Annotated in this window: 52 protein-coding genes, 1 pseudogene and 2 riboswitches (3 of these 55 running past the window's edge); of the genes and pseudogenes, 36 read left to right on the top strand and 17 right to left on the bottom strand. The window is 44.6% G+C overall.

Translation table 11 applies throughout. The features are described 5' to 3' along the window. Together ppx and ppk1 are read right to left on the bottom strand one after the other, a co-directional pair. A protein-coding gene (gene ppx / locus HOP38_RS13390; protein WP_198558226.1) for an exopolyphosphatase crosses the window boundary here: on the bottom strand, window positions 1–1186 show its 5' portion. 320 nt of this gene lie to the left of the window's left edge; only the first 1186 of its 1506 coding nucleotides appear in the window; the start codon lies at window positions 1184–1186; the stop codon falls past the left edge of the window. Then, window positions 1164–3272 (bottom strand): polyphosphate kinase 1, encoded by a 2109-nt coding sequence (gene ppk1 / locus HOP38_RS13385; RefSeq protein WP_198558225.1) that lies wholly within the window; start codon window positions 3270–3272, stop codon window positions 1164–1166. The genes ppx and ppk1 overlap by 23 nt, the downstream gene beginning before the upstream one ends. A gap of 283 nt (window positions 3273–3555) precedes the next feature. Between ppk1 and HOP38_RS13380 the strand changes: the two genes are divergently transcribed. Genes HOP38_RS13380 through phoU form a run of 4 tightly spaced genes read left to right on the top strand, consistent with a single transcriptional unit; the run spans window position 3556 to window position 8953 of the window. Then, window positions 3556–5751 (top strand): ABC transporter permease subunit, encoded by a 2196-nt coding sequence (locus HOP38_RS13380; protein WP_198558224.1) that lies wholly within the window; start codon window positions 3556–3558, stop codon window positions 5749–5751. 20 nt (window positions 5752–5771) lie between these two features. Then, window positions 5772–7418, top strand: a complete 1647-nt coding sequence (gene pstA, locus HOP38_RS13375) for a phosphate ABC transporter permease PstA (RefSeq protein WP_198558223.1) — start codon at window positions 5772–5774, stop codon at window positions 7416–7418. A gap of 2 nt (window positions 7419–7420) precedes the next feature. Then, on the top strand, window positions 7421–8239 hold the full coding sequence (gene pstB / locus HOP38_RS13370) for a phosphate ABC transporter ATP-binding protein PstB (protein WP_006074789.1): 819 nt from the start codon (window positions 7421–7423) through the stop codon (window positions 8237–8239). Between the two features lie 18 nt (window positions 8240–8257). Further along, entirely contained in the window at window positions 8258–8953 is a 696-nt protein-coding gene (gene phoU / locus HOP38_RS13365) for a phosphate signaling complex protein PhoU (RefSeq protein WP_006074790.1), read from the top strand. Window positions 8954–8962: 9 nt separating this feature from the next. Here phoU and HOP38_RS13360 read toward each other — a convergent pair whose 3' ends face one another. From HOP38_RS13360 to HOP38_RS13345, 4 genes are all read right to left on the bottom strand, one after another. Beyond that, complete coding sequence (locus tag HOP38_RS13360; RefSeq protein WP_124940209.1) at window positions 8963–9451, bottom strand: hypothetical protein; 489 nt, start codon at window positions 9449–9451, stop codon at window positions 8963–8965. Between the two features lie 85 nt (window positions 9452–9536). Then, a complete protein-coding gene (locus HOP38_RS13355) occupies window positions 9537–10478 on the bottom strand; it encodes a LysR family transcriptional regulator (protein WP_198558222.1) in 942 nt (313 codons plus the stop codon). 87 nt (window positions 10479–10565) lie between these two features. Then, window positions 10566–11315, bottom strand: coding sequence for a copper homeostasis protein CutC (locus tag HOP38_RS13350; protein ID WP_198558221.1), 750 nt, complete (start codon window positions 11313–11315; stop codon window positions 10566–10568). A 192-nt stretch (window positions 11316–11507) separates the two neighbouring features. Next, window positions 11508–12116 (bottom strand): peroxiredoxin, encoded by a 609-nt coding sequence (locus tag HOP38_RS13345; RefSeq protein WP_006074794.1) that lies wholly within the window; start codon window positions 12114–12116, stop codon window positions 11508–11510. Window positions 12117–12303: 187 nt separating this feature from the next. Between HOP38_RS13345 and HOP38_RS13340 the strand changes: the two genes are divergently transcribed. Beyond that, window positions 12304–13209 (top strand): hydrogen peroxide-inducible genes activator, encoded by a 906-nt coding sequence (locus HOP38_RS13340; RefSeq protein ID WP_006074795.1) that lies wholly within the window; start codon window positions 12304–12306, stop codon window positions 13207–13209. 763 nt (window positions 13210–13972) lie between these two features. On the opposite strand, the gene HOP38_RS13335 is transcribed toward HOP38_RS13340, so the two are convergent. Next, window positions 13973–14443: a CBS domain-containing protein gene (locus HOP38_RS13335; RefSeq protein ID WP_198558220.1), complete on the bottom strand. Its 471-nt coding sequence runs from the start codon at window positions 14441–14443 to the stop codon at window positions 13973–13975. Between the two features lie 255 nt (window positions 14444–14698). Here HOP38_RS13335 and queA point away from each other — a divergent pair, with 255 nt between their 5' ends. From queA to secF, 5 genes are all read left to right on the top strand, one after another. Further along, window positions 14699–15751, top strand: a complete 1053-nt coding sequence (gene queA, locus HOP38_RS13330) for a tRNA preQ1(34) S-adenosylmethionine ribosyltransferase-isomerase QueA (RefSeq protein WP_198558219.1) — start codon at window positions 14699–14701, stop codon at window positions 15749–15751. A 151-nt stretch (window positions 15752–15902) separates the two neighbouring features. Beyond that, complete coding sequence (tgt, locus tag HOP38_RS13325) at window positions 15903–17036, top strand: tRNA guanosine(34) transglycosylase Tgt (protein WP_006074798.1); 1134 nt, start codon at window positions 15903–15905, stop codon at window positions 17034–17036. A gap of 169 nt (window positions 17037–17205) precedes the next feature. Then, the gene (gene yajC, locus HOP38_RS13320; RefSeq protein ID WP_006074799.1) at window positions 17206–17535 is read left to right on the top strand and encodes a preprotein translocase subunit YajC; all 330 of its coding nucleotides are present in this window, start codon (window positions 17206–17208) and stop codon (window positions 17533–17535) included. 22 nt (window positions 17536–17557) lie between these two features. Next, on the top strand, window positions 17558–19414 hold the full coding sequence (gene secD, locus HOP38_RS13315; protein WP_006074800.1) for a protein translocase subunit SecD: 1857 nt from the start codon (window positions 17558–17560) through the stop codon (window positions 19412–19414). Window positions 19415–19423: 9 nt separating this feature from the next. Further along, the gene (secF, locus tag HOP38_RS13310) at window positions 19424–20371 is read left to right on the top strand and encodes a protein translocase subunit SecF (RefSeq protein WP_038227970.1); all 948 of its coding nucleotides are present in this window, start codon (window positions 19424–19426) and stop codon (window positions 20369–20371) included. Between the two features lie 225 nt (window positions 20372–20596). On the opposite strand, the gene suhB is transcribed toward secF, so the two are convergent. Beyond that, window positions 20597–21400 carry an inositol-1-monophosphatase gene (gene suhB / locus HOP38_RS13305; RefSeq protein WP_031493748.1) on the bottom strand — a complete coding sequence of 268 codons (804 nt, stop codon included), beginning with the start codon at window positions 21398–21400 and terminating at the stop codon, window positions 20597–20599. Window positions 21401–21577: 177 nt separating this feature from the next. Here suhB and trmJ point away from each other — a divergent pair, with 177 nt between their 5' ends. The 21 genes from trmJ (at window position 21578) to HOP38_RS13200 (ending at window position 41248) form a co-directional block, all read left to right on the top strand. Next, window positions 21578–22309, top strand: a complete 732-nt coding sequence (gene trmJ / locus HOP38_RS13300) for a tRNA (cytosine(32)/uridine(32)-2'-O)-methyltransferase TrmJ (protein ID WP_038227966.1) — start codon at window positions 21578–21580, stop codon at window positions 22307–22309. 112 nt (window positions 22310–22421) lie between these two features. Next, window positions 22422–22928, top strand: a complete 507-nt coding sequence (gene iscR / locus HOP38_RS13295; RefSeq protein ID WP_006072585.1) for a Fe-S cluster assembly transcriptional regulator IscR — start codon at window positions 22422–22424, stop codon at window positions 22926–22928. 29 nt (window positions 22929–22957) lie between these two features. Further along, window positions 22958–24172, top strand: a complete 1215-nt coding sequence (locus HOP38_RS13290; protein ID WP_006072583.1) for an IscS subfamily cysteine desulfurase — start codon at window positions 22958–22960, stop codon at window positions 24170–24172. A 33-nt stretch (window positions 24173–24205) separates the two neighbouring features. After that, window positions 24206–24586 (top strand): Fe-S cluster assembly scaffold IscU, encoded by a 381-nt coding sequence (gene iscU / locus HOP38_RS13285; RefSeq protein ID WP_006072582.1) that lies wholly within the window; start codon window positions 24206–24208, stop codon window positions 24584–24586. Window positions 24587–24644: 58 nt separating this feature from the next. After that, window positions 24645–24968: an iron-sulfur cluster assembly protein IscA gene (iscA, locus tag HOP38_RS13280; protein ID WP_006072581.1), complete on the top strand. Its 324-nt coding sequence runs from the start codon at window positions 24645–24647 to the stop codon at window positions 24966–24968. 67 nt (window positions 24969–25035) lie between these two features. Beyond that, window positions 25036–25551 (top strand): co-chaperone HscB, encoded by a 516-nt coding sequence (gene hscB / locus HOP38_RS13275; RefSeq protein ID WP_006072580.1) that lies wholly within the window; start codon window positions 25036–25038, stop codon window positions 25549–25551. 23 nt (window positions 25552–25574) lie between these two features. Then, window positions 25575–27425: a Fe-S protein assembly chaperone HscA gene (gene hscA / locus HOP38_RS13270; protein WP_006072578.1), complete on the top strand. Its 1851-nt coding sequence runs from the start codon at window positions 25575–25577 to the stop codon at window positions 27423–27425. Between the two features lie 19 nt (window positions 27426–27444). After that, window positions 27445–27783: an ISC system 2Fe-2S type ferredoxin gene (fdx, locus tag HOP38_RS13265; RefSeq protein WP_198558218.1), complete on the top strand. Its 339-nt coding sequence runs from the start codon at window positions 27445–27447 to the stop codon at window positions 27781–27783. Window positions 27784–27797: 14 nt separating this feature from the next. After that, the gene (gene iscX / locus HOP38_RS13260) at window positions 27798–27998 is read left to right on the top strand and encodes a Fe-S cluster assembly protein IscX (protein ID WP_198558217.1); all 201 of its coding nucleotides are present in this window, start codon (window positions 27798–27800) and stop codon (window positions 27996–27998) included. Window positions 27999–28174: 176 nt separating this feature from the next. Beyond that, window positions 28175–29473, top strand: coding sequence for an aminopeptidase PepB (gene pepB, locus HOP38_RS13255; protein ID WP_088876171.1), 1299 nt, complete (start codon window positions 28175–28177; stop codon window positions 29471–29473). Between the two features lie 32 nt (window positions 29474–29505). Continuing rightward, on the top strand, window positions 29506–29931 hold the full coding sequence (gene ndk / locus HOP38_RS13250) for a nucleoside-diphosphate kinase (protein WP_006072571.1): 426 nt from the start codon (window positions 29506–29508) through the stop codon (window positions 29929–29931). Between the two features lie 189 nt (window positions 29932–30120). Further along, entirely contained in the window at window positions 30121–31245 is a 1125-nt protein-coding gene (gene rlmN / locus HOP38_RS13245; RefSeq protein ID WP_006072569.1) for a dual-specificity RNA methyltransferase RlmN, read from the top strand. A 488-nt stretch (window positions 31246–31733) separates the two neighbouring features. Then, complete coding sequence (rodZ, locus tag HOP38_RS13240; RefSeq protein ID WP_198558216.1) at window positions 31734–32687, top strand: cytoskeleton protein RodZ; 954 nt, start codon at window positions 31734–31736, stop codon at window positions 32685–32687. A 9-nt stretch (window positions 32688–32696) separates the two neighbouring features. Then, window positions 32697–33821 carry a flavodoxin-dependent (E)-4-hydroxy-3-methylbut-2-enyl-diphosphate synthase gene (gene ispG / locus HOP38_RS13235; protein WP_124940205.1) on the top strand — a complete coding sequence of 375 codons (1125 nt, stop codon included), beginning with the start codon at window positions 32697–32699 and terminating at the stop codon, window positions 33819–33821. 26 nt (window positions 33822–33847) lie between these two features. Next, complete coding sequence (gene hisS / locus HOP38_RS13230) at window positions 33848–35116, top strand: histidine--tRNA ligase (RefSeq protein WP_006072564.1); 1269 nt, start codon at window positions 33848–33850, stop codon at window positions 35114–35116. An 81-nt stretch (window positions 35117–35197) separates the two neighbouring features. Next, complete coding sequence (locus HOP38_RS13225) at window positions 35198–35812, top strand: YfgM family protein (protein WP_006072562.1); 615 nt, start codon at window positions 35198–35200, stop codon at window positions 35810–35812. 12 nt (window positions 35813–35824) lie between these two features. Beyond that, complete coding sequence (bamB, locus tag HOP38_RS13220) at window positions 35825–36982, top strand: outer membrane protein assembly factor BamB (RefSeq protein WP_006072561.1); 1158 nt, start codon at window positions 35825–35827, stop codon at window positions 36980–36982. A 173-nt stretch (window positions 36983–37155) separates the two neighbouring features. Next, the gene (gene der, locus HOP38_RS13215) at window positions 37156–38637 is read left to right on the top strand and encodes a ribosome biogenesis GTPase Der (RefSeq protein WP_198558215.1); all 1482 of its coding nucleotides are present in this window, start codon (window positions 37156–37158) and stop codon (window positions 38635–38637) included. 64 nt (window positions 38638–38701) lie between these two features. Next, complete coding sequence (locus HOP38_RS13210; protein WP_006072558.1) at window positions 38702–39565, top strand: hypothetical protein; 864 nt, start codon at window positions 38702–38704, stop codon at window positions 39563–39565. A 325-nt stretch (window positions 39566–39890) separates the two neighbouring features. Next, the gene (locus tag HOP38_RS13205; RefSeq protein ID WP_198558214.1) at window positions 39891–40910 is read left to right on the top strand and encodes a sensor domain-containing diguanylate cyclase; all 1020 of its coding nucleotides are present in this window, start codon (window positions 39891–39893) and stop codon (window positions 40908–40910) included. Between the two features lie 104 nt (window positions 40911–41014). Then, on the top strand, window positions 41015–41248 hold the full coding sequence (locus tag HOP38_RS13200) for a zinc ribbon domain-containing protein (protein ID WP_006072556.1): 234 nt from the start codon (window positions 41015–41017) through the stop codon (window positions 41246–41248). Window positions 41249–41257: 9 nt separating this feature from the next. Here the strand turns inward: HOP38_RS13200 and xseA are convergent, their stop codons facing one another. After that, window positions 41258–42631, bottom strand: a complete 1374-nt coding sequence (gene xseA, locus HOP38_RS13195; RefSeq protein WP_198558213.1) for an exodeoxyribonuclease VII large subunit — start codon at window positions 42629–42631, stop codon at window positions 41258–41260. 207 nt (window positions 42632–42838) lie between these two features. Here xseA and guaB point away from each other — a divergent pair, with 207 nt between their 5' ends. The 3 genes from guaB to HOP38_RS13180 all read left to right on the top strand — a co-directional run bounded on the left by guaB (window position 42839) and on the right by HOP38_RS13180 (window position 46784). Next, on the top strand, window positions 42839–44302 hold the full coding sequence (gene guaB / locus HOP38_RS13190) for an IMP dehydrogenase (protein WP_006072553.1): 1464 nt from the start codon (window positions 42839–42841) through the stop codon (window positions 44300–44302). A gap of 153 nt (window positions 44303–44455) precedes the next feature. Beyond that, window positions 44456–46009 carry a glutamine-hydrolyzing GMP synthase gene (gene guaA / locus HOP38_RS13185; RefSeq protein WP_062460684.1) on the top strand — a complete coding sequence of 518 codons (1554 nt, stop codon included), beginning with the start codon at window positions 44456–44458 and terminating at the stop codon, window positions 46007–46009. A 181-nt stretch (window positions 46010–46190) separates the two neighbouring features. Next, window positions 46191–46784 carry an acetate uptake transporter gene (locus tag HOP38_RS13180; RefSeq protein WP_006072549.1) on the top strand — a complete coding sequence of 198 codons (594 nt, stop codon included), beginning with the start codon at window positions 46191–46193 and terminating at the stop codon, window positions 46782–46784. A 134-nt stretch (window positions 46785–46918) separates the two neighbouring features. On the opposite strand, the gene HOP38_RS13175 is transcribed toward HOP38_RS13180, so the two are convergent. From HOP38_RS13175 to thiD, 6 genes and pseudogenes are all read right to left on the bottom strand, one after another. Beyond that, on the bottom strand, window positions 46919–48466 hold the full coding sequence (locus HOP38_RS13175; protein WP_198558212.1) for an alanine/glycine:cation symporter family protein: 1548 nt from the start codon (window positions 48464–48466) through the stop codon (window positions 46919–46921). Between the two features lie 328 nt (window positions 48467–48794). After that, window positions 48795–49457 carry a thiaminase II gene (gene tenA / locus HOP38_RS13170; RefSeq protein ID WP_124940200.1) on the bottom strand — a complete coding sequence of 221 codons (663 nt, stop codon included), beginning with the start codon at window positions 49455–49457 and terminating at the stop codon, window positions 48795–48797. Window positions 49458–49465: 8 nt separating this feature from the next. After that, entirely contained in the window at window positions 49466–50413 is a 948-nt protein-coding gene (locus HOP38_RS13165; protein WP_198558211.1) for an ABC transporter substrate-binding protein, read from the bottom strand. A gap of 18 nt (window positions 50414–50431) precedes the next feature. After that, window positions 50432–51160: pseudogene (locus HOP38_RS13160) on the bottom strand (ABC transporter permease); the annotation flags it as partial. A 74-nt stretch (window positions 51161–51234) separates the two neighbouring features. Continuing rightward, window positions 51235–51975: an ABC transporter ATP-binding protein gene (locus HOP38_RS13155; RefSeq protein ID WP_031493799.1), complete on the bottom strand. Its 741-nt coding sequence runs from the start codon at window positions 51973–51975 to the stop codon at window positions 51235–51237. Next, entirely contained in the window at window positions 51972–52793 is an 822-nt protein-coding gene (gene thiD, locus HOP38_RS13150) for a bifunctional hydroxymethylpyrimidine kinase/phosphomethylpyrimidine kinase (protein ID WP_198558209.1), read from the bottom strand. Before thiD ends, HOP38_RS13155 begins: the two co-directional genes overlap by 4 nt. Window positions 52794–52863: 70 nt before the next feature. After that, a riboswitch (TPP riboswitch) is annotated at window positions 52864–52965 on the bottom strand. Between the two features lie 340 nt (window positions 52966–53305). Between thiD and HOP38_RS13145 the strand changes: the two genes are divergently transcribed. Further along, window positions 53306–55831, top strand: a complete 2526-nt coding sequence (locus HOP38_RS13145) for a glycosyl hydrolase family 18 protein (RefSeq protein ID WP_198558208.1) — start codon at window positions 53306–53308, stop codon at window positions 55829–55831. 82 nt (window positions 55832–55913) lie between these two features. Here the strand turns inward: HOP38_RS13145 and ribB are convergent, their stop codons facing one another. After that, window positions 55914–56576 carry a 3,4-dihydroxy-2-butanone-4-phosphate synthase gene (ribB, locus tag HOP38_RS13140; RefSeq protein WP_031495066.1) on the bottom strand — a complete coding sequence of 221 codons (663 nt, stop codon included), beginning with the start codon at window positions 56574–56576 and terminating at the stop codon, window positions 55914–55916. Window positions 56577–56772: 196 nt separating this feature from the next. Then, a riboswitch (FMN riboswitch) is annotated at window positions 56773–56920 on the bottom strand. Window positions 56921–57153: 233 nt separating this feature from the next. On the opposite strand from ribB, the gene HOP38_RS13135 reads away from it, so the two are divergent. After that, a protein-coding gene (locus HOP38_RS13135; RefSeq protein WP_198558207.1) for a GNAT family N-acetyltransferase crosses the window boundary here: on the top strand, window positions 57154–57671 show its 5' portion. Its footprint extends 1 nt past the window's final position; only the first 518 of its 519 coding nucleotides appear in the window; its start codon is at window positions 57154–57156; only part of the stop codon is in view: it crosses the right edge, with 2 bases visible at window positions 57670–57671. Further along, on the bottom strand, window positions 57669–57671 hold the 3' portion of the coding sequence (locus HOP38_RS13130; RefSeq protein ID WP_038167581.1) for a DedA family protein. It continues 573 nt past the right edge of the window; the window shows 3 of its 576 coding nt (coding positions 574–576); the start codon falls outside the window, past its right edge; its stop codon occupies window positions 57669–57671. The genes HOP38_RS13135 and HOP38_RS13130 overlap by 4 nt on opposite strands.

The following is a 57671-nucleotide window of genomic DNA, read 5'->3' as shown; positions in this document are numbered from 1 at the left end:
AACCCGGCATATTGGTGTGCGTGAGTATGTAGCTTGAATGTTTATGGAAGGCCTGATAACTAATACTGAGCCCAACCTCGTGAAGTAGAGCACTCCACTCAAGCAAACTAAACAAATCACTTTTCTTTTTAAGGTTGAGCTGCTCATGAGTTTGATTTAAAAACTCGACTGCCTGGCCGCGAACTTTGGCGGCATGTTCAAGATCGACAAAATGTTTGGCGGCCAAATTTTCAGTAGTTCGCATTCGGATATCAGAGCGTTGGAAACGTTCCTCCATTTCATAGAGCAAACCTTCACGAAGAGCCCCTGCCGAAAAGTGCATTTCACGAATTTTCAAACTTTCAAAGAGCGCAGTTAATATCGCCACGCCTGCGGCAAACACTGGCTTCCTTTCGTCTGTTAGTCCAGCTAAGTTGATGTCATCAAGAGTGTTAAATTCACACAAGGTATCGATAAGTTTATACAAACGTTTATGGGTGACTAAACCATCTTCATGTCCTAAACCGATTAAGACTTCCCTTATTGCCTTAATCGTTCCAGAGGAGCCTAATGCAACTTCCCAACCTTTCTTTTTATATCGAACCGACAATGCTTCAAGTCTTTGCTGAGCAGATAAAATAGCTTTGGAGAAATTTTTAGTGGAGAGTTTTCCGTTGGCAAAAAATTTAGTGGTATAGCTCACGCAGCCCATCTGAGTGCTATTTAGTAGTACAGGTTCGAAAGCCTTACCTATGATGAGCTCGGTACTACCACCACCAATATCAATCACCAGTTTTGAATTTGACTCGGTTTGAGTATGCGCAACGCCGGTATAGATTAGGCGTGCTTCTTCTTCACCAGGGATGACTTCAATAGGAAAGGGAAGAACGTCGCGAGCGCGTTGCAAAAAGATATGGGTATTATTGGCGATACGCAGCGTGTGGGTTGCGGCAATACGAACGTTTTCTGGCTCAAAGCCTTGTAGGCGTTCTGCAAACATGGCAAGGCATTCTAATCCTCGTTCAATCGCAGCGTTGTCGAGATTCTGTTGAGCGTCCAACCCGGAGGCTAATCTCACTCGCTGTTTGTGGCGACTTACTAACTGTAGATCTTGATCCACTACCTTAGCGACAACCATATGAAAGCTGTTCGAACCTAAATCGATAGCGGCGACATTTTTTATACTACTGTCCTTGGTCTGGCTCATTATTGATCAGTTGCTCTTTGGTTTTTCTTGTTTGTTTCTCTACCTTTTTAAGATAGTCGTAAATAGCCATTTGTGAGCGTACTTTCTTACGGTTACCGCGCGGTACGTAGCTGTTGCTCATTTCTTTGTCTATCCAACGTGCCTTCATGGTATCAGTAAAGTGAAGGTTAATAATGTCGATAATTCGCTGTTTTAAACGAGTGTCACGCACTGGAGCGGCGACTTCAATACGATGGTCTATGTTGCGAGTCATCCAGTCGGCAGATGAGATATAGACTTGAGGATCGCCATTGTTATGCGCAATGATGACGCGAGGGTGCTCTAAGAAGCGATCAACAATGCTGATAATTTTTATGTTATCGCTCACTCCTTCAACACCAGGAACTAGAGAGCACATGCCGCGGATAATCATTTGGATTTTAACCCCTGCATTGCTCGCGCCGTAGAGCTTGTTGATCAGCCCCTTATCGACTAAATTGTTAATTTTTAAAGTGAGTTTACCTTTCTTGCCCGCCTTAGCATTGGCGATTTCAGTATCAATGAGTCGGTAGAGTTGTTTACGCGAGTTACGTGGGGAGACGATGAGATAGTTAAACTTCACTGGGCGATAAGGGTTTTCGATATAGCCGAAAACGTTACGAACTTCATTCGCGATCTCTTGATCGGCAGTTAGCAAAGAAAAGTCGGTATAGATACGAGCATTCTTCTCATGAAAGTTCCCAGTGCCAATGTGAGCATAGCGGGTAATCTCGCCCTCTTCTCGGCGACTTATCAGCAGTAATTTAGCGTGTATTTTTAACCCCGGAGCACCAAAGATCACTTGTACCCCGTTTTCGGTGAGCACTCTAGACCATTCAATGTTGGCTTCTTCGTCAAACCGAGCCTGTAGCTCAACCACTACTGTGACATTTTTCCCGTTGTGTACGGCGTCAATCAATGAGTTCATCAAACGGGAGTCTTTCGCCACTCGATATACATTGATTTTGATACCAATGACCTTAGGGTCAAACGAGGCTTGACGCACTAACTCAGTAATATGATCAAAGGTGTGATAGGGGAAATGGAGCAAAATATCTTGAGCGCGTATGGCCTCAAACTGGTTGTCGTAGCCATCGAAATCGGCACAACGCATTGGAGGTAGTGGTTTGTTTTCCAGGTATTCACGTCCAACATTTGGAAAGCCGATAAAGTCTTTAAAGTTATGGTAGCGACCACCGGGAATTAGGCTATCGTAGTTAGAAATGCCTAGTTTGCTGCACAAGGTATTTAGCATTTCTTCGGGCATATCACGCTCGTAAACAAAGCGTACGGGCATGGCGGTCAGACGTTGATTGACACTCTCAGACATTTGTTCGAGCAGGCTGTGTTCCACTTCGAGACTCAAGTCGTACTCCGCATCCCTCGTCATTTTCATCGCATAGCCATTAAGCTCATCGTAATCAAAGAACCCGCGGAATATATCGTCAAGACAATAACGAATGATGTTGTCGAGCAGAATGATGGTTTTACGGCGTTTACCTTTTTGTTCAGGAACCATGACAAAACGGGGTAAGTGATCAGTAGGGATCTCTAAGATCGCATACTGAGAACTCTGCTCTTTTTGCATATCGACAACGATATAGGCGTACTCATCCTTGAGAAACTGCAGTACGTTGATGTCTTCTCCAAGCATAAAAGGTGTTAAGTGAGGCAACACTTCATTTCTAAAGTATTTCTTTACCCACTTTTGTTGCGTGTCACTTAGCTGAGTTTCATTAACTAGGAAGATTCGACGACGAGCCATCTCTAAAATCAGCTCGTTGTAGAGTTCATCAAACCGCAAATTAAGCTTGAGTGCCTTACTTTGCATCTTACCCAGTAGATGTTTGGAGTTGTCGTTAATACCACTTTCTTGGTTAATGAGGATGCGACGTTTTACGTCAGAGAAACGAACTTTGTAAAACTCATCGAGGTTGTTGGAGAAAATCCCTAAAAAGCGGATGCGTTCAATCAGTGGGACGGTCTTGTCTGCGGCTTCTTGCAGCACTCGCTCGTTAAAAGAGAGCCAACTAAGTTCTTTTTCGATATAGAGTTTTTCCGCGCTCATTTACCTAACCACCAACATTCTGGACTCATTGTTGTCAATGAGTGACATATAAGACTAATCTAATCGTGAACCTTATTGATTTTATATGACATTTTTATTTCAAATAGCGTGCGACTTGACACATTTCATTATTTTCAGCACGTTAGATGGCATGTAATATAACTGTCATCTAAACGACATAAAATATTGGGGCACGTCATGCATTCTAGTAACTCGTCCCAGAACCCTTAACGGGTAATATCTCGTAAGATTCTAACCGTCACCAAAGAGACAAATGTAGATTATGGCAACAGCCAATTTTTCGTTACAAACCAAAGATCGTAAAAGACTGGTAAAGGACCGTTTGGTTCGCTGGATCGTGTCTTTTGGCGGTTTGAGTGTATTGGCGAGTTTGATCTTTATCTTTGTCTATTTGGCTTATGTGACGTTCCCACTGTTCTCTGATGCCAAGGTATCATGGTCACAAGGGGTTGAGTTAAGTATAGATAAACCTATCGTCTATAGCGCGATCGACGACCACGGCACTCGAGCTGCTTTTGTGACAACGGATGGCGTGGTGGTTGAGCAATCTTTAGTCTCAGGTCAACAAACAACACGTCAACTTCCTATTAGTACCTCAATGCTTAAGACGGTTAATAATGACCAGTTACTCATTGTTGATTCTGATCAGAGACTCGCCTTAGTTCAGCCTAAATTTAAATGGCAATCAGAAAAAGGACAAAGTGATCTAGAACTTAAGTTGCCAGGTCGTGCTGATTGGATGCCCACTCATGGCAGCGTCATATCATTGGTAACAGCAACCAGCAATGCTCGTGGAATAGCCTTTGCTATGGTAGATAGTCGTGGCTTAGTCCATTTGATTTGGCAGCCAATGAGTTCAGATGCGCAGGATTCTTCCGATTCGAAAACAGTGCAAACTCTCTCTACTCTTGCACCTTTAGACTCTGCCGATGAAATATTGCTAACTCCAGATGCGCAAACGGTTTATGTGCGAAGTGGTAATGAACTTGCTGTGATCAACAGAGGGGCCGAGCATCTCGTGGTTCGTGAGGTGGTGGACTTAACTGCAGTGAATGAGGCCAAAGTCACGGGGCTCAAATTGTTGTCTGGCGCTCACTCCTTACTGGTGGAGTATGATAATCAGCAAGTTTGGCAGTGGTTTGATGTGGTGAAACAAGACGCTAGGCACTTAACTGCTATTCGTTCCTTTAATTTTGACGCACCTTTAACTGCTTTACTTCCAGAAAATTTAACGAAAGGGTTCATAACCGTCCTAGCTGACGGAAGCCTACAAAGTAATTACACCACTAGTGAACGCGTTGTATTCACCAGTAGCCTGCCGAGTAAGAGCCTGGTAAGCCTCTCTGCGCTTTCTTACAACAATCAGTATGCATTGGTATTGTCCGGCGGTACGACCTACTTAGGGCATATTGATAATCCGCATCCAGAAATTTCGTTGTCGGCACTGTTTGGCAAAGTGTGGTATGAGAGTTACCCAGAGCCTGAATTCGTTTGGCAAACTACTGCTGCTTCTGATGAGTTTGAAGGTAAGTACAGTCTTGTGCCTATTGCCTTTGGTACTATTAAAGCTGCGATGTTCGCTATGTTGTTTGCGGTACCGATTGCGGTGCTGGGTGCGATCTATACGGCGTATTTTATGTCATCTAGTATGCGTAAAGTCGTTAAGCCAACCATCGAACTGATGGAGGCGTTGCCTACCGTTATCATTGGTTTTCTCGCCGGTCTTTGGTTTGCGCCGATAGTAGAAACGCATTTACCAGCGGTACTTCTACTTCTACTAACTCTACCAACAATTTGTCTATTGGCTGGTGTTGTTTGGTACATCCTGCCACGTCAATACACCAGTAAACTACCCAGTGGATTACATCCGTTTACGCTAATTCCTGTCATCATTGTTGCGATGTACCTTGCCATGACGTACTCCACTGACATGGAGGTGTTGTTTTTTAATGGTGATGCGCGAGTTTTTCTTGCTCAACATGGCATTGATTTTGACCAAAGAAATGCTCTAGTTGTGGGCTTTGCAATGGGATTTGCTGTGATTCCTACCATCTTTACGATTGCTGAAGACGCGATCTTTTCTGTGCCGAAGCATCTTTCCGATGGTTCATTGGCACTAGGTGCAACTCAGTGGCAAACCTTAGTGTATGTTGTGCTACTCACCGCAAGTCCAGGGATTTTCTCGGCAGTAATGATGGGATTGGGTCGAGCAGTAGGCGAGACAATGATCGTTTTGATGGCGACGGGCAACACACCAATATTGGATTGGAATATTTTTGAGGGCATGAGAACACTTTCTGCCACCATGGCTGTGGAGCTCCCTGAATCTGAGGTTGGAAGCAGCCATTATCGTTTGTTGTTTTTAATCGCGTTGATTTTGTTTAGTTTTACTTTTGTTGTGAATTCACTGGCTGAGTGGGTTAGACAAAGACTGCGGGAGAAATACAGTGCGCTGTAGAATGTGGAAGGAGCCTTACCATGTTTAAGTGGCTCAAATCTGGCGCACCTTGGGTTTGGCTAACAGGTGGTGCCGTTAGCATCAGCTTAATATCCGTCCTCGGTCTTTTGCTATTGATTGGTTGGAAAGGGCTCACTTATTTTTGGCCCGCTCCGCTTTATCAATGGCAAGATGACAACGGCAAAGCTTTAATTGGGCAGATTTACTCAAAGACTTGGGTTCCTACCCATAACATTCCTGATGCCGATAAGTTGTTACCGACTGAGGTGCTGGCTGCGGGGAAAGTAGAGCGTCTGAGTATTAAAGTCGCGAATCGAGACTTATATGGTGTCGATTTTGTTTCTTTGCTCTCACCACAACTTAAGTTGCAAACGACACCTGCCGATCTTGTCGTTTTAGAGAGAACACGTGGTGGTGATTTCTTTGGGAGAATTATCGCTCTAAAGACGCCCGATGGCGCAATTACTACGGATCTTAACACTCTGCTGAAGCTCGAAATTCAGCAGGTGAAACTGACTCGAGAGCAAATAGATGACACGATTCAGCGTAAAATACGTGGCTTGAATCATCAATTGGAAGCATTACGGCTAAAGCAGCGCCGAGACTCACTTAATGGAGAGCTGTCAGAGGAGCTTACTCACCGTTATGAGCAGCAAGTCAGTATTATTCACCAGCAGCTAAACCAAAGTGAAGGGGAGCTGGATGCACTGCGTAACGAGTTGAGCAGTAAAACGCTCATTGTTGAAGATATGCGTGGTGAGAAAGTTGAGATTGGGTTAAATCGGATCCTTGATTTCTGGTATCCGAACAATATGTCTTTTGCCGATAAGTTAGTACATTGGAGTGGACAAGTCTGGAAGTTCCTCTCTGATGATCCACGAGAGTCAAATTCTGAAGGCGGGGTGTTCCCAGCCATTTTCGGCACTGTTCTGTTGGTTATCATTATGTCGATAATGGTGATGCCGTTAGGGGTGCTAGTTGCGGTTTATCTACATGAATATGCTGAAAATAATGCTCTCACGCGAATGATACGGGTAGGGGTGATTAACCTAGCGGGGGTACCTTCCATTGTATACGGTGTGTTTGGTTTAGGTTTTTTCGTTTATACCATTGGTGGCTCAATTGATTCACTGTTCTATGCTGAGCGATTACCGGCACCAACGTTTGGTACTCCGGGGCTATTGTGGTCGGCATTAACTCTTGCGATTCTTACATTGCCAGTAGTGATAGTCGCAACGGAGGAAGGGTTGAATAGAATTCCAGTGTCCGCCAGGCATGGGTCACTAGCTCTAGGAGCAACACAGTCTGAAACGCTTTGGCGTATTGTATTGCCTATGGCGAGCCCTGCAATCATCACTGGGCTGATCCTTGCAGTCGCGAGAGCCGCAGGAGAGGTTGCGCCTCTAATGTTGGTTGGGGTGGTAAAACTAGCATCAAGCTTGCCTATTGATTCGCAGTTTCCCTTTTTGCATCTAGAGCGTAAATTTATGCACCTTGGTTTTCATATCTATGACGTGGGCTTTCAAACCTCGAATATTGAAGCCGCACGACCGTTAGTCTATGCCACCTCTTTCTTGTTGGTAACGGTGGTCGTTGGGCTAAACTTAACAGCAATCGCCATACGAAATAACCTGCGCGAAAAATATCGAACATTAGGACAAGATTAATCATGTTTTCTATCAATCAAACGTTGGGCTATCCCACGCCTTTAGATGTTAACAATCTAAGTGATGAGCAAACCGCCATTGCGATAGAAAACTTGAATCTGTTTTATCGCGATAAACAAGCTCTAGACGACGTATCTATGCGGATTCCAAAAGGGCAAGTGACCGCATTTATCGGACCGTCTGGCTGTGGTAAATCGACTCTGCTTCGCTGTATCAACCGAATGAATGATCTAATTGAAGGTTGTACGGTGACAGGCAAAGTGAAATTACATGGAGGTAATGTTTATCATCCGGATGTTGACGTCGCGACTTTGCGAAGACGAGTTGGGATGGTGTTTCAGCGTCCGAATCCATTTCCAAAGTCTATATATGAGAATGTGGTGTATGGATTGCGGCTTCAAGGAATTAAGAACAGCCGTAATCTCGATGATGCGGTAGAGCGAGCGTTGCGCTCAGCAGCGCTCTGGGATGAAGTGAAAGACAGATTACACGAGAATGCATTTGGGCTTTCAGGTGGACAACAACAGCGATTGGTGATTGCTCGAGCCATTGCTATTGAACCCGAAGTATTGCTGCTGGATGAGCCAACGTCGGCGCTTGATCCTATTTCAACATTGACCATCGAAGAGCTCATTAATGATCTTAAAACCAAGTACACGGTTGTGATCGTAACGCATAACATGCAGCAGGCAGCGCGAGTTAGTGATCACACTGCCTTTATTCACCTCGGAAAATTGGTAGAGTATGCGGATACTGATACTATATTTACCTCACCGATTGAAAAACAAACCGAAGACTATATTACCGGTCGCTACGGTTAATTAAGGAAGTTGTTGGACATGCACTTTGGTCGTCATATCTCTGGTCAATTTAATGCCGAATTAGAATCGATACGCACTCACGTGTTAACAATGGGAGGGCTGGTCGAGCAGCAGCTATCCTTTGCGATGCAGGCGTTGCACAAAGACGACCTTGAGTTGGCCAAAAAAGTGGTCAGGGACGATCACAAAGTGAATGCGATGGAAGTCTCCATTGACGAGGCATGTACGCGAATTATTGCTAAACGCCAGCCAACGGCTAAAGATCTCCGCTTAGTGATGGCAATCATCAAAACGATAACGGATCTTGAACGTATCGGCGATGTAGCGACTCGAATTGCTCGCGTGGCTATAGAGCAACCATCAACGAAACAACAGAAATTTCATGTCTCTTTAGAGCCGCTATGCCGACAAGCCATCACTATGTTGCATCAAGTGCTTGATGCATTTGCTCGTATGGATGTCGATGCTGCTGCCGAAGTCTATAAATTAGATGACAAGCTGGATGCAGAGTATGAAGCAGTGGTTCGTCAGTTGATGACGTATATGATGGAAGACCCGAAGAACATTCCTAACATTCTTCAGGTCATGTGGTCAGCTCGAGCCATTGAGCGGGTAGGTGATCGTTGCCAGAATATTTGCGAATACATCATTTACTTCGTGAAGGGTAAAGATGTTCGTCATCTGGACGAGAAAGCCATTAACGACATTCTTTAGTTGGGCAGTTTAAAAACGCCCAATCACACCGAAGTTTAAGGTCATATTCGAGCCTACAGGGATATAGGTGTCCTGTGAGTTGAATACGTCATAATCGAAACCTGTCTTTAAACCAAAGCTTGAGTTGAGCATATAAACATAACTTGCTCCAATGCTTAAGCCTAAGGAGCTGCGACTGCTCGTATCACTATCACGGCTATCACGACCGTAATAATCGGCTAGACCAAATTCAGCTTGCAAGCCATGGTCCTGTTTATGTCCAAACATGTGTTGCAAACCTAGGCGATAAGAGTCAATGCGCTCGTCGTAACGGTTAGTGTTATAGGTCTTGCGTCCATAGCTAAAAAATACAGCATCCATACCTAGTGTGTCCGCTACACCTAACTGAATACCAGCACCGTTGTATATGCCGATTTTCACATCAGGAGACACATGGAACGTTTGAGCTGATGTTGTGAAAGAAAGAGTAGCGATTAGAGGTAACAATAGCTTTTTCATCAAGCACCTTTATAGAACAGTAAAAGTGCGCTGATGTTAGCTGTCGCTAAGCCGTATGGCTAAGAAGAGTCGCTTATAGTTATCATTAGTCCTGATTATTGATATGTTGCAGTATCTTTTCGCGGAGTATTCCTTCTAGCCATTTGGCTTTTGGTGAATGGCGATTTTTATTATGGACATAGGCATACAGACCTTTGGTATAAGGCTGTTCGTTAAGTTCAACTCTTAATGCCCTTAGTTGCTTGCTGTGTTGACTTGGTAATAGGTTTGAATGTGGTAATAGCATATCTGTTGACGATACCACATCAATGATTGCTAACACGACCTCAGAACGAAAGCCTACTTTTGCTTCATATCCGTGCTGTTCTAGTATTTGAGCGGCAAAGCTAAAATTGTCATTCCACCCAGGAGAGATGAGTGATGCAATCTCATATTTAGCTGCATCATGAGGAGTTATGACAGTACTCTTGAGAGGGTGGTCTTGGCGCACATAAACCCGAGCTTCCATGTCGGCTAACTTCTCTCTAGCAATCTCTTTCGAGATACTATCTAAGTCATAGTGCATACCGAGAAACACATCACCATTACGAAGTTGCTCTGGGGTTTGCTGAGTCCAACTGGTGAGTTCTAAGTTTAGGTTTGGTGCTTGCTTTCTAAGTTCTATAAACAGAGAGCCCGCCAAACAAGATAATACTATCGGCGCCAAAGCGATTTTTATTGTTCCTTCAAGCTCACTTGGCGAAAAGTCGGAAAGCTGTTCTAAAGAGGCTTCGAGTCCATCTAAATAAGGGGCAATTTTTTCCTCTACTTGAAGAGCAAATGGTGTTGGCTCTAGCCCGCCCTGTACTTTGACGAAGAGTTCGTCATTCAAGTGAAATCGCAGCTTTTGCAGAGCTTGACTGATTGCAGGCTGAGTCACAAACAAGCGCTCGGCGGTTTTACGGGCATTGCGCTCTTGCAACAGAACTCGAAACGTTCTGAGTAGGTTCAAATCGAGCTTTTGAAATAAATTCGCTGACGTTTTCATAAATCCCTAGGAGAAAGTAGTGCGAGATTGAAAGAAGCCTGAAAACAGTCTGCTTCTTCTCTGGAACTTTGGTTAAAAGCACAAGCTTTATAATGAGTTTAGCACTTTCGCTACCGCTCGAATTTTATCACTGCTTGTCACAGGAATGGCAAAGTCATCCACATCATCACTGCCCATTTTTGCATCGTCAGCAATGAAATGCATTTTGCTTTTTCTAGTTGATTTGCCTGAAAGGTGGACTTCAGAAACGTGACTGGTGGCGATGATCTTAGCGACATTATCAGCATTGACTCCAGCTCCGGCCATCAATTCTATGCGTCCATTTGCCAAAGCTGACAGCTTGGCGAGCATATCGCTACCGTCTAGTGCATTTGAGGCCAGCCCGGATGTGAGTATTCGCTCACACCCTAATGCGATCACATCCTCCAAAGCCTGTTCGGGATGTTTACATTGGTCGAACGCTCGATGGAAGGTGACGCCCAGCTGTAACTCATGAGCCAGTTTTACTAAGCGGATAGAACGAGGCATATCGATGTTGCCATCTTTATCAAGTAGACCTAAAACGATACCTTGAGCACCATGTTTAGCGGCCGTGCGCACGTCTTCTGCCATGATCTCAACATCGTCACAATCATAGAGGAAATCACCTTGTCTAGGACGAATCATGACGTAGATAGGAATAGAAGAAGATTGGACAGCTTGTTTAATGAGGCCTGCGTTCGGGGTTAGTCCCCCTAACGCCAAAGATGAGCATAGCTCAATCCGCGTAGCACCACCTGCAATAGCCAGTGGCAGGGACTCGATATTGTCGATACAGACTTCAAGTTGGTAGTTCATAAGGTCTCTCAGTAACTATACTGGGTATCAATATATCTCTGCTTTTGAATTCTGAAAATAGAAAAAGCCCGAGTCGTGACTCGGGCTTTAATTTTTTGGCTAACTCGTTTCTTCTTCAATGATTGGCTGCGTTTTTCGCTTTATATTTATCCAACCATCAACCCTGATTGAGCGCAGGGTGAAGGCATCGAATTATTTAGACAGGTCGTCTGCGTGCTCAGATAGGAACGCTGCAACACCTTTTGGAGATGCGTCCATACCAGCTTTACCTTCTTCCCATTGTGCAGGACATACTTCGCCGTGCTTCTGGTGGAAGTTTAGAGCGTCAACCATACGTAGCATTTCGTCGATGTTACGGCCTAGAGGTAGGTCGTTAACTACTTGGTGACGTACAAGACCGTCTTCGTCGATTAGGAAAGAACCACGGAAAGCAACGCCTGCTTCTGGGTGCTCTACATCGTACGCTTGGCAGATTTCGTGTTTAACGTCTGCAACTAGAGGGTACTTAACTTGACCAATACCGCCATCTTCGATAGCAGTGTTACGCCATGCGTTGTGAGAGAACTGAGAATCGATAGAAACACCGATAACTTCACAACCTTTAGCTTGGAAATCAGCAAGACGGTTGTCGAATGCGATCAGTTCAGATGGGCAAACGAAAGTGAAGTCTAGTGGGTAGAAGAATACAACTGCTTTTTTACCTTTAGTGAACTCAGCAAAGTTAAAGTTCTCAACGATATCACCGTTACCTAGAACAGCTGCTGCAGTAAAGTCTGGGGCTTGACGACCAACTAGTACCATTTTTTTGCTCCTAAATAGAGTTTAATTCAAACCATTTTTGGTTTGGTCCGTGTTTGTGCGAGACAAACTATAGTACACATTGTAGTATTGAAAAAAGCGAAATTAATAGATTAATTCCATCGAAAAAAGCGATGAAGCAGTAATGCCGATTCCTTTTTTGATATTGGTCCAAAAACAGGCAGTTACCATGAATAAATGGCCCAGTTTAAAGCAGCTTCATTACTTGGTTACTCTGCATGAGACGCGACACTTTAGTGAAGCCGCAGAGCGCTGTTTCGTCAGTCAGTCTACGTTAAGCAAGGGGATTCAGAACCTAGAAGAACTGATAGGCTGCCCTCTCTATGAAAAGAAAGATAAGAAAAGTCCGTTGGTCTTTACCCAAGCCGGTGAAATGGTGGTTTCACAAGGACGAGAGCTCCTAGCAAAGGGACAAGACCTGATTGAGTTAGGCAACTTGTGTCAAGGTGATGCGATGCAAGGGCAGTTGAAGCTTGGTTGTATCCCTACAATAGCGCCATTTTTACTGTGTGATTTAGTTCAGGAAGTGAACGCGCGTTACCCTCAGCTTAATCTTTTACTCAGAGAAGATACTACCGCGAACTTACTCGCCGCGCTGAGACATGGTGAATTGGACGTTCTCATTTTGGCGCTCCCGATGGACATCGGCAATATGGACAGCTGCATTGTTGGACATGACCCGTTCAAGATGGTCATCAGCCGTAATCAAGCGGACAGAATTCGTGTTCCTATCAAATATGATGATCTACCGGATGAATCGGTTTTCTTGTTAGAAAATGAACACTGTTTAACAGAGCATGCGGTTTCTGCGTGCAAGCTGACTGAGAAAGAGAAAATCAATCCATTTAGCGCAACAAGCTTACATACTTTAGTTCAAATGGTTGCTAATGGATTGGGGACTACATTTATTCCTCAGATGGCGATCGAGCATGGTCTATTGGAGAATCAAAACCTTATTGTCGTTGAGCCTCCGGGGCAGCAAGCTTATCGCGATATTGGTTTAGTTTGGCGACCAAGTTCATCTCGACGTGACTCATTTCTTCAATTGGCGGATGTGGTTTCAGAATTACTTTAGTTTTCAAACTATTCTGCATAAAAGAGAACGGCTAGTGAAAGACACCACTTTTGGTGTCTTTTTTGTTAAATTACTCTAAATGCCTAGGTTAGTGTGTAAAAAAACACAGTTTAATTTTCACAAAATCTTTCAATCAAATCCTGCGCTTCACAGTGTCAATTTCACACTGTCAAATTGAAGAGGTGTGCGGTCTGTTATCTAGACATCTTAATGATAACGAGGTGTACCTAGCAATGTTCCTACTTTCGCTATAACCATGTAAGAAATAATGGTTGCCATTTTATGTAATTAAATTACGTAATAAGCTACATTATTTGCACTTTATCAATGATTGTTATTAAGAGTACAAAGTGTCGAATTTTCGAAAAAGGCACATTTAGAGTTGATACTCTAAGTTGGCTTGGGTATCGTATTTGTATGTTTTCAGTGGAAGGTAAGACTTGGTAATGAATCATTTATTTGACTCATTTTGCCACAATGAACATAAAGTTTGTTGACCGTTTCTGTAACTACTTTCGTTTTAAACTTTCAATTGAGATGAGAGTAAGTGCAGTCAGTGGCTTATCTTAGTGATAAAGAGCCCCAGCTGTGATCGTTTGATTGTCTCTCGTAGTGTTTAAGCGTTCTCATAATGAGTTATCACATCATTGAAAAACAGAAGCTTAACGCTTCGACTGGTTTTGAGCACTGCCTCAGTAGTTCAGTAATGGCTACTGAATGTCGGTAAGTTTGAGCGGCGCAAGCCGCTCCCTTTTTTTGGCTGTTACGCGTCTAGTACTTCCGAATCGCTACTCTCTTCAACTTCGTCCGGCTCGACTTCTTCTTGAAGTTCTAGCAAGTTAATCGCAATCGCGACAAAATCACTGTCAGTAATAATGCCAACTAGTTGTTTATTTTTCACAACAGGTAGGCATCCCACTTTGTGTTTTTGCATGTAGAGTGCACTTTCTTTTAATCCGGCTCTTGGTTCCACCGTCATAATATTACTGTGCATGAGTTCACTCAATGGGGTGGATAATGTGTAAGACTGGTCGCTTGGGATTTTTTGTAGGATGGATTCTTGTGCCGCCAAAACATCACGTTGAGAAACAATGCCGAGCAAATGACGTTCTGCATCAACGATAGGTATATGCCTGATATCGAGTGCTTCCATTGTATGTTTAGCATCGGCTAGGGAGTGAGACCGCAATAGGGTGTGAGGGTTGCGAGTCATCATATCTTCGACCTTAATCATAGGGCCTCCAACTCGTTCTGATTGTGTACTTTAACTATAGAATTTTTCATGGATTAAGTCTGAGACAGGCGTCGTTTTTTGTAGCGCCAGTCACAAAATAAACTTACTGATATTAAGGTTAAATTGTGTACCCTAAAAACACAGAGTTTACGTTGGACAATGACGGTTCAGCTTGCTATTCCAACGGGTCACTTTATACTATGCGGCTGCGAATTTTTTCGCCGTTTTTGTCGCTTAATATAGAAGATTGGTGTTATGCAAGTTTCAGATTTTCATTTTGATTTACCAGATGAGCTTATCGCTCGCTACCCTAAAGCCGAAAGAAGCTCAAGCCGACTGCTTCAGCTAACCGGAAATACTGGTGAAGTCGTAGATGGAAGCTTCACTGATATTGTTGACCAAGTACAGCCGGGCGATTTGCTCGTGTTCAATAATACTCGCGTGATTCCAGCACGAATGTTTGGACGTAAAGCGTCAGGCGGTAAAATTGAAGTACTTGTCGAACGTATGCTTGATGACAAGCGTGTCTTAGCTCATGTTCGATCTTCTAAGGCTCCAAAACCAGGTACAGAACTGTTCCTTGGAGAGAATGATGAATACCAAGCGTTGATGGTCGCTCGTCACGACGCACTTTTTGAGATTGAAATGCAGTCTGAGAAGACGGTTCTTGATATTCTTAATGATATTGGCCACATGCCATTACCTCCTTATATCGATCGTCCAGATGAGGATGCCGATAAAGAACGTTACCAGACCGTTTACAACGAGAAACCCGGTGCGGTTGCCGCTCCTACCGCGGGTTTACACTTTGATGATGCTGTACTTGAGAAAATCAAAGCCAAGGGCGTAAATTTTGCCTATGTGACTCTGCATGTTGGTGCAGGTACTTTCCAACCTGTGCGAGTTGAAAATATCAACGACCATCATATGCATGCGGAATACGTTGAAGTGTCGCAGGAGGTCGTAGATGCGATCAATGAAACCAAAGCAAACGGTGGCCGAATTATTGCGGTCGGTACAACATCCGTTCGTTCTTTAGAAAGCGCTGCGCAAGATGCGCTGAAAAACGGCACCGAGCTAGTGCCATTTTTTGGTGATACAGAAATCTTTATTTTCCCGGGATATGAGTATCAGCTGGTGGATTGCTTAGTCACCAATTTCCACCTTCCTGAGTCCACACTCATCATGCTGGTCAGTGCCTTTGCGGGTTACGATAATGTGATGAGTGCATACCACCACGCTGTAGAACAGAAGTACCGTTTCTTTAGCTATGGTGATGCGATGTTCATTACCAAAAGAACCGCTTAATATTTTTATTTCACTCAAGGAGCCAGTGGAATACGGTAAGGATTACCAACTTCACTAGTCGCTTGGCTAGTGCATTCAAGTGCGACAAGCTACGCTTGTTAGTGCGTTTTAAGATTGAGTCAGACTGTGTCTCTGGCAATGTGGAGGCTTCGTGAAATTACAATACGAACTAAAAAAGAAAAATGGCCACGCTCGTCGTGGTCAATTGACGTTTGAACGCGGGACGGTACAAACGCCAGCGTTTATGCCTGTTGGTACTTACGGTACTGTGAAAGGTATGACACCAGAAGAAGTAAAAGGTACTGGAGCTGAAATTCTTCTAGGTAACACTTTCCACCTTTGGTTGCGCCCAGGTCAAGAAATCATGAAGATGCACGGCGACTTGCATGACTTCATGAACTGGCATGGCCCAATCCTTACCGATTCAGGCGGCTTCCAAGTATTTAGCCTTGGGGATATTCGCAAAATCACTGAAGAAGGTGTGCATTTCCGTAACCCAGTAAACGGTGACAAGATTTTCATGGATGCTGAAAAATCGATGGAAATCCAGAAAGATCTTGGCTCTGATGTGGTGATGATTTTTGACGAATGTACGCCATACCCAGCGACCCATGCTGAAGCGAAAAAATCGATGGAAATGTCATTGCGCTGGGCACAACGTTCTCGCGATCATTTCGACAAGCTTGAGAACCCTAACTCGTTGTTTGGTATTGTCCAAGGTAGTGTGTACGAAGATCTACGTGATGTGTCTGTTGAAGGCTTAACTAATATTGGCTTCGACGGTTATGCGGTTGGTGGTCTTGCTGTTGGTGAGCCAAAAGAAGACATGCACCGTGTATTAGAGCATACAACGCCTAAACTACCTGAAGACAAACCTCGCTATCTAATGGGTGTAGGTAAACCTGAAGATTTAGTTGAAGGTGTTCGCCGTGGTATCGATATGTTCGATTGCGTAATGCCGACTCGAAATGCACGTAATGGACATCTATTTGTAACCGGTGGCATTGTTAAGATCCGTAATGCAACGAACAAGACGGATACAGGTCCATTGGATGAGCATTGTGATTGCTACACCTGTAAAAATTACTCTAAAGCGTATCTGCATCATTTAGATCGCTGTAATGAGATCTTAGGCGCTCGCTTAAACACGATTCACAACCTACGCTACTACCAACGTCTGATGGAAAGCATCCGCACTGCGATTGATGAAGACCGTTTTGATGAGTTTGTAGAAGAGTTTTATGCACGACGCAATCGCGAAGTGCCGCCACTAGATATGAAATAGTTGGCTAAATAAACGGCTATCCCTGCAATTGGTACCAAATCCTAGCTCTCGGTCACATTTTTTATGTGTTTAAGTCGCTATGAAACATTGAGTTACCGTTTGCTTCTTGAAAAGATAGGGGGATAGCCCAATTTTGGATATGTATTTACATTAAAGAGGATGTTTTCCGATGAGTTTGATTTCTGCAGCTCACGCAGCTGAAGCGGCACCACAAGGTGGCGGTTTTGAAATGCTAATTATGCTTGGCATGTTTGCGGTAATTTTCTATTTCATGATTTACCGCCCACAAGCTAAGCGTGCTAAAGAGCATAAAAACCTAATGGCTTCTATGGGTAAGGGTGATGAAGTCCTAACTAATGGCGGTCTAATTGGTAAGATCACTAAAATTGCTGAAGACAACGACTACATTGCTATCGCTCTTAACGACAACAATGAAGTAGTTATCAAGAAAGACTTCGTTACTGCAGTGCTACCAAAAGGTACGCTAAAGTCTCTATAAAAACAGCTAAAGGATCCTCGCTGTGCTAAACCGTTATCCTTTGTGGAAGTACCTGATGGTGGTGTTTGCCATCGCCATCGCAGCTTTGTATGCACTTCCCAATCTATACGGTGAAGATCCGGCTATTCAAATTACAGGGGCGCGTGGCGCCTCTGTTGATATGTCGACGCTGGATACTGTCACCAAAGCTCTTGAAGAAGAGCAACTTTCTCGTAAGTCCATTGCTTTAGAAAATGGCTCCATTCTTGTTCGTTTCAACGATACTGATACTCAAATCAGTGCGCGTGACGTAATCAGCCAAGCTTTAGGTAAAGATTCCATTGTTGCATTGAACCTAGCGCCAGCTACGCCAAACTGGTTAGAGTCGATCGGTGCAAACCCAATGAAATTAGGCTTGGACCTTCGTGGTGGTGTTCACTTCTTGATGGAAGTGGATATGGACGCTGCGATGGAAAAGCTGGTGGGTCAGCAAGAAGAAGCATTTCGTAGTGAGCTTCGTGAAGACCGAATTCGCTACCGCTCCATTCGTCCATCGGGTAAAGATGGTGTTGAAGTACTACTTCGTGACGCTGAACAACTCGCGGAAGCAAAAGCGGTGCTAACCACGAAACACCCAGACATGGACTTCTTTGATTCTGACTCAAATGGTCGTTTCGCACTTGTAGCGCGTTTTAAAGAAACTCGTCTACAAGAGATTCGTAACTATGCTGTCGAGCAGAACATCACCATTTTACGTAACCGTGTAAACGAACTGGGTGTGGCTGAACCTCTGGTTCAACGTCAAGGTGCTAGCCGTATCGTAGTTGAACTTCCAGGTGTACAAGATACTGCTCGAGCTAAAGAGATTCTTGGTGCAACAGCAACGCTAGAATTCCGTGAAGTAGACAGCTCTGCGGATCTTGCAGCAGCTGCTAATGGTCGAGCGCCAGCGGGTAGTGAAATCAAGCAAGACCGTGACGGTCGTCCTGTGGTGTTGAAGAAGCGCGTTATTCTTGGCGGTGCGAGCATTACCGATGCAAGTTCAAGTGCTGATGAATATGGTCGCCCACAAGTTAACATCTCGCTAGATAGCGAAGGTGGTAACAAAATGGCGGCGTTCTCACGTCAGAATATTGGTAAGCTGATGGCAACGGTTTTCGCTGAGTATAAAGACAGCGGCAAGCGCACACCGGAAGGCAAAGTTATTCTTGATAAGCATGAAGAAGTTATTAACCAAGCGACGATTCAATCGGCACTTGGTCGCAACTTCCGCATCACTGGTATCGATTCTGCTGCCGAAGCTCACAACTTAGCTCTGCTATTGCGTGCCGGTGCTCTGATTGCACCTATTTCGATCGTTGAAGAGCGTACCATCGGTCCATCAATGGGTCAGCAAAACATCGATATGGGCATTAAGGCATGTATTACAGGTATGATCGCCGTAATGCTATTCACCTTGGTCTATTACCGTCGATTTGGCCTATTTGCCAATATGGCACTAATGGCTAACATCGTATTGATCGTTGGTGTGATGTCCATGATACCGGGTGCAACGATGACGTTACCAGGTATTGCAGGTATCGTACTTACCGTAGGTATGGCGGTTGATGCAAACGTTCTGATATTTGAGCGGATACGTGAAGAGCTAAAAGAGGGACGTAATCCTCAACAAGCGATTCACCAAGGTTATGCCAATGCATTTAGTACCATCGCTGATGCGAACATTACCACGCTAATTACCGCGATTATTCTATTCGCAGTAGGTACCGGAGCAATCAAAGGCTTCGCGGTAACGCTGTCGATTGGTATTATCACTTCAATGTTTACTGCCATCATTGGTACACGATGCCTCGTGAACCTAGTGTACGGTGGTAAGCGTATCAACAAGTTGTCGATCTAAGGGTTAGTTATGTTTCAGATATTGAAAGCAGACAAAACGATCGACTTTATGCGTTGGTCTAAAGCGGCATTTGCCTTGTCGCTCGTGATGATAGGTGCTGCCATCTTTACTCTGTCAACCAAATGGTTGAACTGGGGTCTAGACTTTACTGGCGGTACGTTGATTGAAGTTGGCTTTGAGCAGCCGGCCAATCTTGAGCAAGTTCGTTCGGCTCTAGATGCGAAAGGCTTTGGTGATGCAACGGTTCAGAACTTTGGTTCATCTCGTGATGTCATGGTTCGTCTTCGTCCGCGTGAAGATGTACAAGCGGAAGCACTAGGTAACCAGATTTTGGACGCGATTAAACAAGGTACGGGCGAAAGCGTTGAAATGCGCCGTATCGAGTTTGTTGGTCCGAACGTGGGTGATGAGCTGACCGAAGCGGGCGGTTTGGCGATCCTAGTATCGTTAATCTGTATCTTGATCTATGTATCTGTACGATTCGAATGGCGCTTAGCGGCAGGTGCGGTACTAGCACTCGCGCACGACGTTATAATTACGTTGGGTATTTTCTCTTTGATGCAAATCGAAGTCGACCTTACCATTGTTGCGGCACTGCTTACCGTAGTCGGTTACTCGCTCAATGATACGATCGTTGTTTTCGACCGTATTCGAGAAAACTTCCGTAAGATGCGTAATGGTGAGCCAGCTGACATTATGAACAGCTCAATCACTCAAACGTTAAGCCGTACTTTGATTACGTCTGGTACTACATTATTCGTAGTTATCGCACTCTTTACTCAAGGTGGTGCGATGATTCACGGGTTCGCAACAGCCTTGTTGTTAGGTATTACCGTTGGTACTTATTCTTCAATCTATGTTGCATCGGCTCTGGCTCTGAAACTGGGTATCCAGAAAGAGCACTTAATGCCACCGCAGATTGAGAAAGAAGGTGCAGAGTTTGATGAAATGCCTTAAGGCATCGAATTAGACTTCAAGTGCGTCGTCATCCCCACACAGGCGTGACTCACGGATGACGAAAGCATCGTCCTAAATTGCAAAAGCCACTCTATCGAGTGGCTTTTTTTGTCTGTCATAAATGGATGACAGTAACTGTCTCACTGCATCGAAAACGCTAAAAAAATCCCGACCAATGGCCGGGATTTCAAATTCAGCTGTGACGGGCTGTGAGTCTTAAGCTAATTACTTAAGGATAGCTTCGTTACCATTCTCGCGAATGATTTTAAGCATGCTCTTAGCACCACGTGCACTTGCAGCAACAACGTTACCAGACTTCATGTACTCAGTACCGCCTGAAAAATCAGTCACGATAGCGCCAGCTTCACGTGCGATAAGTTCACCTGCAGCCATGTCCCATGGTTTTAGGCCTAGTTCGAAGAAGCCGTCTAGACGACCTGCACCTACGTAGCAAAGATCAAGAGCAGCAGAACCTGCGCGGCGGAAGTCTGCACATTCGACAAACATTGCTGACATGATCTTGAAATAGCTTTCAGAGTGCTGTTTCTGCTTCGAAGGAAAACCTGTACCGATAATAGTACCTTTTAGGTCTTTTAGTGTGTTAACACGGATTCGAGCGTTGTTTAATTGAGCGCCAGCACCGCGTTGTGCAGTGAATAGCTCGTTTAGCATTGGATCGTATACGCACGCAACTTCAGTTTTACCCTTAATGCGAACCGCAATAGATACTGAGAAGTGTGGAATACCTTTAACGAAGTTATTAGTGCCATCCAGTGGGTCGATGATCCATTGTACGTCGCTATCTTTACCTTCAATCATGCCACCTTCTTCAGCGATGATGCTGTGGTCAGGGTAAGATGTTTGAATAGTATGGATAATGAGTGCTTCAGCTTCTTTGTCTACGTTAGTAACAAAGTCATTGGTGCCTTTCTGTACCGACTCGATCTTGTCAGTGTTTTCTAGTGATTTAGCAATATGGTTGCCCGCTTTACGCGCAGCGCGTATAGCGATATTTAGCATTGGATGCATACGAATTTTCCCAACGGATGTTAAAGAACAAAAAGCGGCGGCGAGTATACCAAAGTTTTGGCAAAAAGGAAGTGGTTATTTTTTGTTCTGTCATTGGGGTGAATAAAAAGACCCTGACTATTTTAGTCGGGTTTATGTTATTATTCGTCGGTTTTGTAATCTCGGTGCAATTTGACAATGCTAGACAACGTGAAAATCGTCCTCGTCGGAACCTCTCACTCCGGTAATATCGGCTCAGCAGCAAGAGCGATGAAGGTGATGGGGTTAAGCCAGATGGTCTTGGTTGACCCACAATGTGAGGTAGATGCTCAAGCGATTGCGCTTGCAGCGGGTGCTAGTGATATTGCGCTTGGTGCTCAAATTGTTGGTTCATTGCAAGATGCTATTGAAGATTGTGGTTTGGTTGTTGGCTCAAGTGCGCGGTCTCGTACATTGGATTGGCCTATGATTGAACCAAGAGAGTGTGGCGAGAAGTTTGCCATAGAAGGTGAGCAACACCCTGTTGCTTTGGTTTTTGGTCGTGAACGCACTGGCTTGACCAACGAAGAATTGCAGCTTTGCCATTTTCATACTTGTATTCCAGCAAACCCGGAATACAGCTCTCTTAACTTAGCGATGGCGGTTCAGACATTAAGTTATGAAGTACGTGTTGCACATTTGCAGCGTGTGGCCAACCAATTTCCTGAACAAGAGCAAGCTGAGTATCCACGTCACAAAGAGCTAGAATTATTCTACCAACACCTTGAAAAAGTCATCACCGATACCCAGTTTATCTCTAAGGATAAACCAGGGTTAGTAATGAACAAATTACGAAGAATGTTCAGCAGAGCTCGCCCTGAGTCACAGGAAATCAACACGTTGCGTGGTATTTTAACGTCAATAGAAAAAGGGCTAGGGGTTAAAAAATAACCACTTTTTCTGTTGGGTTAAATACCTGACTATTTTAGTCAAATAAATACTTGATTAAAATAGTCAGGTATGGAAAAATCGAAACCACATAATCAATGTGGAAACGTGTGATATGAGACTAACATCAAAAGGAAGATATGCAGTAACGGCGATGCTAGATGTCGCACTGCACTCACAGCAAAGCCCAGTACCTCTGGCAGATATCTCTGAACGTCAAGGGATCTCACTGTCATATTTAGAGCAACTGTTCTCAAAATTGCGCAAAGCTGGACTTGTAGCCAGTGTACGCGGTCCAGGTGGTGGTTACCGACTCGGCGCAGAAGCGTCTGATATTGCAATTGGAACGGTGATAGCTGCTGTTGATGAGTCTGTTGATGCAACCAAATGTGCTGGCAAAGGCGATTGCCAAGGTGGTACACGTTGCCTCACTCATACGCTTTGGAGAGATTTAAGCTCTCGCATTAGTGACTTCTTAAATAACATCACTCTCGGTGAGCTGATGGTAGATAATGAAGTATTAGAAATTTCAGACCGACAAGACGTAGATCTTGCGGTAAATCATGGGTTCTCAAGAAAAAGTACAAGCACCGCACCCATCGGAATTAATGTTCGCTCGTAAGTAGTGTTGCTTTTACATTGGAGTAAAGAATGAAACTGCCTATTTATCTAGACTACTCTGCCACATGTCCTGTTGACCCGAGGGTTGCAGAAAAGATGGTTCAATTTATGACGATGGACGGTACCTTTGGTAACCCAGCGTCACGATCACACCGTTTTGGTTGGCAAGCAGAAGAAGCAGTAGACAACGCGCGTGAGCAAATCGCCGATCTGTTGAACGCGGATCCTCGCGAAATTATTTTCACTTCGGGCGCGACAGAATCAGACAACCTTGCTATCAAGGGTGCTGCTCATTTTTACGCTAAAAAAGGTAAGCATGTTATTACCTGTAAAACAGAGCATAAAGCAGTACTTGACCCATGTCGTCAATTAGAGCGTGAAGGCTTTGAGGTAACGTATCTTGAGCCGGAAGCCAATGGTCTTATCGATTTAGCAAAGTTAGAAGCTGCAATGCGTGACGATACTGTGCTTGTTTCTATTATGCACGTAAACAACGAAATTGGTGTTGTTCAAGATATCGCCGCTATTGGTGAGCTATGCCGCAGCAAGAAAATCGTTTTCCACGTTGATGCTGCGCAATCGGCTGGCAAATTGCCAATTGATGTTCAAGAAATGAAAGTTGACTTAATTTCAATGTCAGCTCACAAGATTTATGGCCCTAAAGGTATCGGTGCACTTTACGTTCGTCGTAAACCACGTATCCGTTTAGAAGCACAAATGCACGGTGGTGGTCATGAGCGTGGTTTCCGTTCTGGTACGTTACCGACTCACCAAATTGTTGGTATGGGCGAGGCATTTGCTATTGCTAAGCAAGATATGCAAAAAGATTATGACCATGCAAAATCTCTGCGTGATCGCCTGTTAAACGGTGTTAAAGATCTTGAAGCCGTTACGATCAATGGTGATCTAGAGCAGCGTGTACCTCACAACCTAAACGTGAGCTTCGCATTTGTTGAAGGTGAATCGCTATTGATGTCATTGAAAGATCTTGCAGTATCATCCGGTTCAGCATGTACTTCAGCGAGCCTAGAACCATCTTATGTACTTCGTGCATTAGGTTTGAACGATGAACTGGCACACAGCTCTGTACGTTTCTCGTTTGGTCGCTTCACGACAGAAGAAGATATCGACTATGCGATTGAGCAAATTACAACAGCAGTGAACAAGTTACGTGACATGTCTCCTCTATGGGATATGTATAAAGAAGGGATTGACCTAGATACGGTCGAGTGGGCACACCACTAATCTCACGATAGTAGAGGATTCGAGGAATTTATTATGGCATATAGTGAAAAGGTTATTGACCACTATGAAAACCCACGTAATGTAGGGTCGTTTGATAAAAATGATCCAGCTGTGGGAAGTGGTATGGTAGGCGCGCCAGCTTGTGGCGACGTAATGAAGCTTCAGATTAAGGTAACACCAGAAGGTATTATCGAAGACGCGAAGTTCAAAACCTACGGTTGCGGTTCAGCTATCGCATCAAGCTCACTGGTTACAGAGTGGGTAAAAGGTAAATCAATTGAAGAAGCTGCGGCTATCAAAAATGCTGAAATTGCTGAAGAACTAGAGTTGCCGCCAGTAAAAGTTCACTGCTCAATTCTTGCGGAAGACGCAATTAAAGCCGCCGTAGCCGATTATAAGAAAAAGCACGACTAAATCGCTTGGATAACCAAGCCTTAATATATCATCAAGAGAAGCAAACAAAGGTTGTAGTATGGCCATCTCAATGACAGAAGCAGCAGCAAGCCGAGTAAGAACGTTTTTAGAAAACCGCGGTAAAGGTATTGGATTACGTTTAGGTGTAAAGACCACTGGGTGTTCTGGTATGGCCTATGTTCTTGAGTTTGTTGATGAACTTGATGATGGTGATGAAGTCTTTGAGCATGAAGGTGTGAAAGTCATCATCGATGCAAAGAGCTTGGTTTATCTCGATGGAACAGAGCTTGATTACGTGAAAGAGGGCTTGAACGAAGGGTTCGAATTCAACAACCCAAACGCAAAAGGCGAGTGCGGTTGTGGTGAGAGCTTTAATGTTTAACCTTTAATAGTCGTGGTGCAGTTGGTTTAGCCAGTTGCTCCACGATTCTTGTTTGCGAGTCTATGTTATGAACCATTTCGAACTATTTGGGCTACCTATTCAGTTTCAGCTGGACGGTAGCCTTCTTTCTTCTCAATTCAGAGAATTACAGCGACGCTTTCATCCCGATAACTTTGCTACCGCTTCCGAGCGTGACCGCATGCTTGCGGTTCAGAAAGCAGCGCAAATCAATGACGCATACGAAGTACTTCGTAAGCCAATTTCTCGAGCAGAGTATCTGCTGGCTGAGAATGGCGTAGATATTCGAGCTGAACAGCAAACCTTGCAAGACCCTATGTTCTTAATGGAACAGATGGAACTGCGTGAGACCCTCGAAGAAATAGAGACCTCAAGTGATGTTGAGTCAGAACTCTTTGACTTTGAGGCGAAGGTCAGCAAAATGTTCAAATCACAACTGCTTGAGTTACAACAGCTGCTCGAACAGAATCAGTGGCCACAAGCTGCAGATAGCGTCAGAAAACTAAAATTTATCGCCAAGTTGCAAAGTGAAATAGAACAGCTCGAAGATAAGCTGCTTGGTTAATGGAAGCTCCCAAGGATATTTGAATGGCATTACTTCAAATCGCAGAACCCGGTCAAAGCTCTGCGCCACACGAACATAAGTTGGCTGCAGGTATTGATCTAGGGACTACAAACTCTCTAGTTGCAACGGTAAGAAGTGGAGAAGCAGCCACGCTACCAGATTCGAATGGCAGAAATATCTTGCCTTCGGCCGTGCATTACACAGAAGAGTCGACCACGGTCGGTGTTGAGGCTCGTGATAACGCAGCTTCTGATCCAGTGAATACTATTATTTCGGTAAAACGCTTATTAGGTCGTTCACTTGCGGATGTTCAAAGCCGTTACCCATCTATGCCTTACTCTTTGACAGAAAGTGATAATGGTCTGCCAGTATTACAAACGCGTGGTGGGGCGAAGAATCCTATTCAAGTGTCCTCTGATATCTTAAAAGCACTTTCTCAACGTGCAGAAGAATCGCTAGGTGGCGAATTAGCAGGAGTGGTTATCACGGTTCCTGCCTACTTTGATGATGCTCAGCGTCAAGGCACAAAGGACGCAGCGAGCTTAGCTGGTTTACATGTCTTACGACTACTCAATGAACCTACTGCGGCCGCGATTGCTTATGGTTTGGATAGTGGTCAAGAAGGTGTGATTGCTGTTTATGATCTTGGTGGCGGTACCTTTGATATATCTATTCTGCGATTATCTCGTGGCGTGTTTGAAGTACTCGCAACGGGCGGCGATTCAGCGCTGGGTGGCGATGACTTTGACCATTTGGTTGCAGAACATTTGCAGCAGCAAATTGGTAAGGCTGAATTAACGGTTCAAGAGCAGCGTGAATTACTGGACGCTGCAACGCAAGCTAAGATCGATTTGAGTCAATCTGATGTGGCAAGTGTGGATGTGCTAGGTTGGCAAGGCGAATTAGAGAAAGCTCAATTTGAAGATCTCATTCGTGCCCTAGTTAAGAAAACCCTTCTTTCTTGTCGCCGTGCTCTAAAAGATGCGGAAGTTGACGCTGAAGAGGTGCTTGAAGTCGTCATGGTGGGTGGTTCAACCCGTACACCTTTGGTTCGCGACATGGTAGGCGAGTTCTTTGGGAAAACACCTCTGACTAGCATTAACCCTGATGAAGTCGTTGCGATTGGTGCTGCCATTCAAGCGGATATTCTTGCAGGAAACAAACCTGACTCTGAAATGCTGCTACTCGACGTACTGCCTTTATCTCTAGGTATTGAAACCATGGGTGGCTTGGTCGAGAAAATTGTTCCTCGAAATACAACCATCCCAGTTGCTCGTGCTCAAGAGTTTACCACTTTTAAAGACGGTCAAACGGCTATGTCGGTTCATATTGTTCAAGGTGAACGTGAAATGGTTGATGATTGTCGTTCTCTGGCTCGTTTTTCACTTAAAGGTATTCCTCCAATGGCGGCGGGTGCTGCGCATATTCGTGTCACCTATCAGGTTGATGCAGATGGTCTACTGTCGGTCACTGCGATGGAAAAGAGCACAGGTATTCAATCTGATATTCAAGTCAAACCATCATACGGACTCAGCGATGATGAAGTGACCAATATGCTTAAAGACTCGATGACTTACGCTAAAGACGACATGTTGGCTCGTGCTTTGGCTGAACAACGTGTGGAAGCCGATCGCGTTATCGAAGGGTTAATTGCAGCGATGCAAGCTGATGGTGATGCTTTATTAGATGAACAAGAAAAACAAACACTAGTAGAAGCTATTGAAGCACTAATTAAATTGCGCAATGGTGACGATGCCGACGCCATTGAACAAGGTATAAAAGATACTGATAAAGCGAGCCAAGAATTTGCTTCTCGTCGTATGGACAAGTCCATTCGCGAAGCTCTTGCCGGTCAATCAGTAGATAACATTTAAATTCGAGGACTAAGTAGTCATGCCAAAAATAGTTGTTCTGCCCCATGAAGATCTGTGCCCAGAAGGCGCAGTGTTAGAGGCTAACGAAGGCGAAACCGTATTAGATGTGGCACTAAAAAACGGTATTGGGATTGAGCACGCTTGTGAGAAATCGTGCGCTTGCACAACTTGTCACGTGATTATTCGTGAAGGTTTCGATTCACTTGAAGAGAGTGAAGAGCTTGAAGATGACATGCTAGATAAAGCTTGGGGCTTAGAACCAGAATCACGTTTGGGTTGCCAAGCCATCGTTGCTGATGAAGACTTAGTGGTAGAAATTCCAAAATACACGTTAAACCACGCATCTGAAGATCACTAATAAGTGGAGGATACATGAGCTTAAAATGGACTGATTCTCGTGATATCGCTATTGAGTTGTGCGATCAATTTCCAGATAAGGACCCTAAAACGGTTCGTTTTACCGACTTACATCAATGGATAACGGAACTAGAAGATTTTGACGATGATCCAAATCGTTCTAATGAGAAAATCCTTGAAGCAGTCATCTTATGCTGGATGGATGAGTACGATTGATAAATCGCTCTAACTTTACTTCTAAAAACGGACCTTTGGTCCGTTTTTTTGTCGCTACATGTTACATTGTTATTAATTCCCTTGGGCGGGTCATTGGTATTGTCTCTACATAGTGATAACATCATTTGAACCATAAGATACGACAACACAAAACAGAATTAAGACAAGGAGAGACCATGTCTAACACAATGTCGGTATTTCTTAGCCAAGAAGCGGCTGCTCCTCAATGGGGCGACAAAGCAATCATCTCTTTCACAGAAACTGGCGCGACAGTCCACTTAGGTGAGGGCCACGATTTAGGCGCTATTCAGCGCGCGGCTCGTAAATTAGACTCACAAGGTATTTCTAATGCAACACTGGCTGGTGAAGGCTGGGATCTAGAATCAACCTGGGCATTCTATCAAGGCTATCGTAACTCTAAGAAAAGCACGCAAGTAACACTGCCGTCACTCGGTGAACAAGATGAAAACGAGCTGAATGCACGTATCAAAGCTTCCAACTGGACTCGTGACATCATCAACAAGAGCGCGGAAGAAGTTGCACCTCGTCAACTTGCGACTATGGCGGCTGAGTTCATTAAATCAACGGCACCTGAGCACGTTACTTACCGCATTGTAAAAGATAAAGATCTGCTGACTGAAGGATGGGAAGGTATTTTCGCTGTAGGTCGCGGTTCTGAACGTACATCGGCAATGCTGCAACTCGATTACAACCCAACTGGTGACGAAAATGCCCCAGTATTTGCGTGCCTAGTTGGTAAAGGCATCACATTCGATTCTGGCGGCTACAGCCTGAAGCCTTCTAACTTTATGTCGGCGATGAAAGCAGACATGGGTGGCGCTGGTACTATCACTGGCGGCTTGGGATTAGCGATCATGCGTGGTTTGAATAAACGTGTGAAGTTGATTCTCTGCTGTGCGGAAAACATGGTTTCTGGCCGAGCGCTTAAATTGGGTGACGTGATCACTTATAAAAATGGTAAGACGGTTGAGATCATGAATACCGATGCCGAGGGACGCTTGGTTCTAGCTGATGGTCTCATTTACGCGAGTGAACAAAACCCTGAGCTGATTATTGACTGTGCTACGCTCACCGGTGCAGCTAAGAATGCTCTAGGTAATGATTACCACGCTATCATGTCTTTTGATGATGAACTCACTCATCAAGCATTAACCAATGCAAACCAAGAAAAAGAAGGTTTGTGGCCACTACCGCTAGCAGATTTCCATCGAGGTATGCTGCCGTCAAACTTTGCTGATCTTTCAAATATCAGCAGTGGTGATTACTCACCAGGTGCAAGCACTGCAGCGGCATTTTTGTCTTACTTTGTTACCGATTATAAAAAAGGTTGGTTGCATTTCGATTGTGCCGGCACTTATCGCAAAGCGGGGACTGACAAGTGGTCTGCGGGGGCAACTGGCATGGGTATTCGTACTCTAGCTCGACTGCTTACTGAGCAAGCTCAAACCAAATAACAACAATAGAAACAGAAAGATAAGGAACAATAATGGCCCTAGAAAGAACATTTTCAATCGTTAAGCCTGATGCTGTAGAACGTAATCTTATTGGTGAGATCTATCATCGTATTGAGAAAGCTGGTCTAAAAATTATCGCAGCTAAGATGGTTCACTTGACCGATGAGCAAGCGAAAGGGTTTTACGCTGAACACGAGGGTAAGCCATTCTTTGATGCACTGCGCGAGTTTATGACCTCTGGTCCTATCATGGTTCAAGTACTTGAAGGCGAAGATGCTATCGCTCGTTATCGTGAGCTTATGGGGAAGACTAACCCAGAAGAAGCTGCATGTGGAACCATTCGTGCAGATTACGCATTAAGCATGCGCCATAACTCGGTACACGGCTCAGACAGTCCAGAGTCGGCAGCGCGTGAAATTGAATTTTTCTTCCCTACGTCGGAAATTTGTCCGCGTTAATGATTGATTCCGCTCAACACAAGGAGGCTTAGGCCTCCTTTTTTAATATTGAGTGTTTATTCTGTTCAAAAAATGTTCACTTATAAATGAATACCTTATTATTTTAAGGTTTTGTAGCGCTTGTTGTAGTCGCCTAAAGGCTGTACAATTCGCGCCCTTAAGTAGAATCACCGTCATCGAAGAGGCAACATGACCGCACAAAAAGTCAATCTACTCGATTTTGATCGCAAAGGTATGCGTAAATTCTTCCAAGAGGAACTTGGCGAAAAAGCCTTCCGTGCTGATCAGGTTATGAAGTGGATCTATCATTTTGGTTGTGATGACTTTGAAAAGATGACCAACATCAACAAGAAGCTTCGTGAAAAGCTGATTCGTTTGGCTGAAATTAAAGCTCCGACAGTCTCTGAAGCGCAACACTCATCAGATGGCACCATTAAATGGGCGATGCGTGTAGGTGATCAAGATGTTGAAACGGTCTATATCCCAGATGATGACCGCGCAACGTTGTGTGTTTCATCTCAAGTAGGTTGTGCGTTGGAGTGTAAATTCTGTTCAACGGCACAGCAGGGCTTTAACCGTAACCTTAAAGTCTCGGAAATCATCGGTCAGGTTTGGCGCGCTGCGCGTGAAGTCGGCCTTGAAAAAGAGACTGGTCGTCGTCCAATAACAAACGTAGTGATGATGGGTATGGGCGAGCCTCTACTCAACATGAAAAATCTGATGCCTGCGTTAGAAATTATGCTAGACGATCTTGGCTTTGGTTTGTCCAAACGCCGCGTAACGGTATCGACTTCAGGTGTGGTGTCCGGTCTTGATCAAATGACGGGTGAAATTGATGTTGCATTGGCTATTTCTCTTCACGCTCCAAATGATAAGTTGCGTAGTGAAATCATGCCGATTAATGATCGTTGGGATATCGAAGATTTCTTAGCGTCAGTTCGTCGCTATATTGCGTCATCTAATGCTAATCGTGGCAAAGTAACGGTTGAATACGTACTTTTAGACCACGTCAACGATGATATGGATCATGCTCGTGAGCTTGCAGAATTGTTGAAAGACACGCCTGCGAAAATTAACTTGATTCCATTTAACCCTTATCCGGGCTCTCCTTACAAGAAACCGAGTAACTCGCGCATAGATCGTTTCATGAAGACGTTAATGCAGTATGACTACACTGTGACAGTCCGTAAGACTCGCGGTGACGACATTGATGCGGCGTGTGGCCAATTAGTCGGTGATGTAATTGACCGTACTAAACGCACCAAGCAGTTGGCTGAGCAAAAAGGTGAAGCCATTCCGGTAAAAACGGTATAAAACAGAAATAAATAAAGAAAAACCAAGTATTTGCTTGGTTTTTTTGTATCTATAGTGCTGTAATCGAAAATATCTGATCTTTGCCACAATTTACTGATAAAAAATTCAGTATTAATGGAACAAATATCGGTTTTGTTAATCAAATATTTCAAAACGTCGCTTGAACCTTATAGATAGTGTCAATTTTTTATCAAAAATGGCTCTATTTACGTCGTTTTACGTTTGCCGATTTTAACTCGTGGTTAGAATCGACTATGATGGTCACATTCAGCCGCTGTCTTGGCCCATTATGGGGCGACATTGCGCGAAAATCATAATGAAATCGAGCACTTTGCAATAGATTGAGGTGCAGAAGTAGGCAATTTGGGACTATGCTGTAAATACAGTTAGTACGTACGATTTACCACACTAATGACGATATCACACCAATAAATAAAACGAACTAAGCGTGTAGCGTCATAGTCACAACCAGAAGAAGTACATGATAAATGAGTACTGAACAAAATACCGTAGTAGATAAAGTTGAACAGCAACCACAAGAGCCCGTTCTTGCCGGAACCATATTAAAAGAGAAACGTGAAGCGCTAGGCCTTACACAGAAACAGATTGCGGACCGTTTACGCTTGCGTGTCGCCATCATTCAAAAAATCGAAGCCAATGATTTTGATGGTGAGCAAGTTGCAACCTTCACTCGAGGTTATCTACGTTCTTACGCTAAAGCAGTTGGCATAGATGAAAAAGAGATCCTTGGTGCTATTGAACACCACAGTGAGGCGCAACCTTCAGAACAACCAATGCAGAGCTTCTCTCAGAAAACCAATAAAGAAAAACACGATAGCCGCATAATGAAACTTACTTGGGGTATTTTCGTGGTGATTATTGGTATCTCCTCGGTTTGGTGGTTACAAAGTCAGCAAAAAGATACTCTTTCGGAAATCGCAGATACCAGCGATCCTGCCTTTCAAGTAGAAGAACCCGCTTCGCCACAACTTACCGCTGAGCCTGAATTAGCACCAGCCGAAGATGAAGTAAAAACTATAGATGTGTCTGCTATCATCGATACGCCTGAGCAGACAGAGGAAGCAGCGACAGAATCGGTATCAAAGACTGCCAATCTTAACGCTGAAGAAGCGGCTTCGGAAGATGTTGCAGTAATTGAGGAACAACCTCAAACTGCAAACGAGCAACCAAAGCCAGCTGATGGTCTGACTAATTTAACGATGGCTTTCACAGGTGACTGCTGGATCCAGGTAAAAGACGCGGACGGAAAAACCATCACTACTGGTATCAAAAAGCAGGGCGACAATGTCAATGTAAACGGAAAAGCACCATTTAAAGTGATTTTAGGTGCTCCTGAGAAAGTTTCTATGACATTAGCGAGTGAACCTGTCGACCTTTCTGGGTATACTTCAGGCAAAGTAGCTCGATTCACCTTACCTTAGATAATCAATATGCATCACGAATCACCAATTAAACGTCGCCCATCTACGCGTATTTATGTGGGCGATGTACCTATCGGCGATGGCGCTCCCATTGCTGTTCAGTCAATGACTAACACTCGCACGACGGACGTTGCTGCGACCGTTGCTCAGATTAAAGCGTTAGAAAATGTCGGTGCAGACATTGTTCGTGTATCTGTTCCTACTATGGATGCCGCTGAAGCTTTCCGAGAAATCAAACAGCAAGTTTCGATTCCTTTGGTTGCTGACATTCATTTCGACTATCGAATTGCATTGAAGGTTGCGGAGTATGGCGTAGATTGTTTACGTATCAACCCGGGTAATATTGGTAACGAAGCTCGCATTCGCTCTGTGGTAGATTGCGCACGCGACAAAAACATTCCAATTCGTATTGGCGTAAATGGCGGGTCGCTAGAAAAAGATATTCAGATGAAATATGGCGAGCCTACACCAGCTGCTTTGGTGGAGTCGGCGATGCGTCACGTGGATATCTTGGATCGTCTAAACTTCGACCAATTTAAAGTCAGTGTCAAAGCGTCGGATGTGTTTCTAGCTGTAGACTCTTATCGATTGCTGGCTCAAAAGATTGATCAGCCACTACACTTAGGTATCACTGAAGCTGGCGGCGCACGTGCGGGTGCTGTGAAGTCATCAGTTGGTCTTGGGATGCTGCTGGCGGAAGGTATTGGTGACACATTACGTATTTCTTTGGCAGCAGATCCTGTCGAAGAGATCAAAGTGGGCTTTGATATCTTAAAGTCATTGCGTATTCGCTCTCGTGGTATCAACTTCATTGCTTGCCCAAGTTGTTCACGTCAAGAATTTGATGTGATCGGCACAGTAAATGCGCTGGAGCAACGCTTAGAAGATGTGATTACACCAATGGATGTGTCGATTATCGGCTGTGTGGTTAATGGACCAGGTGAAGCAGAAGTTTCACACCTAGGCTTAGCTGGTAGTAACAAGAAAAGTGCATTCTACGAGGACGGTAAACGTCAGAAAGAGCGCTTCGATAATGATGACCTAGTGAATAAGCTCGAAGCAAAAATTCGTGCTAAGGCGTCGATGTTAGATGAGTCAAATCGCATCGAAGTGAATCAAGTAGAAAACAAATAATTTCAACGATATAACGGTATTAAACTGTGGCAAAAACTATTCAAGCAATCCGAGGCATGAACGACTGCCTCCCAACACAATCTCCACTTTGGCAAAAAGTTGAGAATACAGTGAAGCATGTTGTTAGCGCATATGGTTACAACGAAGTACGTATGCCTATCGTTGAAATGACCCATCTATTTAGCCGCGCTATTGGTGAAGTGACTGATGTGGTCGAAAAGGAAATGTACACCTTCGAAGACCGTAATGGCGATAGCCTAACGCTTCGTCCTGAAGGCACGGCTGGTTGTGTCCGTTCTGGTATTGAAAACGGCTTGCTATATAACCAAGAACAACGTCTTTGGTATATGGGCCCAATGTTCCGCCATGAGCGCCCACAAAAGGGTCGTTACCGTCAATTCCATCAATGTGGTGTGGAAGTCTTTGGTCTAAATGGCCCTGACGTCGATGCTGAGCTTATCATGATGACTGCGCGTCTATGGCGTGAGTTGGGCATTGCTGAACACGTACGTTTGGAACTGAACTCTATCGGCTCTCTAGAAGCTCGGGCTGATTATCGTACAGCATTGATTGCTCACTTAGAGCAGCATATTGATGTTCTTGATGAGGATAGCAAGCGTCGTATGTACACCAATCCGCTACGTGTTCTAGATAGCAAGAACCCAGATGTACAAGCGATTTTGGTTGATGCTCCTGAACTGTCAGATTACCTCGATGCAGACTCAAAACAACATTTTGCAGGTCTTTGTGAACTTCTTGACGCAGCAGGAATCGAATATACGGTAAATCAACGCCTTGTTCGTGGGTTGGATTACTACAACCGCACGGTATTTGAGTGGATCACCGAAAGTTTAGGTGCTCAAGGCACGGTTTGTGGCGGTGGTCGTTATGACGGACTGGTTGAACAACTAGGTGGCAAAGCAACGCCAGCTGTCGGTTTTGCTATGGGCTTAGAGCGTTTGGTACTAATGATGGAAACGCTTGAGCTGACTGATGTTCGTCGTAGTGTTGATGCTTACGTAGTGACTGCGGGTGAAGGCACCATGATGGCAGGTATGAAGCTAGCCGAGTCTTTACGTGAAGCTATCCCTGGTATTCGTGTCATGAACCACTTTGGTGGTGGCAACTTCAAGAAACAATTTAAGCGTGCAGATAAAGTTGGCGCAGTATACGCTCTAGTGCTAGGCGAGAATGAAGTGGCCGAGAATACGGTCGTGGTCAAAGATTTGCAGGGTGGTGAGCAAGAAACTATTGCTCAAACTGAGTTAGCCGCTAAATTAGCAGATATTATCTAGTTTATAGACTGACGTTGATTGAACGTATTCGATAGATGAATCAATCAACGTTAGTGACGAATTCTTTTAAGAGGACAGGAAGTGGAACTCTACGATTCTGAAGAACAACAAGTAGAAGCAATCAAAGATTGGTGGAAAGAGAACGGCAAAGCAGTGGTTCTGGGTGTTGTTGTTGGTTTAGGTGGTTTATTTGGCTGGCGTTACTATCAAGACTCAGTAACGTCTGCGCAAGAAGCTGCTTCTGAACAGTATACCAAAGCGGTAGAAGCTATTGCCGCTAAAGGCACTGACGCAAGTGGTGACGTGCAAGCATTTATCGATGGTAGCAAAGACACTGAATACAGTGTTTTGGCTTCACTACAACTAGCGAAAGTTCAAGTAGAAGCTGGTGAGCTTGAAAAGGCTCTTGAGCAACTGCAATGGGCACAAAGCAAAACTAAAGATGCGGCGATCACTCCGCTAGTGACTTACCGTATTGCTCGTCTAATGGCGGAAACAGGTAACGTTGATGGTGCGCGTGCTGAACTTGCGAAAATTACCGATGACGCATGGGCAGGTCGAGTGGCCGAGCTGCGTGGTGATATCGCAATTCGTGACGGTGACCGTGATGCAGCTTACACTGCTTATACTGAAGCACAGCAAGCGCAGGACGCAAGCCAAGGGCTACAAATTAAACTGGACGATCTTGCCAAGTAAGGGCCATAACCGATGAATAGAGTCGTAAAGAAAGTACTGCTTTCTATTTCGGTACTGGGAATTCTTGCAGGGTGTTCTAGTGAAGAAGATACCGTCATTATGGCACCACTGCCAAAAGTACAAAGTGAGTTCACGCCTCAGTCGGTATGGTCTGCAAGTATTGGTGATGGTGTTGGTCAGTTCTTCTCCAAGCTCTCTCCAATTTACGCCTATGACAACTTATTTGTTGCTAGCCGAGACGGAGTGGTAAAAGCGCTTGATCCAGAAACGGGCAAGACGCTTTGGGAAGTTAATGTTGCTGGTGAGACATCGGCTCGACTTTCTGGCGGTATTGCCGCAGCGTATCAAAAGCTTTATATCGGTAGCGAAAACGGTGAGGTCATTGCGCTCGATGTCAAAACGGGCGAAGAAGTTTGGCGCGCTAAAGTGAATGGTGAGGTGCTTGCGAATCCGGTAGCGGATGCAAGTTTAATCATGGTTCATACCAGTCAAGGCTTGTTGGTTGCATTGGAACAAACGTCGGGAGAAGAGCGCTGGGCGATCAGTACCGATGTTCCAAACCTAACTTTACGCGGTGACAGTGCACCAGCTACCGTATCAGGTGGTGTTTTCTGGGGCACGGCCAATGGACGTTTAGCTGCTGCTATCGTCGAACGTGGACAGTTGATTTGGCAGCAACCTGTAGGTACGCCAAAAGGTGCTACAGAGATCGATCGCTTGGTTGATGTGGATTCATCTCCAATCATTTTAGGTGGCACACTGTTTACAGTGGGTTTCAATGGGCAGTTAATTTCTATCGATCTACGTTCTGGTAACCCTATTTGGAAACGTAACTACTCATCAGCAACGGATATGGCGACGGATAACCGTAGTTTATTCTTGGTGACAGATAATGATCATGTAGTAGCTGTTGATGCTCGCAGTGGTACTGAGCTGTGGGAAAATAACCAGTTGGAAAACCGACTGCTAACAGCACCTGTTATTGTTGATGGTTACATCGTAGTAGGTGATAGCTTAGGTTACTTGCACTGGATTGATCGAGAGTCAGGTGAGTTTGTAGCACAGCAACTCATCAACGAAAGTGGCCTTTCTGTTGGACCAACTAAGGTACCTGAAGGCTATGTTTTAGTGACTCGTGATGGTGAAATAAAGAAACTCACTATCAACTAGAAAGCGTGATATAATTCACAAACGGCTCCTGGCTGATCTCAGTTAGGAGCCGTTTTATTGCTGCGAAGCAAAAGGATCTTTTCGAGCTCGGATAGATGGATTAATTTGTGGTTATAGGAAAACGTGAGAATTTTACCTATAACTACAATTAGAAGATAAGTGTAGAGGTTTATATGGTACCTGTTGTTGCCCTAGTTGGACGCCCGAATGTGGGTAAGTCGACCCTGTTCAATCGATTGACGCGTACGCGTGATGCTCTTGTTGCGGATTTTCCGGGGCTAACACGTGACCGTAAATACGGTCAGGCGAAACTGGGTGAGCATGAATTCATTGTTATTGATACCGGTGGTATTGATGGTACTGAAGAAGGTGTTGAAACAAAAATGGCGGAACAATCGCTAGCTGCGATTGATGAAGCGGATGTCGTGCTTTTCCTAGTGGATGGCCGTGCAGGTTTAACGTCGGCTGATGAAGCTATTGCTCAACACCTGCGAAAAATTGAGAAGCCGTCATTCCTAGTGATTAACAAAGTTGATGGTATTGATGCTGATGCTGCCAGTGCTGAGTTTTGGCAACTTGGTGTAGAAGACATGTACCACATCGCAGCGGCACACGGTCGTGGCGTTACTGCACTTATCGAACGCGCACTTAACCCATTTGCAGAAAGCTTTGTTGAACAAGGTGAAATTGAAGATCTGACTGAGTTTGAAGACGAAGACGAGAAACTTGATTATACCGAAGAAGAAGCGGAAGAAGAGTTTAAGCGTCTTCAAGATCAACCAATTAAGTTGGCTATCATTGGTCGACCTAATGTGGGTAAATCAACGCTGACCAACCGTATTCTTGGTGAAGAGCGTGTCGTAGTTTATGACATGCCGGGTACCACTCGCGATTCTATTTATATTCCTATGCAGCGTGATGATCGTGAGTATGTACTAATTGATACTGCTGGTGTACGTCGTCGTCGTCGCATCAACGAAACGGTTGAGAAGTTCTCAGTGGTTAAAACCCTGAAAGCAGTAGAAGATGCAAACGTTGTATTGCTCGTTATCGATGCTCGTGAAAACATCTCAGATCAAGACTTAAGCCTCCTTGGTTTTGCGTTAAACTCTGGTCGCTCTATTGTGATCGCTGTGAACAAGTGGGATGGTTTAGATACTGACGTGAAAGAACACGTTAAGAAAGAGCTTGATCGTCGTCTTGGTTTCGTTGACTTTGCTCGTATCCACTTTATTTCAGCTCTTCATGGTACTGGTGTTGGCCACTTGTTTGAATCTGTTCAAGAAGCTTACAAGTCTGCGACTACCCGTGTGGGTACTTCGGTACTGACCCGTATCATGAAAATGGCGACGGAAGATCACCAGCCACCTATGGTTCGTGGACGTCGTGTTAAGTTGAAATATGCGCACGCTGGTGGCTACAACCCACCAATCGTTGTGGTTCACGGTAACCTAGTCAATGAACTACCAGATTCGTATAAGCGTTATTTAATGAACTATTATCGTCGTTCTTTGGAAATCATGGGTACGCCAATTCGTATTAACTTCCAAAGCAGCGATAACCCATTTGAAGGTAAGTCTAACAAGATGACCCTTTCACAAGAGCGTAAACGTAAACGCTTAATGACGATGATGAAAGGTCGTCCTAAAAAATAAATCGAAATTAAACAACGCCCTCTGAGTACAGCGGGCGTTTTTTGTTGCAAGGAATAATCATACCGTGTTTACCGCTAGTAAAATTCACTTTTGTCATCAAACTTGGCAGCTAGACAGCGCAATTCAATTGATCGATGAGCATTCTGATTACACCGATATTGTTGTAGACAGTACGCCATTTCACCCTGTAAGTCACATATGGCCTGATCATCCGGCAGACAAAGGTTATTTGCTAGCGGAAGGTCAACAACTTGAAGTCATAGATTGTCTTGTTGGTGCTATCGAACTGGATACCAAAACACTGTATGTCGGCAGCGCGATTCCCGTAAAACGAGACTGTGATGGATGGGTATTTGTTGTTGTTCATCGAATCGCGAAAGGACCAGAACTTTGTGTTGGCCAGGTCATTACATTGGAAGTGGACAAAGCCTATCAACAAAGTTTGAGCAGAGGACATAGTGCCGGACATATCGCCTCTCTTGCACTTAACAAAGTGCTAGCTGCGTCATACTGGAGAAAAGAAGCAGACCGAAAAGATGGTTTGGCCCACTATGATTTTAATAGTTATGCTCAGGAACAGAGTGTGGTATCGCCAAACCGATGTTTTGACCGATATCGCCTTGGGAAAACGCTAAAGAAACGTGGATTAAATACCGTAGAGGTGTTGACAGACTTACAGAGAATTGAAGATATGACTAATCAACAGTTAGCTGAGTGGTCACAAGAACCCTCTGAAGTTTCAATGCAACTTGAAGGTCCATTTTTGACCAGTTCAAGATATTGGCACTGCACTCTTGATGGCGTCGACGTCGTGATGCCTTGCGGTGGAACGCATATCAATCATATGGATGAATTGATTAACCTTAGAGTCGAGCTAAAAGCCGTAGATTCGTCTTATATCGAAATGCATACCCATGTAAGTGACTAATTCGAGAAATGATCGTTTTATTAAATTCTTCATAGTGTCATTTATCAAGCCTTGCGTGGAATAATAATCTAAATTAAATCCAAATGCAGAATATGTAACTTATGCTTTCGGTATGTGGTTATATAAATGTTCTTTTAAGAGCAGATCGCTGATCAGATTAGATTAAGGGGAAGATCTAGGGAAGATCTAGAACAGCATCGTATTGTTGTTCGTCCCTTTGACCATACGACTAAATATTAAACTGGTCAATAGATCATCTATCCGTACGTTGTGTTATTATGTGTCGGTTACGCATACTCAATAAGAACGACAATTCTGCGGATTTATGACGAAAGATTTGCTGATAGATGCCCATAAGGGCATGAACTTACTCTTGAAAGAACTTGCTCTGGGGTTGCCAAAACCCCAATTGGAGGAGCGAATCATTAAGTTAACAGAGCGCCTGTTTAAGGATAAACGCGCCTCAATATTAACGTTAGATCAAGAGACACATCGACTGTACAGCACTTCAGCACCTAACTTGCCTGACTTTTACAACGATGCTATTGATGGGATCGAAATAGGAGAAGGAGTAGGTTCCTGCGGTGCGGCTGCCTATTTAAAACGTTCTGTTATCGTCTCTGATGTCAAAAGCCATAGTAATTGGCAGCCTTTTGTTGAACTTGCGACACAAGCAAATATTAGAGCATGCTGGTCTGTGCCAGTGATCTCTACACAAGAGCACGTATTGGGTACGTTTGCACTATATAGCTCATTGCCCTCTGATCCCCATGCTATTGAACTGGAGATACTCGAGTCTATTGCCGCGGTTTATTCTGTGGCACTAGAGAAATATGCTTTAGAAGATAAACTCAACTACCAAGCTAAGTTTGATTCTCTGACTCAATGCCTGAATCGTCGAGCTCTATTAGAACGTGTCGAACAAAGTCATTGCTTTCAAGGCAATTTTCTTGGCTGTTTCTTCATAGATATCGATAAATTCAAACAGGTAAATGATGTATATGGACATCAATTTGGCGATAAGGTGTTGGTTGCTGTCGCGCAAAAATTACGTTTGCTATTACCTGACCAAGCTGTGTTAGGTCGATATGGTGGCGATGAGTTTCTTGCGTTTAGTTGCTTTCCTAGTCAGGAAGATTCCAGAACTTTTTACGAGACATTGCAGTCAGAATTGAATCAACCTGTCACTTTAGAAGAGACTAACATCGGTGTTAGCGTTGGGTTTGCAACTAAAGAATGTTGTTCAGACATGACGATTGACCAATTGATCCGTTTAGCGGATACCGAGATGTACAAAGTCAAACGTAAAGCTAAGTTAGAGAGTTTATTCCTATCTCGTGGCTAAACGTTTTCCTAACGTTAAAGAACGTCTTATGGCAGTTGCCTAGTATCCTTTAGGTGTTCGAGATAGAATATCAATATTAACATCTACTAATATTTAGGTGAGATATGAACTTCGCAGACAACGAGTGCCCAGATTGCAAGGTCGCTTTAGATTGGGACGGGCAGTATTTCTGTAAACAATGTACTAAACACTTTGTCAAAATTGGTTATTGCCCAGATTGCCAAGCTGAAATGGAAAAGCTTCAGGCGTGTGGTGCAGCTAACTATTTTTGTAACTCATGTAATGAACTAAAGTCCAAATCTCGAGCAAGGTTTGAATTCCAACCAATCAAAGCTTAGTGAGATTGTCTAGTTAGGTTTGATATCGGTAACGGTAGAGACAAGAGTGCCATGCTCTACTTGAGTCGTCATTGTCGAGCCTATCTCTACCGAATCTACATGAGAAATGACTTTCCCATCCTCATCTTGAGTAATAGAGTAACCGCGCTTCAAAGTAGCGAGTGGACTCACCGTATCAAGCTTACCTACTGTTAATGCAAATTTATGCTTAGTTGAAGAGAGTTGGCGTTGCATCGCTTGCTCTAGTCGGCTTTCTAATTGAGTCAATCGATGCGATTGTTGTGCCAGACGAGTAACAGGAGATTGTAACTTCAGGCGATGCAGCTTGTTGGTTAACCTTAGAGTCTCTTGAGATAACCTTTGCTTCATTGCGGCATTAAGGCGGTACTCAAATTCATCCAGGCGTTGACTTTGGCGCTGCAAATGATGTTTAGGATGTTGATTGCTCAGGTCTTGCATCAACGAGGACAAGCGCTGCTTTTGCTCCGACAGATAAAGTCGAATGATGTTTCTCAGGCGCTGTTCTCTAGTGAGCAGTGACTCACGTTTATGAGAGGTATCATTGCTGACCAGTTCTGCGGCTGCACTTGGTGTCGGGGCGCGCACATCAGCGACGTAGTCAGCGATAGTGACATCAATTTCATGTCCGACCGCACTGATAATTGGTATTTGGCTGGCGGCAATGGTCCTTGCGACGATTTCGTGGTTGAAGCACCATAAATCTTCAAGGGAGCCTCCGCCTCGTCCGACGATTAACACATCACACTCGTTCCGGCTGTTTGCTCTGCCAATCGCTTGAGCAATCTCAATCGCAGCGTTATCTCCTTGAACCGTCGTCGGATAAATAACCACAGGTAAGGAAGGATCACGCCTTTTCAAAACATCTAAAATATCAAATAAAGCAGCGCCCGTTTTGGAAGTAATGATACCTACACGTTTTGGGTGGCTGGGCAATGGTTGTTTTAGTGTTTGAGCAAACAAACCTTCTGCAGCAAGTGACATTTTCAGCTTCTCAAACTCTTGCTGAAGTCGACCATCCCCCTCGGGTTGCATTGACTCAATAATGAGCTGATAGTCACCTCGCGGCTCATAGAGTGATAGTCTTGCTTTAACTAGTACTTGATTTCCATTAGCAGGTTTGAACGTTACACGGCGGTTGTTACCACGAAACATCGCGCATTTCACTTGAGCGCGAGAGTCCTTAAGAGTGAGGTACCAATGACCAGAGACAGGTGCAGAAAAGTTAGAAATTTCGCCGACTAACCACACAATCCCCATTTCATTTTCTAGCAACAAACGAACTTCAGAGTTCAGGCGTGACACCGTGTAAATGTTTTGATTACTAGACGTAGAATTAGAGCTTGATCGCGAGGATAGGGGCACAGCTAATCTCAAAGACGTGGGTATGGAAATTAGCGGCAATATAATACATATCAAGGGGGTAAATGCAAATAAAAAATATAAAAATGTGTAGCCAAGCGATTTCGTCGGGCGTATAATCCCACCGCAATATCTAATCCAAATGACCTTATTATGCGAAACGATAAGGGCGGATTATTCCTTCAACTCCTCTATTGTGAGATATTGCAAATGCTAAGAATTGCCAAAGAAGCGCTGACGTTCGATGATGTACTACTCGTTCCAGCTCACTCCACCGTTCTCCCAAACACAGCCGATCTTCGCACTCGGTTGACGAAGAATATCAGTCTGAATATTCCAATGATCTCTGCGTCTATGGACACAGTGACGGAAGCGCGTCTAGCGATCGCGCTTGCCCAAGAAGGTGGCATTGGCTTTATCCACAAAAACATGTCTATTGAGCAACAAGCTGAGCAAGTACGTCTTGTTAAGATCTTTGAAGCTGGTGTAGTAACAAACCCTGTTACTGTTCGTCCAGAAGCAACGATTGCAGATGTAATGGCGCTAACTGAAAAGCATGGCTTTGCTGGTTTCCCTGTTGTTACAGAAACGAATGAGCTTGTAGGCATCATCACTGGCCGTGATGTTCGCTTTGTTACTGATTTAAGTAAGAAAGTAGAAGTAGTAATGACGCCAAAAGCGCGTCTAGCATCAGTAAAAGAAGGCGCTTCTCGTGAAGAAGTGCAAGAAGAGATGCACCGTGCACGTGTTGAAAAAGTGTTGGTCGTAAACGATGAGTTCCAACTTACCGGTATGATCACTGCAAAAGACTTCCACAAAGCAGAACGTAAACCAAACGCATGTAAAGATGCGCAAGGTCGTCTGCGCGTAGGTGCTGCTGTCGGTGCGGGCGCGGGTAACGAAGAGCGCGTAAAAGCTCTAGTTGAAGCTGGTGTTGATGTGCTTTTGATTGACTCTTCACACGGTCATTCAGAAGGCGTTTTAACTCGCATTCGCGAAACACGTGAAGCGTACCCAGATCTCGATATCATTGGTGGCAACGTAGCTACGGCTGCTGGCGCGAAAGCATTGATTGAAGCGGGTGTTAGTGCCGTTAAAGTTGGTATTGGCCCTGGTTCTATTTGTACAACTCGTATCGTTACAGGTGTTGGTGTTCCTCAAGTTACAGCGATTGCTGACGCTGCTGGTGTTGCCAACGAGTATGGTATTCCAGTCATCGCAGACGGTGGTATCCGCTTCTCTGGTGATATCTGTAAAGCAATCGTTGCTGGTGCATCATGCGTGATGGTTGGCTCTATGTTTGCTGGTACTGAAGAAGCACCAGGCGAAGTTATTCTTTATCAAGGCCGTTCTTATAAGGCTTACCGTGGAATGGGTTCTCTTGGCGCGATGTCTCAAGGTTCATCGGACCGTTATTTCCAATCAGATAATGCTGCGGACAAGCTTGTTCCAGAAGGTATCGAAGGTCGCATCGCCTACAAAGGTCGCCTAAAAGAAATCGTTCACCAACAAATGGGTGGTCTTCGTTCAAGCATGGGTCTAACAGGCTCTGCGACTATCGAAGATATGCGTACTAAAGCAGAGTTCGTACGTATCTCTGGTGCTGGCTTAAACGAGTCACACGTACACGACGTTCAAATCACTAAGGAAGCACCAAACTACCGTCTAGGTTAATTACCCATAGACTGTAGTGATAACGTTGAGGGTCACAATTGACCCAGGTAAGTCTAAATCTTACGTAAACGTTTGCTTTTTTCCTTGATGCATAGATGTGAGGCGGGTAAACTCGCCTCCGTTCTCAATACTTAGCTTATAAGATTGCCCAAAATGACGAAAAATATTCATGACCAACGAATTCTGATTTTAGACTTCGGCTCGCAGTACACACAATTAGTAGCACGTCGTGTACGTGAAATCGGCGTTTACTGTGAACTATGGAGCTGGGATGTAGAAGAAGCGGATATTCGTGAATTCAACCCAGACGGTATTATTCTATCTGGCGGCCCTGAGAGTGTAACAGAGGAAAATTCTCCTCGTGCTCCTCAATACGTATTTGATTCAGGCGTTCCTGTTCTTGGAGTTTGTTACGGCATGCAGACAATGGCTGAGCAGCTTGGTGGCCGAGTAGCAGGTTCAAACGAACGTGAATTTGGCTACGCACAAGTTAAAGTATCTGGTGACTCAGCGATTTTCAAAGATCTTGAAGCGACTCAAGACGTTTGGATGAGCCACGGCGATAAAGTTGTAGAAATTCCAGCAGATTTCGTAAAAGTTGGTGAAACGGACACTTGCCCGTACGCTGCTATGGCGAATGAAGAGAAGAAATACTATGGCGTTCAGTTCCACCCAGAAGTAACGCACACTAAACAAGGCCTGCAAATGCTAGAGAACTTTGTTCTTGGTGCATGTGGCTGTGAGCGTTTATGGACATCAGAATCCATCATCGAAGATGCTGTTGCTCGTATTAAAGAGCAAGTAGGCGATGATGAGGTTATTCTAGGTCTATCTGGTGGTGTTGATTCATCGGTAGTTGCAATGCTTGTTCACCGCGCAATTGGCGACAAGCTGACCTGTGTGTTCGTTGACAACGGCCTACTTCGTCTTAACGAAGGCCAGCAAGTGATGGAAATGTTTGGCGATAAGTTCGGCCTAAACATCATCAAAGTTGACGCAGAAGAGCGCTTCTTGACTGCACTTGAAGGCAAATCTGACCCAGAAGAGAAACGTAAAACAATTGGTCACGTGTTTGTTGACGTATTTGATGAAGAGTCTAAGAAGCTTAAAAACGCGAAATGGCTAGCACAGGGTACAATCTACCCAGATGTTATTGAGTCAGCTGCTTCTAAAACGGGTAAAGCTCACGTTATCAAATCACACCACAATGTGGGTGGTCTTCCTGATGATATGGAAATGGGGCTTGTTGAGCCACTACGTGAATTGTTTAAAGATGAAGTACGTAAGATCGGCCTAGAACTGGGTCTACCATACAACATGCTTTATCGTCACCCATTCCCAGGACCAGGCCTCGGTGTTCGTGTTCTTGGTGAAATCAAGAAAGAGTACTGTGACTTGCTGCGCCGTGCTGATGCTATCTTTATTGAAGAACTGCACGCTGCAGACCTGTATAACAAAGTTTCTCAAGCATTTACCGTGTTCCTACCAGTTCGTTCTGTAGGTGTTATGGGTGATGGCCGTAAGTATGACTGGGTAGTATCACTGCGTGCTGTTGAAACCATCGACTTTATGACGGCTCACTGGGCACACTTACCATACGACTTCCTAGGTAAGGTTTCTAACCGCATTATCAACGAAGTTGAAGGCATTTCACGTGTGGTTTACGACATTTCTGGTAAGCCACCAGCGACAATCGAGTGGGAATAATCTCCGATTGTTGTCATTAAATAATAGAAACCGGCGCAAGCCGGTTTTTTTATGCATGCTAATTAATATCTGCAAATCATCAATCTTAGATTGCAAATAACGGATCTGCTCAATATCACAAATATCGATTAAAATTTTTCTATAACTTTTACCACTAATTTTTAATCGAAGGCTCTTTTACATGTCGAACAAACTCGCAAACCCTGCGCCACTTGGTCTAATGGGTTTTGGTATGACTACCATTCTGCTTAACATCCACAATGCAGGTTTCTTTCCGATTGATTCAATGATTCTTGCTATGGGTATTTTTTATGGCGGTCTTAGCCAAGTGTTTGTTGGCATGATGTGCTTTAAGCGTGGTGACACTTTTGGCACTACGGCATTCACGTCGTACGGCTTATTCTGGTTAACGCTAGTGGGTATTATCGTAATGCCTTACATGGGCCTTCCTGCTAGCCCAGCGAAATTTATGGGTTGGTATTTACTGCTATGGGGTGTGTTCACTGGCTTCATGTTCATTGGTTCACTTTGCTACCCAGTGGCTAAGCAAGTGGTCTTTGGTTCTCTGACTATCCTATTTTTCTTGTTGGCAGCGCGTGATTTCTTCGGCAGCGAATTGATTGGCACTATTGCCGGCTTTGAAGGTATCTTCTGCGGTGCGAGCGCGATTTACTTCGCAATGGCTCAAGTACTTAACAACGAATATGGTCGCACTATTCTCCCTATCGGTGAGAAAAAAGCGCCAGCAATGAACACTCAAGAAGTGGCAGCATAATTTAAGTTTCATTCATTCGGGAACAGTGAATGATAAAAGGGGTAGCTAAGCTACCCCTTTTTTTATGCGATGAGCATGTTTCATGTCATCCCTACACAGGCAGATACCTACCCAAAGTGAACATCAATTCTTAATTAAGATGTCTGTGTCTGAGTGGATGCGGAGCCCGCCTCTTGAGGCGCGTCAGGCTTTTTACCTGTTTTACGCTCGTAGCGACCTTCCCAGTAGTCTGCACCTTTAATACCAAGTGCGACAGGGTTGAATGTGTACTCTTCTACACCTTGCTCCTGCTGTTTCTCATAATCTTTGAGTGCAATGACTGCTGGTTTGGCAATAAAGAAGATGATCAAAATGCCCACGATGTTTAACCATGCCATCAGACCAACACCTACATCACCCATAGCCCAAGCAAGGTTAGCCGCTTTCACTGTCCCATAAAACACAGATGTAATTAGCACGAGTTTCAAGATGAACATCAATCCGTTGATTTTGAAAGTACGGCGAATGTAAGCGATATTTGTCTCTGCAATGTAGTAGTACGCCAGAATGGTCGTAAATGCGAAGAAGAATAGTGCAAATGCGATAAATAGCTTACCAACACCAGGCATTGTGCTTTCGATAGCTAGCTGAGTAAACGCAGGACCATTGGCTCCAACGGTTTCGGCAAGGTTTTGTACCAAGAACGTACTCTCTGGACCATGAACGTTGTACGCACCTGTGATAAGAATCATAAATGCTGTCGCAGAACACACTAGAAGCGTATCAATATAGATAGAGAAAGATTGCACTAAACCTTGCTGTGCTGGGTGATCAACGTTTGCTGCTGCAGCTGCATGTGGACCAGTACCTTGGCCTGCTTCGTTAGAGTAGACTCCACGTTTTACACCCCAGCCAATTGCCGCGCCGAAGCCTGCCATTGGGGTAAATGCATCGCCAATAATCATACTAACAATCCCCGGTACTTCACCGATGTTAAGCAGAATAATCACGAACGCGATGATGATGTACGCTAGAGCCATAAATGGCACAACGATTTGTGTGAAGTTTGCGATTCGTTTTACGCCACCAAAAATGATGAACGCAAGAATGACGGAAATAACTGCACCAGTGAAAATTTTAGCAAAACTGATGGTACCGATAGCAGTGTCAATCATAGCGCCTGTGCCGAATGCGGTTTCTACTGCATTACCAATGCTGTTCGATTGAACACCAGGTAGAAGAACACCACAAGCGAAAATAGTCGCAATAGCAAAGATCCATGCGTACCATTTTTGTCCCATCGCTTTTTCTATGTAATAAGCTGGGCCGCCACGAAATTGCCCTTCATCTTCTTCTTTATAGATTTGAGCGAGCGTGGATTCGATATAGGCTGTTGCTGCGCCAAAAAACGCAACCATCCACATCCAGAAAACTGCGCCTGGACCACCAAAACCAATAGCCGCAGCGACACCGGCAATATTACCCGTACCAACGCGACCAGAAAGTGAAACCGCTAAAGCTTGAAATGAGGAGATCCCTTTTTCTGAGCTTTTACCGGAAAGTAATAGACGCCACATTTCGAAGAAATGACGCACCTGTACAAAACGAGTGAGCACTGAATAAAAAAGGCCAGCACCAAGACACAAGTAAATTAGAGCGGGACTCCAGATTATCCCGTTTAAAAAATCAACCAAAGACTGCATAGTTCTTCCCTGTAAAGCTGGGGTAGCTTTTGAAGCTCAGCGACTGATGTTCTGATTGTTCAAAAGCTATTGTTGATACCCACCGTTTCCCAATCGTCCTTGCTTGCACGAAAAGCATGAGAAAGCTGAGCGCGAAGTGTTTGAATTTATAAAACACTTCGCGCATCCTACCTAAGTTTGTTGCAAATGTTAAGGTTGGATGTAAATATTGTGTTAACACGTGATGACAGGCACAAAATTTTAAATGCGGGTTGTTTGTGTGATATTTGTTTGTTATTTGCTTTCTTTAAAGAGATAAAAAAAGCCGACCTAAATGGTCGGCTTTAGATTAGGCGACATCTAAGCCTTGTTGCCAAAAGGCAATTTCCATGCGAGTTGCCGTTTTAAACACATGTATGATCTCTTGTGCTCTCTGGCTTTGTAGGTCAATGTCTTTTAGTAGCGCGTCTAATCGTTTGATACTGGTGTGCACACCTGACTGGAATTCTTCGCTGCCATACAGTTCTATCCAACTACGATAGGGGTTATCTTCTAGCATGGTATCGGCGCTTTTGAGTAAGTTGTCACCGATAACGGCATAGCCGATGGCACAAGGTGCTAATGCAGCATAAAGATCAACTAATTCGCCCGTCATTCCTGCATCTAGAACATAACGTGTGTACGCCACGGTACCAAAATCTTCGACTTCCGCTTCCATATCTGCTTCTGTGATTCCCCACTGCTGGCAATAAGTGACATGGTGGCCAATCTCAGAATTTAATAATGCCTCAACACTTGGTACCGCTTCGCGCATTTGAGCAAGTGTTTTGGCTTTGTAGATGGCTAGTGCATAGGCTCGAGCGTACTGCTTTAAGAATAGAAAATCCTGCTTTAAATAGTGTAAATACGCCTGCTGAGCGAGAGTCCCCCCGGCTAATTGCTTGACGAAATCATGTTCGGTGTAAGCCAACCACTCTTGTTGGCAAGCGTTAATTAAGTCTTGATGGTTCATGGTCACTCCTAAAGTACAGGTACGATGGTCTCTGCTTTTGGCTTAGCACTGATAATTTTGTGTTGATACATGAATTCGGTGAACGCGTCATATTTGGTCGCATCAACCGCAGATGGTCTAAGCGCAAATCGAGTCAATGTGTCACGCCACGCTCTTTTATTGAGTTCGTTGTTTAACGTGTCTGGTGCGTAGGCAACAAACTCATTCCAAGAAGCTGTTGGGTGATTCACTATGTAAGTGGTGGCCTTTTCAATCGCACGGTTGAATTTTACGATGGCATCTTTGTCATAACTGTTGGCATTGGCAACAAACACTAGTTCCTCATAAGTTGGAACACCGTGTTCTTCTGGGAAAAAGGCTTTTGGTTTATAACCTTCAAGTTCTAGCTGGTTGGTTTCAAAGTTTCTCAAACCACCCCAAATCGCGTCTACTTTTCCTGAAGCAAGGGAAGAGGAGAGAGCCCAACCAACATTAATGATCTGTACTTCGTCAAATGCCACTCCCTCGGTACTGAGCATGGTACCTATGGTCGCTTCTTCGTTACCTGCGATAGCAATACCAATTTTCTTACCTTTTAGGTCTGCTAGTGTGTTTATCTTGCCATTGTCCAATACCATCATGGTATTAAGCGGCGTTGCGATCAGAGTTGCGCTGCGGATCAGTGGAAGTCCGGCAGCTACGTCGATAGTAAGGCTAGTTTGATACGAAACCGCAAGGTCGACTTTCCCCGCAGCAACCAGTTTGGCTGGTGTGCTTGGGTCGGCTGGTTCTTGAATATCAACATCAAGCCCTTGCTCCTTGAAGTAACCTTTCTCTTGAGCAATGACGATAGGGCCATGATTTGGGTTAACAAACCAGTCGAGCATTAGCGTGAGTTTTTTTTCTGCAGCGTGAGCTGGCATGATGCTGGCTGTAGTTAGCAGCAGAGCCGCAGCGAGTTTGAGCATGGATTTCATGGTTTTTCCTTTTGATTGTTATTTATTTTCCCAAGGGATTAGGCGCTTGAGCCCCCAATCGGTAAAAAAGTAAAGCGCGACTGAGACGCTGGCTAATATAAACAGCGCCGCAAACATTTCATCAATTAACATGCGAGCATTGGCTTGCAACATGAGATACCCCAAACCCTCACTTGAACCAACCCATTCGCCAGCGACAGCACCGATAGGAGCAACTACGACGGCGACTCGTATACCAGAGGCAAGGACAGGTAGCGAGGCTGGTAAACGTATGTGCCATAGTTGTCGGAAGCGGCTAGCCCCCATAGTCTGTGACAAATCCAAATAGCCCACAGGCGTATTACGTAGTCCGTCATAGCAACAAGTGGTAACGGGAAAGAAGATAATCAGTGCTGCCATGACCACTTTGGAAGCAATACCGTAGCCCAGCCACAGCATCAGAATTGGAGCGAGAGCGAACACTGGGATAGCCTGGCTGGTTATTAAAATCGGCAGGAGCCAACGTTTGACGGGCTGAAACAACAGCATCTGCAGTGCAAAGAACAGTCCCATTGATAAGCCAAGTAGGAGCCCGAGCAGGATCTCTTGTGTCGTAACCCAAGTGTGTTTAAGAAGTACATCTTGACGCTCGACCAGCTTAACGAGTACGGCCTCGGGTGCTGGTAAGATAAAACTGGGGAGCTTAAACAGCACCACGATAGCTTTCCAAAGCCCTAAGATAATCAGGAAGCTAACCAGTAGTCGCAATAGTGTGCTTATCCCTTGTTTTTTCTGAGCAGCCGCCTGTCGACGGCTTTGTTCAGCGACTTGTGTTAAGACTGTCACGAGTGTCCCCCTAAATGTTCTAGGATGGATTGTTGGATGGTTGCGAATTCGCCATCTATATCTCTAGGAATAGCCGATTGTGGAGGGACGACTTTATTGAGCTGAGCGGGTTTCCCGTTCATGACCAATATTTGCTCGCCGAGCCTCAAGGCTTCTTGAGGATCGTGGGTGATCAATAACACTGTTTTATCACACAACAACTGAGCGGCAAGATTTTGCAATTTATGTCTAGTGACGGCATCAAGCGCAGAAAATGGCTCGTCCATCAACACTATCGATTTGTCTTGCATTAAAGTTCGAGCTAAGGCAACGCGCTGTTTTTGTCCGCCAGATAGTTCGTTGGGCAGAACATTCGCTTTGCTATCGAGTCCAACCTGTTCCAATAACGCCATGGCTTTGGCTTTCGTATTGGCTTCGACACGCTGACCATTTAAACGTGTAGCTAAACACACATTATCAACAACGGTTAACCAAGGCATAAGTAAGTCTTGCTGCGCCATGTAGGCTACGTTGCTCGACAGCTGAGTAAGGCTAGGAACTACAGTTTTGGCGGTAAAGGTGACTTTTTCCGTTAGTAGCCCAGCGATATAGCGCAGCAATGTCGACTTCCCGCAGCCACTAGGTCCTAACAAAGCGGTCCAGCTTCCCGCTTCAAACTGTACGCTCAAGTCTGAGAATATCGGTTGAGCGTCACCTAAATAGGTGAGCGTGGCGTTTTCAATACGAATATCGTTCATCGGTTCAGCGCGTAAAAGTGGTGAACAGGACCGTGCCCCTTACCGATGTCGAGCTCATCGGCGTGGGCAATCGCTTGAGTAATGTAGCTTTTACCGTTGGAGACCGCTTGATGTAAGGAATTATTTTGAGCCAAGTAAGACGCGATGGCAGAGCTTAATGTGCAACCTGTACCATGAGTATTCTTGGTATTGATACGCGTTGTTTCAAAGATAGACACATCATTTTGAGTAATCAGTAAGTCATTACTGCTGGAGTCTGACTCAAGGTGACCACCTTTAAGCAAAATCGCTGACGTACTGAGTTCGCGTAACTGGTCAATCAACGCTTCCATGTCATTTTGGGATTGCGGAACTTGGGTGCCAAGTAGGGCTGCACCTTCAGGTAAATTAGGTGTGATCACTGTCGCTAAAGGTAGTAATTCCGTTTTTAACGCATCAATAGCGGAAGGTTCTAATAGCAGGTCGCCACTGGTAGCGACCATGACAGGGTCTAGAACCACATGCTTTGGCTGATATTGACGAATCTTTTCAGCCACAGCGCGAATAATATTGGCGTCAGCAAGCATACCGATCTTTACCGCCACTACATCTAAGTCGCTGAATACCGCGTCTAATTGCGCCTGAACAAATTGAGGATCGATGCCGAGAATACCAGATACACCTTGCGTGTTTTGGGCGGTCAATGCAGTAATGACTGAGCACGCATAAGAACCCGTTGCTGAGATGGCTTTTATGTCAGCCTGAATTCCAGCGCCACCGCCAGAATCGGAGCCAGCGATCGTCAATACAATAGGAGTTTTAGAGGTTGATGATGTCATATCATGTTCCTTTTCAGGGTAGGAACACAAAATAGGCAGGGCAAAGATCCACTGCGGACGCAGAGTCTTAGTGCGGTGTCTATCAGTTCCCTACGCCAGTGCTAACTGAATCAGGTTCAACGGGTCTCACCACTTTGGTGATCTCAGCGAAAACGCTCCCCGACTAATGAGAAAGGACATTGTTATACAAGCGCTGGTTTTTTTCCAGAATTAAAACGTGAGCTCATCGACTTAAACGGAAAATACCTCCGAGTGCGCTTATTCTCTTGGTGAATGGGTTTGGTGTTTTTTAAGGAAGGAGGTGCCATCACAAGAATAAAATTCTGGGCACAAAGTAAAAATGTGAATGAAAATTCTTGTTACATATTGAGTATTTTTGAGTGGTGACTCGAAGTGAGTTTATTTTTTGAACACAAAATAAACCCCAAGTTCTATTAATTGTTCTCGATGTTCACACTTTTATAACAGGTGTGAGCAGCGTCATTAGACCTTTCAGGGAAAGAGAACAAATAATGAAAAATCTATTATTAGGGGTATCGGCGGTTGCTTTGGCGGTAAGCCAAAGTGTCAATGCCGCGCCAGCAAAACCCTCAATTGACGTCTGGGGCTCGAATAATCTGCAGTTTTCGAAAATCCAATTGGCTATGGAGACCACCTCTGGCTACGACCAGATGGTTCAATACAACGATCTAGCAGAGATCAAAATCACATTTAATCAGTGGAGTGGTACCACTGGAGATACTTATAACATCTACTTCGATGGTAACAAGGTGGCGACAGGGCCAATAACTGGTAGCCAAACAACCGCTACGTTTGGTTATGGTCAGGGTGGTTTGTATCAAATGCAAGTGGAAGCGTGTGATGCAACGGGATGTAGCAAAAGTGCGCCAATGGAGCTGGTGGTTGCTGATACTGATGGCTCTCATCTAGCCCCTTTGACAATGAATATTGACCCCAACAACAAGTCTTATAATACCGACCCTAATATGGTCGTCGGCACCTACTTTGTGGAATGGGGAATTTATGGGCGTGACTACACAGTAGACAACATTCCGGCAGACAACCTAACCCATATTATCTATGGTTTTATCCCGATTTGTGGTCCTAATGAATCGGTGAAATCTGTGGGGGGCAACAGCTTTAATGCCCTGCAGACCGCCTGTAAGGGCATGCAAGACTTTGAAGTAGTTATTCACGACCCTTGGGCTGCGTACCAGAAAAGCTTCACTCAAGCTGGTCATGACTACAACACGCCAATTAAAGGCAACTATGCCATGTTAATGGCACTAAAGCAGCGTAATCCCGATCTTAAAATTCTCCCTTCCATTGGTGGTTGGACTCTTTCAGACCCATTTTACAGTTTTACCGATAAAGCCAATCGAGACATATTCGTCGCGTCTGTGAAACGCTTTCTCAATACGTGGAAGTTCTATGATGGCGTGGATATCGATTGGGAGTATCCGGGTGGGGATGGTGCTGCACCAGATTTAGGTGACCCAGTAAATGATGGTCCGGCTTACATCGATTTGATGAGCGAACTGCGAGCTATGTTGGATGAGCTTGAAGCAGAAACAGGCAGAGAGTACGAACTGACTTCTGCGATAGGCGTTGGTCATGACAAGATTGAAGACGTGGATTATGGCAAAGCGATTCCATATATGGATTACATCTTTGCCATGACATATGACTTCTATGGCGGCTGGAATAATGTTCCTGGACACCAAGCCGCGTTGTATTGTGGCAACTTTATGCGTCCTGGGCAATGTGATGGAACGGGTGTTGATGCCGAAGGGATTCCATACAAAGGGCCTGCCTATACTGCGGACAACGGTATTCAGTTATTGTTAGCTCAAGGTGTACCTGCGAACAAGTTGGTATTGGGTGCCGCCATGTATGGCCGAGGTTGGACTGGGGTAACACCTGATACTTTAACTGACCCCACAGACCCTATGACTGGCGTTGCGACCGGCAAACTGAAGGGTTCAACAGCTCAAGGAGTATGGGAAGATGGTGTTATTGATTACAAAGGCATAAAAGCATATATGCTTGGTCCAGACAACACTGGAGTCAACGGTTTTGAGTACGGTTATGATGCGATGGCTGAAGCAGCCTATGTCTGGAATCAAACAACTGGCGATTTGATTACTTTCGACGATGACCGTTCAGTGAAAGCGAAAGGTGCTTATGTTCAAAGCCTTGGACTTGCAGGCTTATTTTCATGGGAGATTGATGCTGACAATGGTGACATTCTTAATGCAATGCATGAGAGTTTAGCTGGCGGAACACCAAGCAATCGTGCACCCTTTGCCAGTGCTGGTGCAGACCAATCAGTTCAAGGCCCTGCAACAGTAATATTAGATGCTAGTGCATCACGTGATAGTGATGGCTCTATCGTAAGCTATAGCTGGGTGCAAACTGGTGGTGACGCGGTAGTTCTTGTTGGATCCGATACGGTTCAAGCGAGTTTTGATGCTCAAGAGGTCACTGCGACACAGACTTATCAGTTTACGGTGACGGTAACGGATAATGAAGGTGCAACGGCCACAGACGTGGTAATGATTAATGTCATTCCAAAAGTGACGACTCCAGATAATACTGCGCCGAACGCGGTCATTACTGGACCGACTACTGCTAGCGCTAATGAAGCTGTGGTGTTGGATGCCAGTGCATCAACAGATGCAGAAAACGATATGTTGAGTTTCAGTTGGCAGACACCCAATGGTCTAGATGTATCTGTTCTAGGCAGTTCAGTGAGCTTTTCGGCACCTAGTGTTTCTGCCGATACGAGTTATATCTTCACTGTGACCGTTAGTGATGGCTCACTAAGTACCAGTCAGACTCATACTGTTACGGTGAGTGCCGATGGACCAATTGGTGGTACTTGTGAAGATAATTGGGATGCGGCAGCGGTGTACACTGGTGGTGATCAAGTGATTTACCAAGGCCAGAACTACAAAGCCAAATGGTGGACGCAGGGTGAAGACCCTACGAAAACAGGCGAGTGGGGTGTCTGGGAAAATACCGGTGCATGCCAATAAGAAAGGCAAGAACTCGTTAGCTAAGTGCTAGAACCAAAATCGCCACCTAATATTAGGTGGCGATTTTCATTGAAGCAGGGGCTTAAGCTGACTGCTCTGCCGTTGCTAGGCGATATTGAACCATATCTTCAATCGTCAGCACTGGCATGTTATGAAGCTTACCAAATGCAACGATTTCTGGAGCTTTCGCCATTGTTCCGTCTGGGTTAGTGACTTCACAAAGTACACCAAATGGTGATAGGCCAGCCATTTGCATCAGGTCAATGGTTCCTTCAGTGTGACCACGACGAGTTAGTACTCCACCTTGCTTCGCACGTAGCGGGAAAACGTGCCCTGGACGAGCAAGATCTTCTGGTCGAGCACCAGTTTGACATGCTGTCTTGATAGTTGTGACACGATCAGCGGCAGAAACGCCAGTTGTCACTCCCACTTTTGCTTCGATAGAGACGGTAAATGCAGTTTGGTTAGCGCTGTTGTTGTTCTCAACCATAGGCGGTAAGTCAAGTTGCTTGGCTTGTTCATCAGTAATACACAGGCAAACAATACCACTGCACTCACGAATCATAAGCGCCATTTGCTGGTTAGTTAAGTGATCAACGGAATAGATGATATCGCCTTCGTTTTCACGATCTTCGTCATCGAGTAGCAATACACCGCGACCTTCTCGAAGGGCCTGTAATGCGATTTCAACGCGCTCTAGTGGGTTGCCAAATTCAGATAGCAATGAAGTTTGGTTCTGATTCATGGTAATACTCCTAAATAAAAATACCAGAATCAGGGCATAGGTATGGGGACCCTGTATGAAAATACACAGATCCAAAAGATAGATGAACGACACCCGCATCGCCGTAAAGCAAGGAGGTATCATTCTATATTTACAACGTGCGCAACAATACGCACAGCAAACTCTAGTGAGTACTCACTACAGTATCTGTAAATATCATTATCCTCTCCCATCCGGACTTTAACCGTCGGCTCTGGATTCTCACCAGATCTGCTGACCTTAACTCCATAAAGTTAAGCGCTCGCGGGCTTATCAAACATTGATTTACCGCCGGTGGGGAATTTCGCCCCGCCCTGAGAATAAAAGTTAATGTCTTAACGACTTGTAAATGGTAGCGATTTTTTTACAGCTTGAAAAGCAGCAAGGGTCGCATTAATTACAATTACGACTCCAAATATCACCGCTTGTTCTACACTGAACCTTTTCGGTAGCCAAATAGCTACCTTCGTCACTCTATTGAGTTGATGAGTGTGATAAACATGCAGCCTTGCCAAAATTAGGCGGCAGATATGTGTGCCCGATTTAAAAAGAGAACAAAATGCAATTAACGCTAGAAACAGAACGACTTATTTTACGTGACTTTCAACTGGGTGATATCGAGGCATGGCTCACCATAACGTCTCATCCCAAGTATCAAACCTTCTATCCAAAAGAAGAGTGCTCGCCGGAGTTTAATGCGCATTTACTGGAAATGTTTGTCGAGCAATCAGAGCAGCTTCCACGCACCAAATTCCAGCTTGTGATTGAAGGAAAAGAGAGCCATGAAGTTATTGGCACTGTTGGCTTTCGCTTAGAAGCTGATAATCAAGCATCGATTGGCTTCGGTTTAGCGGTTGATAGGCAAGGACGAGGCATCGCGGTCGAAGCCATGTCTGCTTTAATTGAGTTTGGTATTGGTCAATTTGCTCCGACAACTATATTTGCTGAAACCAAAGCAGGGAATAAGGCTGCCATTGCCGTTTGCCGCCGTTTAGGGCTCAAACCGTCCATAGCAGAAGCCAGTCCAATCGATGATATGGATATATTACGACTAGAGTTAGCGGTGACAGTTGACTA

This window comes from Vibrio mediterranei (assembly GCF_013364395.1).
GTDB classification, from domain to species: domain Bacteria; phylum Pseudomonadota; class Gammaproteobacteria; order Enterobacterales; family Vibrionaceae; genus Vibrio; species Vibrio mediterranei.
The sequence above is the reverse complement of the archived record's forward strand: the minus strand, read 5'-3'. Positions and strand labels throughout refer to the sequence as shown.

Excerpts from the sequence above, each read along its gene's own strand:
- ppk1 (WP_198558225.1), bottom strand. The coding sequence starts at position 3,272 with ATGAGCGCGGAAAAACTCTATATCGAAAAAGAACTTAGTTGGCTCTCT.
- HOP38_RS13380 (WP_198558224.1), top strand. The coding sequence starts at position 3,556 with ATGGCAACAGCCAATTTTTCGTTACAAACCAAAGATCGTAAAAGACTG.
- pstA (WP_198558223.1), top strand. The coding sequence starts at position 5,772 with ATGTTTAAGTGGCTCAAATCTGGCGCACCTTGGGTTTGGCTAACAGGT.
- pstB (WP_006074789.1), top strand. The coding sequence starts at position 7,421 with ATGTTTTCTATCAATCAAACGTTGGGCTATCCCACGCCTTTAGATGTT.
- phoU (WP_006074790.1), top strand. The coding sequence starts at position 8,258 with ATGCACTTTGGTCGTCATATCTCTGGTCAATTTAATGCCGAATTAGAA.
- HOP38_RS13360 (WP_124940209.1), bottom strand. The coding sequence starts at position 9,451 with ATGAAAAAGCTATTGTTACCTCTAATCGCTACTCTTTCTTTCACAACA.
- HOP38_RS13355 (WP_198558222.1), bottom strand. The coding sequence starts at position 10,478 with ATGAAAACGTCAGCGAATTTATTTCAAAAGCTCGATTTGAACCTACTC.
- HOP38_RS13350 (WP_198558221.1), bottom strand. The coding sequence starts at position 11,315 with ATGAACTACCAACTTGAAGTCTGTATCGACAATATCGAGTCCCTGCCA.
- HOP38_RS13345 (WP_006074794.1), bottom strand. The coding sequence starts at position 12,116 with ATGGTACTAGTTGGTCGTCAAGCCCCAGACTTTACTGCAGCAGCTGTT.
- HOP38_RS13340 (WP_006074795.1), top strand. The coding sequence starts at position 12,304 with ATGAATAAATGGCCCAGTTTAAAGCAGCTTCATTACTTGGTTACTCTG.
- HOP38_RS13335 (WP_198558220.1), bottom strand. The coding sequence starts at position 14,443 with ATGATTAAGGTCGAAGATATGATGACTCGCAACCCTCACACCCTATTG.
- queA (WP_198558219.1), top strand. The coding sequence starts at position 14,699 with ATGCAAGTTTCAGATTTTCATTTTGATTTACCAGATGAGCTTATCGCT.
- yajC (WP_006074799.1), top strand. The coding sequence starts at position 17,206 with ATGAGTTTGATTTCTGCAGCTCACGCAGCTGAAGCGGCACCACAAGGT.
- secF (WP_038227970.1), top strand. The coding sequence starts at position 19,424 with ATGTTTCAGATATTGAAAGCAGACAAAACGATCGACTTTATGCGTTGG.
- suhB (WP_031493748.1), bottom strand. The coding sequence starts at position 21,400 with ATGCATCCAATGCTAAATATCGCTATACGCGCTGCGCGTAAAGCGGGC.
- trmJ (WP_038227966.1), top strand. The coding sequence starts at position 21,578 with ATGCTAGACAACGTGAAAATCGTCCTCGTCGGAACCTCTCACTCCGGT.
- iscR (WP_006072585.1), top strand. The coding sequence starts at position 22,422 with ATGAGACTAACATCAAAAGGAAGATATGCAGTAACGGCGATGCTAGAT.
- HOP38_RS13290 (WP_006072583.1), top strand. The coding sequence starts at position 22,958 with ATGAAACTGCCTATTTATCTAGACTACTCTGCCACATGTCCTGTTGAC.
- iscU (WP_006072582.1), top strand. The coding sequence starts at position 24,206 with ATGGCATATAGTGAAAAGGTTATTGACCACTATGAAAACCCACGTAAT.
- iscA (WP_006072581.1), top strand. The coding sequence starts at position 24,645 with ATGGCCATCTCAATGACAGAAGCAGCAGCAAGCCGAGTAAGAACGTTT.
- hscB (WP_006072580.1), top strand. The coding sequence starts at position 25,036 with ATGAACCATTTCGAACTATTTGGGCTACCTATTCAGTTTCAGCTGGAC.
- hscA (WP_006072578.1), top strand. The coding sequence starts at position 25,575 with ATGGCATTACTTCAAATCGCAGAACCCGGTCAAAGCTCTGCGCCACAC.
- fdx (WP_198558218.1), top strand. The coding sequence starts at position 27,445 with ATGCCAAAAATAGTTGTTCTGCCCCATGAAGATCTGTGCCCAGAAGGC.
- iscX (WP_198558217.1), top strand. The coding sequence starts at position 27,798 with ATGAGCTTAAAATGGACTGATTCTCGTGATATCGCTATTGAGTTGTGC.
- pepB (WP_088876171.1), top strand. The coding sequence starts at position 28,175 with ATGTCTAACACAATGTCGGTATTTCTTAGCCAAGAAGCGGCTGCTCCT.
- ndk (WP_006072571.1), top strand. The coding sequence starts at position 29,506 with ATGGCCCTAGAAAGAACATTTTCAATCGTTAAGCCTGATGCTGTAGAA.
- rlmN (WP_006072569.1), top strand. The coding sequence starts at position 30,121 with ATGACCGCACAAAAAGTCAATCTACTCGATTTTGATCGCAAAGGTATG.
- rodZ (WP_198558216.1), top strand. The coding sequence starts at position 31,734 with ATGAGTACTGAACAAAATACCGTAGTAGATAAAGTTGAACAGCAACCA.
- ispG (WP_124940205.1), top strand. The coding sequence starts at position 32,697 with ATGCATCACGAATCACCAATTAAACGTCGCCCATCTACGCGTATTTAT.
- bamB (WP_006072561.1), top strand. The coding sequence starts at position 35,825 with ATGAATAGAGTCGTAAAGAAAGTACTGCTTTCTATTTCGGTACTGGGA.
- der (WP_198558215.1), top strand. The coding sequence starts at position 37,156 with ATGGTACCTGTTGTTGCCCTAGTTGGACGCCCGAATGTGGGTAAGTCG.
- HOP38_RS13205 (WP_198558214.1), top strand. The coding sequence starts at position 39,891 with ATGACGAAAGATTTGCTGATAGATGCCCATAAGGGCATGAACTTACTC.
- HOP38_RS13200 (WP_006072556.1), top strand. The coding sequence starts at position 41,015 with ATGAACTTCGCAGACAACGAGTGCCCAGATTGCAAGGTCGCTTTAGAT.
- guaB (WP_006072553.1), top strand. The coding sequence starts at position 42,839 with ATGCTAAGAATTGCCAAAGAAGCGCTGACGTTCGATGATGTACTACTC.
- guaA (WP_062460684.1), top strand. The coding sequence starts at position 44,456 with ATGACGAAAAATATTCATGACCAACGAATTCTGATTTTAGACTTCGGC.
- HOP38_RS13180 (WP_006072549.1), top strand. The coding sequence starts at position 46,191 with ATGTCGAACAAACTCGCAAACCCTGCGCCACTTGGTCTAATGGGTTTT.
- HOP38_RS13175 (WP_198558212.1), bottom strand. The coding sequence starts at position 48,466 with ATGCAGTCTTTGGTTGATTTTTTAAACGGGATAATCTGGAGTCCCGCT.
- tenA (WP_124940200.1), bottom strand. The coding sequence starts at position 49,457 with ATGAACCATCAAGACTTAATTAACGCTTGCCAACAAGAGTGGTTGGCT.
- HOP38_RS13165 (WP_198558211.1), bottom strand. The coding sequence starts at position 50,413 with ATGAAATCCATGCTCAAACTCGCTGCGGCTCTGCTGCTAACTACAGCC.
- HOP38_RS13155 (WP_031493799.1), bottom strand. The coding sequence starts at position 51,975 with ATGAACGATATTCGTATTGAAAACGCCACGCTCACCTATTTAGGTGAC.
- thiD (WP_198558209.1), bottom strand. The coding sequence starts at position 52,793 with ATGACATCATCAACCTCTAAAACTCCTATTGTATTGACGATCGCTGGC.
- HOP38_RS13145 (WP_198558208.1), top strand. The coding sequence starts at position 53,306 with ATGAAAAATCTATTATTAGGGGTATCGGCGGTTGCTTTGGCGGTAAGC.
- ribB (WP_031495066.1), bottom strand. The coding sequence starts at position 56,576 with ATGAATCAGAACCAAACTTCATTGCTATCTGAATTTGGCAACCCACTA.